Raw genomic sequence first — 55,760 nt, forward strand, 5'->3', positions numbered from 1 at the left:
AAACGCCCGGTTACATTCCGAACCCGGAAGCTAAGCCTTACAGCGCCGATGGTACTGCAGGGGGGACCCTGTGGGAGAGTAGGACACCGCCGAACTCCTTTTAGAGCTCTGGTTCTTGGGCACCCGCCCGGGAGCCAGAGCTTTTTTGCGTTGAGGTAAGGTCAGGAGGCATCGTTGGCTCGTTTCCCACAGGAGGCCCCCGGGTGGAGGTCCAGGAGACCCGGATCCAGACTGACCGGGTCCTCACCATCCCCAACATCCTCAGCATGGCGCGGCTCGTCGGCGTGCCCGTCTTCCTGTGGCTGATCCTCTGGCCGGAGTTCGGCGGTCCGAAGAGCGACGGCTGGGCGCTTCTGGTCCTGGCGCTCAGCGGTGTCAGCGACTACCTGGACGGCAAGCTGGCCCGGCGCTGGAACCAGATCAGCAGCCTGGGCCGGCTCCTCGACCCCGCGGCCGACAGGCTCTACATTCTGTCCACCCTGGTAGGTCTCACCTGGCGTGAGATTCTGCCGCTTTGGTTGACCGCTGTACTTCTCGCGCGAGAGCTGGTTCTGCTGGTGATGGTGGGCATCCTCAGGCGCCACGGCTATCCGCCGCCCCAGGTGAACTTCCTCGGCAAAGCCGCTACCTTCAACTTGATGTATGCCTTCCCGTTGCTGTTGCTCAGTGACGGAAGTGGATGGATCTCGTCACTCGCTGCTATTTTCGGATGGGCGTTCGCCGGATGGGGTACAACGCTGTACTGGTGGGCAGGAATCCTGTACGTGGTTCAGGTCCGCCGACTGGTCAGGGCGGACGCCATGGCCGATTGAGCTCGCCCGACCGAGCTCGTCCTGATTGGGCGGCCGTAGTGGCCTGATGGCCCGTGTCGGAAAAGTGCGGGACAATCTGGGACGGGTGAAGTCGGCTAGACCGTCGTCTCTTCAAGGAGGACGCTTCCGACATGAAGGCCGTCGTGATGGCCGGAGGCGAAGGCACGCGCCTTCGCCCCATGACCTCGAGCATGCCCAAGCCGCTCCTGCCCGTGGCGAATCGCCCGATCATGGAGCACGTGTTGCGGCTGCTCAAAAGGCATGGGCTCAATGAGACCGTCGTAACTGTTCAGTTCTTGGCCTCGCTCGTCAAGAACTACTTCGGCGACGGTGAGGAGCTCGGGATGGAGCTCACCTATGCCAATGAGGAGAAGCCACTCGGAACTGCCGGGAGCGTCAAGAACGCCGAGGAAGCACTGAAGGACGACGCGTTCCTCGTCATTTCCGGTGATGCTCTGACCGACTTCGACCTCACCGAGCTCATCAATTTCCACAAGGAAAAGGGTGCGCTGGTCACCGTTTGTCTGACGCGGGTGCCGAATCCTCTGGAATTTGGTATCACCATCGTGGACGACGAAGGCAAGGTGGAGCGCTTCCTCGAGAAGCCCACCTGGGGCCAGGTCTTCTCGGACACGGTGAACACGGGTATCTACGTGATGGAGCCCGAAGTCTTCGACTACGTCGAGCCCGATGTTCCCGTCGACTGGTCCGGCGATGTCTTCCCCCAGCTGATGAAGGAAGGCAAGCCGATCTACGGCTATGTCGCGGAGGGGTACTGGGAGGACGTCGGCACCCATGAGAGCTATGTCAAGGCGCAGGCCGATGTCCTCGAAGGCAAGGTCGACGTCGAGATCGACGGATTCGAGCTCTCGCCCGGGGTGTGGATCGCAGAGGGTGCCGAAGTGCATCCTGACGCCGTGCTGCGGGGACCGTTGTATGTGGGTGACTACGCAAAGGTCGAAGCCGGCGTCGAAATCCGTGAGCATACCGTCGTCGGGTCGAATGTCGTGGTGAAGAGCGGGGCTTTCCTGCACAAGTCCGTTGTCCACGACAACGTGTACATCGGGCAGCACAGCAATCTGCGGGGTTGTGTCGTCGGAAAGAACACCGACATCATGCGGGCCGCTCGGATCGAGGACGGTGCCGTCATCGGTGACGAGTGCCTCGTCGGTGAAGAATCGATCGTGCAGGGGAACGTACGCGTCTATCCGTTCAAGACCATCGAGGCCGGTGCCTTCGTCAACACCTCGGTGATCTGGGAATCGCGCGGGCAGGCGCACCTGTTCGGCGCGCGCGGTGTGTCCGGCATCCTGAACGTGGAGATCACGCCGGAGTTGGCCGTACGACTTGCGGGGGCGTACGCGACGACCCTCAAGAAGGGCTCCACGGTCACCACGGCCCGTGACCACTCCCGAGGCGCCAGGGCCCTGAAGCGAGCGGTCATCTCGGCGCTTCAGGCCAGCGCCATCGACGTACGGGACCTGGAGAACGTGCCGCTGCCGGTCGCCCGGCAGCAGACCGCCAGGGGCAGCGCGGGCGGCATCATGATCAGGACCACGCCCGGAGTGCCGGACTCCGTCGACATCATGTTCTTCGACGGTCGCGGAGCCGACCTCTCCCAGGCCAGCCAGCGGAAGCTGGACCGTGTGTTCGCGCGGCAGGAGTACCGGCGTGCGTTCCCCGGGGAGATCGGTGACCTGCACTTCCCGGCGAGCGTCTTCGACTCGTACACCGGGTCGCTGCTGCGGAACGTCGACACGACCGGGATCTCCGAGTCGGGCCTCAAGGTCGTCGTGGACGCGTCCAACGGCAGTGCCGGGCTCGTCCTGCCCAGCCTGCTCGGCAAGCTCGGAGTGGACTCGCTGACCATCAACCCCGGTCTCAACGAGTCCCGGCCGACGGAGACCGCGGACATGCGGCGGTCGGGGCTGGTGCGGCTGGGCGAGATCGTGGCGTCGTCGCGGGCCGCGTTCGGCGTGCGGTTCGACCCCGTGGGTGAGCGGCTCTCACTCGTTGACGAGAAGGGGCGCATCGTCGAGGACGACCGGGCGCTGCTGGTGATGCTCGACCTGGTGGCCGCGGAGCGGAGGAGCGGGCGCGTGGCGCTGCCGGTCACCACCACGAGGATCGCCGAGCAGGTGGCCGCGTACCACGGGACGCAGGTGGAGTGGACGACCACCTCGCCGGACGATCTGACCCGGGTCGGACGTGACGACTCCACGATCTTCGGCGGGGACGGGCGTGGTGGGTTCATCGTGCCGGAGTTCAGCAGCGTCTTCGACGGCACTGCGGCCTTCGTACGGCTCATCGGGCTGGTCGCCCGGACGCAGCTCACGCTCAGCCAGATCGACGCGCGGATTCCAAGGGCGCACGTCCTGAAGCGGGACCTGGCGACGCCCTGGGCTGTCAAGGGACTGGTCATGCGGCGGGTCGTGGAAGCCGCCGGGGATCGCTTCGTCGACACCACTGACGGCGTGCGGGTCGTGGAGACCGACGGTCGGTGGGTGATGGTGCTGCCCGATCCGGCCGAGGCCGTGACGCATCTGTGGGCCGAGGGACCGGACGACGCCTCGGCGCAAGCCCTCCTGGACGAGTGGTCGGCGGTCGTGGACAGCGCCGGTCGCTGAGCGGCGCCGCGTGCCGGACAGGTGTCCCCACGGGAGACCTGTCCGGCACGCCGATCGGCCCATCGGTGGGGCCATTCGGAGCCACTGGCCGCGACGTGCGACGATGTGCGGCATGCCGCAGCAGCCCCCCGTTCGGAGCACACCCACGCGACCCTCGCGCCCGGACGCCTCCATGTCGCTGCTCACCAACGTCATGGACCACAGCCTCGACGACGGGTACGCCGAGGCGGCCGCCCGTAAGCAGGCCGAGGGCGCCCGTGGCATGCCCAAGACCGTACGCGCCAAGTTGGGGCTCGCCGCCGGGCTGGTGCTCGCCGCCCTCGTGGTGACCCTGGGGGCGGCGCAGGCGCGCGTCGCGGCGCCCGTGGTGGCCAAGGAGCGCGAGGAGCTCATCGACCGGATCGAGCGCGAGACCGCGGCCGCGGACAAGCTCGAAGACACCGTGGACGAGTTGCGCGCAGACGTCAGTGCCCGGCAGCGCGAGGCGCTCAGAAAGGGCGGCGGAAGCGGGCAGGGGGACCTCGTGGGCGTCCTTTCGGGGGCCGTCGAGGTGCGCGGGCCCGGCGTGAAACTCGTCGTCAACGACGCCAAGGAAGCCAGTTCGGGCGGCGACGGCGACCCGCGCGAGACCTCTGGATTCTCCGACACCGGACGTGTCCGTGACCGCGACATGCAGAGGGTCGTCAATGGCTTGTGGCAGTCGGGGGCGGAGGCGGTCTCGATCAACGGGCAGCGGCTGACGGCTCTGTCCGCGATCAGGGCGGCGGGCGACGCGATACTGGTCGACAACAGGCCGTTGGTGCCGCCCTACACAGTGCTTGCCGTGGGCGACGGGAAGAACCTGAGCACCAGGTTCCAGAACAGTCCCGACGGGTTGTACCTGCATGCTCTGCAGGAGAACTTCGGGATCCGGACGGGCATTTCCGTCGAGGGTGACCTCAGGCTGCCTGCCGCCCCGAGCGTGATCGTACGAACAGCAGAACCGAGAACTGAGAAGGGCACATCGTGATCGCCGTACTGGGCCTCGTCGTGGGAGTCGTGGCCGGACTCTTGGTCCGCCCAGAGGTTCCTGCGGTGGTCGAGCCGTATCTCCCCATCGCCGTCGTGGCGGCGCTCGACGCCGTGTTCGGAGGCCTGCGCGCCATGCTGGACGGCATCTTCGACGACAAGGTCTTCGTGGTGTCGTTCCTGTCGAACGTGGTCGTTGCCGCGCTGATCGTGTTCCTGGGCGACAAGCTCGGTGTCGGCGCCCAGCTGTCCACGGGCGTCGTGGTCGTCCTCGGTATCCGCATCTTCTCCAACGCCGCGGCGATCCGCCGGCACGTCTTCCGGGCGTGAGGCCGATGAGCGAGCACGACGAGACGCCTACGACGAACCTGCGCAAGGACAGCGGCCCGGAGAACGCCGCTCCGACGAACGGCGCTTCGAAGAACGGTGGAAGGAAGGGCGGTGGCCACGGGGACGGAGGCCATGAGCACGGAGGCCATGAGAACGGCGGCCAGGAGGAGACGCCGACCACGCGTCTGCGCCGGGAGCTCCCCGCAGAGGTGCCGTCCCTGCCGTCTCAGCCCTCCGGTCCGGCCGAGGGCATCCACCAGGCGGAGGAGCCCGCTCTGACCGGTCGGCAGCGGCTCGTCATGGGGCTGTGGCCGCCGCGCGTCACGCGTGCCCAACTCATCGTCGCCCTGCTGCTTTTCGGTCTCGGATTCGGCCTGGCCGTGCAGGTGGCCTCCAACAGCGACAGTGACAGCGCCCTGCGCGGCGCACGTCAGGCGGATCTCGTTCGCATCCTTGATGAACTGGACGACCGTACTCAGCGTCTGGAAGAGGAGAAGCAGGGGCTCGAGGACCAGCGCACCGAGTTGGAGAACAGCTCGGACCAGGCCGAGGAGGCGCGCAAGCAGACGGTCGAGAAGGAGAGGCAACTGGGCATCCTCGCGGGCACGGTGGCGGCCCAGGGACCGGGCATCACGCTGACGATCAACGACACGAAGGGAGCCGTCGAGGCGGACATGCTGCTCGACGCCATCCAGGAGCTGCGCGCGGCCGGCGCGGAGGCGATCCAGGTGAACGGTGTGCGAGTGGTGGCCGGCACGTACCTGACGGACTCCGGCAAGGGAATCAGCGTCGACGGGAACAAGATCACCCAGCCCTATCGTTTCAAGGTCATCGGCAAGCCGCAGGATCTGGAGCCCGCGCTGAACATCCCGGGAGGCGTGGTGCAGACGCTGGAGAAGGAGCAGGCCACCGTGACCGTGGAGCGGGCGGACAAGATCATCGTGGACGCCTTGCGGGCGGCGAAGCGGCCTGACTACGCTCGGTCGTCCTCCCAGTGAACCCCGGGTGCATGGGGTCCGTCCGGCGAGGGCATGAGGTTGCGGGGGGTCGGCGCACCGAACGGGTGGTGCGTGGTGGAAACTGTCTGGTGGATACGGACGTTGTGAGGATGTCCGGGTCGACCGATGTGGTCAATCAGGGTTCGTCCTGCCCCACGGGCGGGTCTGTTTCGGTCAAGGGGAATCGCCCGTGAAGTTGTTTGCGAAATTGTTCGGCAAGAGCGCGCGAGAGGGCAGCGACAACGCTACCGCTCGCCATCGTGCGCAGCCCGACGAAGAGGGCCAGCGCCCCATGTTCCGTGACCAGGTCGCTGGTCCGGGCGGTGACATTTCCGGAGGTCAGGGCGCGCCGTCTGTTGACCCTGCCCAGTCCGGCCGCATAGGTTTCGGAGATCCGTCAACCTCAAGTGCGGGTGGAGGGTTCGGCCCCGGCCCGTACGCGTCCAATGCCCCGGCGGGGCAGCCGCGGCAGGAGGATCCGTCCATGTCGGCCCTGGTGTGTACGAGGTGCGGGAACCGCAACGGGGAGAACAGCCGTTTCTGCTCCAACTGTGGTGCGCCGCTGCGGGCCGGGGCGGTCCCCGAGCGTCCGTCCGAGACGACCTCCACGATCTCCATCTCGGGGCTCGAGGCCTATGACTCCGAGACCACCGGGCAGACGCCGATGCCGGCTCTCTCGCCCGAGGCTCAGGCTGCCGTCGACGCGCTGCCGCTCGGCTCGGCTCTCCTCGTGGTGCGCCGCGGTCCCAACTCGGGCAGCCGGTTCCTCCTGGACGGTGACCTCACCACGGCGGGGCGCCATCCGCAGAGCGACATCTTCCTGGACGACGTGACCGTCTCGCGCCGGCATGTGGAGTTCCGTCGCGGAGCGGACGGCTCCTTCACGGTCGCCGACGTCGGCAGCCTGAACGGCACCTACGTCAACCGGGAGAGGATCGACCAGGTCGCGCTCTCGAACGGTGACGAGGTGCAGATCGGCAAGTACCGCCTGGTCTTCTACGCGAGCCAGAGGGGCTATTGAGCCCTCCCCGGACTCGGTCCGGGGGACCCCAGGGAAGGTCCATGCTTCATACACCGAGCGGCGGCGCCGGAAACGGCGCCGCCGCAACGGACAGCGGACTGATGAGCATCGGCACCGTGCTGAACGTGCTGCGCGACGAGTTCCCCGAAGTGACGATCTCCAAGATCCGTTTTCTGGAGTCGGAGGGGCTGGTCGAGCCGCAGCGTACCCCCTCGGGGTACCGGAAGTTCAGCAGTGAGGACGTCGAGCGTCTCGGACACGTGCTGAGGATGCAGCGGGACCACTATCTGCCCCTGAAGGTGATCCGGGAGCATCTGGACGCGCTTGAGCGCGGTGAGCCGGTGCGCCTGCCTGTCCTGGGTCGTCAGCGGGACACAGGGGACCGGGAGCAGCTGTTCGAGGAGCTCCTCGTGGACTCCGAGGAGCCGACGGCTGCCAGAATCGGGCGTGCGGAACTCCTGGCCGTGGCCGGGATCGACGAGGAGCAGCTGGCCGAGTGGGAGTCGTACGGACTCGTCTGCGCGCTGCCCGGCGGGGCGTACGACCCGGAGGCGGCGACTGTGGCCACTCTTCTGGTGGAACTCGGGCGGTTCGGGATCGAGCCACGGCATCTGCGGGCCATGAAAGCCGCCGCCGACCGTGAGGCAGGTCTCGTCGACCAGGTGGTGGCTCCGCTGCGGCGCCACCGCAATCCGCAGACCAGGGCCCATGCGGAGGCCCGTACGAAGGAGCTGGCGGGCCTCACGGGGAAGCTGCACGCCGCTCTGGTGCGGACCGCGCTCGGAGTAGGGCAGTCCTGACTCTCCGGGGTGGATGGGGCCGGTCTGGTGGGCCAATCTCTGTCCGACTACCCAAACGTCCCGCGCAGCGCCTAGGGTTGCTGTGTGAACGAGCTCGATGTCGTAGGTGTCCGGGTCGAAATGCCCTCCAACCAACCGATCGTGCTCCTGCGTGAAGTGGGAGGCGACCGTTACCTCCCCATCTGGATCGGGCCGGGGGAGGCAACGGCGATCGCCTTCGCCCAGCAGGGCATGGCACCCGCTCGACCGCTGACCCACGACCTGTTCAAGGACGTGCTGGAGGCCGTCGGCCAGGAGCTCACGGAAGTGCGCATCACGGATCTGCGTGAGGGCGTCTTCTACGCGGAGCTGGTGTTCGCCAGCGGGGTCGAGGTGAGCGCACGCCCGTCCGATGCCATAGCGCTGGCCCTGCGCACCGGGACGCCGATCTTCGGCAGTGACGGGGTGCTCGACGACGCCGGCATCGCGATCCCGGACGAGCAGGAGGACGAGGTGGAGAAGTTCCGCGAGTTCCTCGACCAGATCTCGCCCGAGGACTTCGGCACGAACAGCCAGTGAGGCGGCCGGGCCCGGAGCGACTCATGCCGTAGAGGGCGGGCCGCAGCGGCGGAGCTGTCCGGGCTGTGGAGTGGAGGGCGTCGGCCCGTCGGTGCGGTCGTGCCACGCGCCGGGATGGTCGAGATCCGGAGCCGCCAGGCCTGAGAGGGTTCGGCGATGCGTGTGCCTGTGCGCGCCCTGTGTACCTGCGGCAGCAGGCCGTTACGCGGCTCATCGGAAGCGCATTCGGCTAGCCTTTCCCCGCGGGAGGGTACGGGAAACCACTCGTTGGGTGATTATCACTCGGCGTGCCGAGTGTGGCGATCGTTGACGCACCCCTGGTGACTGCCTACCGTCGAGAAGGCAGGTCAAGGACGGAGGTCGGCGTGAGAAGCAGCGGCGACGGTACGGCTGGGGGCGCCCACGGACGCAGTCCGGGGGGTGGCGGCCCGTACCCGCTCCACGGCAACGCGGCCGGTCACGTCCCCCACAGGCCGACCCCGGTACCGGTGGACGAGGGAGCGGCGTCCGAGGCGACGGAGCAGCAGATCGGTTATCGCGGCCCCACCGCGTGCGCGGCCGCGGGAATCACCTACCGGCAGCTCGACTACTGGGCCCGCACGGGTCTGGTCGAGCCCAGCGTACGGCCTGCCTACGGTTCCGGTACGCAGCGGCTGTACAGCTTCCGGGACGTAGTCGTACTCAAGATCGTCAAGCGGTTCCTCGACACCGGTGTGGCATTGCAGAACATCCGCACCGCTGTCCAGCACCTCAGAGAGCGTGGCTTCCGGGACCTGGAGCGGATGACGCTGATGAGCGACGGCGCGACCGTGTACGAGTGCACGTCGCCCGACGAGGTGCACGCCCTGCTCCAGGGCGGGCAGGGCATCTTCGGGATCGCCGTGGGCGTGGTGTGGCGGGACGTGGAGAGCGCGCTGTCGCAGCTGCACGGAGAGCGCATCGACACGGGGGAGACGCTCGTAGGCCACAACCCCGGGGACGAGTTGGCGCGGCGGCGCAACCGGGCGGGCTGAAGGGCGAGGGGCCCTCGGAAGTCCTGTGGGCGCGGCTGCGGCGGCCCATTGTCAGTGGCGTAGGGCAGCATCGGAGATGTGAGAACCGCGCCCACGATCCTGCATCTCGACATGGATGCCTTCTACGCCTCGGCGGAGCAGGCGTCCAAGCCGAGCCTGCGCGGAAAGGCCGTCATCGTGGGCGGTCTCGGGCCGCGCGGCGTGGTCGCCACGGCCTCGTACGAGGCGCGGGTCTTCGGGGTGCACTCGGCGATGCCCATGGCACAGGCGCGGCGGCTCGCGCCGAACGCCGCGTATCTCGTGCCGCGGTTCGAGTTCTACCGGGCGATCAGCGAGCAGGTCATGACGCTGTTGCGGGCCCTGTCGCCGCTGGTGGAGCCGCTGAGCCTGGATGAGGCGTTCGTCGATCTCGAGGCCGGGGGCGCCGCCTGGGACGCGGAGTCGGCGCGGCTCACGGGGACGAAGCTGCGTGCGGACATCCGGGCTGCCACCGGGCTGACCGGTTCCGTGGGGCTCGCCGCCTCCAAGATGCTGGCCAAAATCGCGTCGGAGGAGGCCAAGCCCGACGGTCTCGTGCTCATCGAGCCGGGGACGGAGCGGGCGCTGCTGGGTCCGAAGTCGGTGCGGATCCTGCCGGGAGTGGGGCCGGCGACCGGCGACCACCTGCGAAGGGCGGGGATCACGACGGTCGAGGAGATCGTGGAGGCGGGTGAGGACGAGCTGGTGCGGCTGGTGGGGAAGGCCCACGGGCACGGTCTGTATGCCATGGCGCTGGCCCTCGACGACCGGCCCGTGGTGGCCGAGCGGGACACGAAGTCGGTGTCGGTGGAGGACACGTACGACGTGGACATCCACGATCGTGTCCGGGTCCGCATGGAGGTGCAGCGGCTCGCGGACCGGTGTGTGCGGCGGCTGCGCGGGGCGCGGCTGTCCGGGCGGACCATCGTGCTGAAGGTGCGGAGGTACGACTTCTCGACGCTGACCCGGTCCGAGACCTTGCGCGGGCCCACGGACGACCCCGCCGTGGTGCGGGAGGCGGCGGCGCGGCTGCTGGAAGCCGTGGACACCACGGGCGGCGTACGGCTGCTCGGGGTGGGCGTCAGCGGGCTCGCCGACTACACGCAGGAGGACCTGTTCGCCCAGGCGGCGGGGGAGGCCCACCTCGAGGACGAGGACACGGCGGAGGAGTCGGCGCGAGGGGAGGCCGCGCCTGCCGAGCGGCGGTGGCCCGCCGGGCATGATGTGCGGCACGCGGAGTTCGGGCACGGGTGGGTGCAGGGAAGCGGGCTGGGCCGGGTGACCGTGCGCTTCGAGACGCCGGACTCGGCGCCGGGCCGTGTCCGTACCTTCCGCACCGACGACCAGGCCCTCCAGCCGGCCGATCCACTGCCACTGATACCGGGCGGGCCGGCAGCGATGGCTCCAGGGCTGAAGCGGGAGAGCGTGCACGGGTCGGGTGCGGAGCGCCCACCGGAGGCCGCCGGCCGGGTGTGAGACGCGTGGGAGAGTCGGGACGAGACGGGGAGAGGAGGGGGCCGCGGCTGCCGGGGGGCCGTTGGGGCGTACGGGGGAAGCCGTGGCCGTCGCGGGCGGCGGGCGCCCAGGTGTTCAGGCCTCCTCCGTGCCCGCGACCTGGCCGAACTCCCGGTCCATCGGGGGAGGAGGAGCGATGTCCAGGCCGTAGTGGTGGTAGAGCTGGAGTTCCTGTTCCGGGGAGAGATGGCGGCCGACGCCGAAGTCGGGGGCGTCCTTGATGAGGGCGCGGTCGAAGGGGACGCGGAGGGTGCCCTCCACCAGTTCGCTGGGCTCCAGGGGTACGAAGGCGTCACGGCTGAACAGGCCCATGCGTATCGCGGCCCACTCGGGGATTCCGGTCGCGTCGTCGAGATACACCTCGTCGACCGTGCCGATCTTGGTGCCCTTGCGGTCGAACGCTTTGCGGCCGATCAGGTTGCGCGGATCGATGTCGGTCTGCACGGGCCCTCCAAAACGTCGCATATGGTGCAACTCATCCCTAGGTCTACGAAAAGGCACAACGGAGAAGGTGGCCACTCGAAGACGCGTGCGTTGGTCGCGCTGGTACGCTGGCAACGGCTGCTGACCCTGTGCGGGAGAGTCCTCCAGCTCCATCGGAGGCGCCGAAGGAGCAACTCCTCCCCGGAATCTCTCAGGCCCCTGTACCGCACGGACGAGGTCACTCTGGAAAGCAGAGCGGGTGTCGACGGCTTCCGCTCTCACCGACGGTGAAAGCCGGGGCCCTCGGGCGGCCGGTGAAGCTCTCAGGTCGAGATGACAGAGGGGGAGGCCGTCGGGGCACCCGTGCCGTGGTGTCCCTCGAAGGTCGCGTCAGACCAGGAGGCCTCCGCCATGACCGCCGATCGCATTCCGCTCACCGAGCTCGAACAGGGCACCCCGTTCGAGCAGCGCCACATCGGCCCCGACCTGGAGGCCCGGGCGAAGATGCTGGCCCAGGTCGGGTACGGCTCGCTCGACGAGCTGATCACCGCCGCGGTGCCGGACGTGATCCGGAACGCCCACGCGCTGGAACTGCCCGGCGCGCGCACCGAGGCCGAGGTCCTCGCCGAGCTGCGCTCCCTCGCGGACCGCAACCAGGTGCTGGGCTCCATGATCGGCCTGGGCTACCACGGGACGTTCACGCCGCCCGTCATCCTGCGGAACGTCATGGAGAACCCGGCCTGGTACACGGCCTACACGCCGTACCAGCCGGAGATCTCGCAGGGCCGCCTCGAAGCGCTGCTGAACTTCCAGACGATGGTCGCCGACCTGACCGGCCTGCCGACCTCGGGTGCCTCGCTGCTGGACGAGGGCACGGCGGCCGCCGAGGCGATGGCGCTGTCGCGGCGCATGGGCAAGAACAAGAAGGGCATCTTCCTCATCGACGCGGACGCGCTGCCGCAGACCATCGCCGTGATCGAGACACGTGCCGAGCCAACCGGTGTCGAGGTCGTTGTGGCCGATCTCAGCGAGGGCATCCCGGCCGCCATCGCCGAGCGCGAGATCAACGGCGTGCTCCTGCAGTACCCGGGTGCCTCCGGTGCCGTACGTGATCTCAAGCCCGTCATCGAACAGGCGCATGAACTCGGCGCGCTCGTCACCGTCGCCGCTGATCTGCTGGCGCTCACGCTGCTCACGCCGCCCGGAGAGCTGGGAGCCGACATCGCGGTCGGTACGACGCAGCGCTTCGGCGTGCCGATGGGATTCGGCGGCCCCCACGCCGGCTACATGGCCGTGCACGAGAAGTTCGCCCGCAGCCTGCCCGGGCGGCTCGTGGGCGTTTCCGTGGACGCGGACGGACACAAGGCGTACCGGCTGGCCCTGCAGACGCGGGAGCAGCACATCCGTAGGGAGAAGGCGACCAGCAACATCTGCACCGCCCAGGTGCTGCTCGCCGTGATGGCCGGCATGTACGCCGTCTACCACGGCCCCGACGGGCTGCGGGCGATCGCCCGGCGTACGCACCGGTACGCCACGATCCTCGCCGCCGGCCTCACGGAAGGCGGGGTCGAGGTGGTGCACGGCGCCTACTTCGACACGCTGACCACGCGGGTGCCGGGCCGGGCCGCGGAGATCGTCGCGGCCGCGCGCGAGCACGGCGTCAACCTCCGGCTCGTGGACGCCGACCGGGTGTCGATCGCCTGCGACGAGACCACCACGCGGGCCCAGCTGGGTGCGGTGTGGACGGCGTTCGGCGTTCAGGGCGACATCGAGGCGCTGGACGCGGCGACACAGGACACGCTGCCGGCCGCGCTGCTGCGCACCGACGACTACCTGGCCCATCCGGTCTTCCACCAGCACCGCTCCGAGACCGCGATGCTGCGGTACCTGCGCAGGCTTGCCGACCGCGACTACGCCCTCGACCGGGGCATGATCCCGCTGGGCTCCTGCACGATGAAGCTCAACGCGACCACCGAGATGGAACCGGTCACCTGGCCCGAGTTCGGGCAGCTGCACCCCTTCGCGCCCGCCGACCAGGCGCAGGGCTACCTCGCGCTGATCACCGAGCTTGAGGAGCGTCTCGCCGAGGTCACCGGGTACGACAAGGTGTCGCTCCAGCCGAACGCGGGCTCACAGGGTGAGCTGGCCGGTCTGCTCGCCGTACGCGGCTACCACCGGGCACGCGGTGACGAGCAGCGCACGGTATGCCTCATTCCGTCCTCCGCGCACGGTACGAACGCGGCCAGCGCCGTCATGGCGGGCATGAAGGTCGTCGTCGTGAAGACCGCGGAGGACGGCGAGATCGACGTCGAGGACCTGCGCGCCAAGATCGAGCAGTACCGCGACGAACTGGCGGTGCTGATGATCACGTACCCGTCGACGCACGGAGTGTTCGAGGAGCACGTCGGCGAGGTCTGCGCGGCGGTGCACGACGCGGGCGGCCAGGTGTACATCGACGGCGCGAACCTCAACGCGCTGGTGGGCCTGGCCAAGCCGGGGCACTTCGGCGGTGACGTCTCGCACCTGAACCTGCACAAGACGTTCTGCATCCCGCACGGTGGCGGCGGTCCGGGCGTGGGTCCGGTCGGAGTACGGGCGCACCTGGCGCCGTACCTGCCGAACCACCCGCTCCAGCCCGCGGCCGGGCCCGAGACGGGCGTGGGCCCGATCTCGGCCGCCCCGTGGGGCTCCGCGGGCATCCTGCCCATCTCCTGGGCGTACGTCCGGCTCATGGGTGGCGAGGGGCTCAAGCGCGCCACGCAGGTGGCCGTCCTCAGCGCCAACTACATCGCCAAGCGGCTGGAGCCGCACTACCCGGTGCTCTACACCGGTCCCGGCGGGCTCGTGGCGCACGAGTGCATCATCGACCTGCGGCCGCTGACCAAGGCGACCGGCGTGACCGTCGACGACGTCGCCAAGCGGCTGATCGACTACGGCTTCCACGCGCCGACCATGTCGTTCCCGGTGGCGGGGACGCTGATGATCGAGCCGACCGAGTCCGAGGACCTCGCCGAGCTGGACCGGTTCTGCGAGGCGATGATCGCGATCCGCGCGGAGATCGAGCGCGTGGGGTCGGGGCAGTGGCCCGCGGACGACAACCCGCTGCGGGGAGCCCCGCACACGGCCGCCGCGCTCGGCGAGGACTGGGACCACGCGTACTCCCGTGAGGAGGCCGTGTTCCCGGCGGGTGTGTCGGCCGCGGACAAGTACTGGCCGCCGGTGCGCCGGATCGACCAGGCCTTCGGCGACCGCAACCTGGTCTGCTCCTGCCCGCCGCTTGACGCTTACGAAGGGTAATCACGCCTGGATACGCGTCGGGGCCGGTTCGGAGAGTGCTTCTCCGGCCGGCCCCTTGTTTCTCCGGGCGGGCGCCCGCCCGTGTCGCCCTCGGCTCAGGCGACCGTCATCGCCTGCGGGCGTCGCGGGGCGATGATCTGGCCGTCGGGCAGGAGCTCACCGGTGTCCTCGAAGAGCAGAACGCCGTTGCACAGGAGGCTCCACCCCTGCTCCGGGTGGTGCGCCACGAGGCGGGCGGACTCCCGGTCGGCGGATTCGGCTGTCGGACACGGTGGCTGGTGCTGGCACATGGTGGTCGGGATCTTTCGGGTTGTCGTGGTGTGTGGGATGGCTGTCGTGGCTGACTCGCGGCTTGAAGCGTTGTTCATGGCCGCCCCCGTGGTGATAAGTCGGTCGGTCCCAGTGTTGCCCTACGAGCGTCAATCCGCAGCGATTTTGCGGCACCGCTTTCTCACAGATTGATGACGCATCTCACACACGGTTGGTTCATCGCGACGGCAGGGTCCCTTCGGGTGGTTTGCCGTGGCCGAATTGGGCTAGTCAAAGCCCGTCGGGGAGTTTTCTGGCTCGTATGAGCATTATCTCGCCCGTAAGAGCAGGGAATTTAGCCGAGGAGAAAGCGGTACCCCGCCGCCGGTCCTTCCCGGGGCGGGGTACGGAAGCCGTGGCCGTCGGGGATGAGGGGGTCAGGCGCTGAGCAACGGGGCGGGAGTCACCCGGTGGGTCAGGAGCGGCAGCAGATCCGCGACCCGGTGCGGACGGTTGGCCGCGATACCGGGTGGGGCGGGGGCCAGGGGAACGAGGAGGTCCGTGGCGGCCGGGTGGCCGGCCGCTCCGTCCTCGGGGCAGTCGCCGTGCAGCCAGAGTGTGAGCATGTACAGCTCGGGTACCGACAGCAGACGCGCCTGATACGGCTGCTGCACGGACTCGGCCTCGCGCAGGGCGAGCTCGGTGGCGGCGACGTAGGGGCCCTCGAAGAAGTGCGAGAAGGCCCAGCCGTCGGGCGTCAGCCTGGTTTCCGCCGCGGCCACCGCGCGGCCGGCGGAGCGGATCAGGAAGCGCCAGCCGGCCAGCCGGGTGGCGGACGCGCCTTCGGGGGTGATGCGGTCGAGTACGTGGACGGGCAGCGGGAGTTCGGGCGTGACGGGCCCCTGGGCGTTGCGCAGGGACGGGGTGCGTGCCTCGCGGACGGCGGTGGGGGAACCGAGTGCCGTGAGGACGGTGCGCAGTGCGGGCGCGGGAGCCGGGGGTACATGCAGCGGCATGATGGGTCGCCTCTCATTCGACAGGCACGGTGGCGCGAGGGCGGGGGCGGACGGCGCTGTCAGCTCTCGGGATCAGAGAGGCGGGGGCCAGGGGTCCGGTGGGTCCGGTGCGGGAGGGCGGTCTGCCGTACGTCACCTGACGGCAGGCCGAGGACCGCGAGCGCCAGCTCTCTGCCTCGTTTTGCGGATTTTATACGAGACGTGTTCAGGCGATGTTTCGGCTAGCCGTCCCGGATATGAAGAGCAAGGCACCATTCGGTCTCGATAATGCGAGGGTTCATCCCGATTACACGTGACGTGTGAGCCGGTGACCTCGGAATTTCTCCGGGCGACGGTCGGCTGGTTCTCGTCGGCGTTTTTCACGAGGTCGTCGGACGTAGAAACCGCGTTCTACTTCATGCCTACTGAATGTGCCAATGGGTACTCGTTCAGCGTAGCGGGTCCCGGACTCGCCCGGGGGCACTATCGAGCGACCCGACGTGGGACGTTATCGATCGCGCTGCCTGGGCATCATCCACCGTGACCCGGGACAGCAGCGGCCGGCCCGTCGGCCTGCCCATCAGAGGAGGGGACACTTCGATGGGGGAGAAGGTCGTGGCGGGGTCGTTCGACCTGTCCGATCGACACCGCTACCGCGACAAGCTCCGTCAGTGCCTGACGGGGCTCGAGCGCTTGTTGGCGGAGAAGCGGTTCGACCGGCCCAAGAACCTGATGGGGCTGGAGATCGAGCTGAATCTCGTGGGTGCCGACGGACTGCCCAGAATGATGAATGCCCAGGTGCTGGAGCGTATAGCGAGCCGGGATTTCCAAACAGAACTCGCCATGTTCAACCTGGAAGTGAACATAGCCCCACATCGATTGGGGGGCCGCGTATTCGACCGGCTTTCCGAGGAGTTGCGCACGTCTCTGGCCTATGCGGACCGGAAGGCGGGCGAGCTCGACGCGGGCATCGTGATGATTGGCATTCTGCCCACGCTCGGCCGGGACGACCTGGTCTCCTCGAATCTCTCCGACGTGGACCGCTACACCCTGCTCAACGACCAGATCGTGGCCGCCCGCGGAGAGGACTTCACGCTCGACATCGACGGCGTGGAGCGGCTCGTGTGCACGTCGAAGTCGATCGCGCCCGAAGCCGCCTGCACCTCCGTGCAACTGCACCTCCAGGTCACTCCGGAGCGGTTCGCCGGCGTGTGGAACGCGGCGCAGGCGGTGGCCGCTGCGCAGGTCGCCGTGGGCGCCAACGCCCCGTTCCTGTTCGGGCACGAGTTGTGGCGGGAGTCGCGGCCCCCGCTGTTCCAGCAGTCCACCGACACCCGGCCGCCGGAGCTCCAGGCGCAGGGGGTGCGGCCGCGTACGTGGTTCGGGGAGCGGTGGGTCTCCTCGGCGTACGACCTCTTCGAGGAGAACCTGCGGTTCTTTCCGGCGCTGCTGCCCATCTGTGACGACGAGGACCCGCTGCGTGTCCTTGACCAGGGAGGTACGCCCAAGCTCGGTGAGCTCGTCCTGCACAACGGCACCGTGTACCGCTGGAACCGTCCCGTGTACGGCATCGCCGACGGAGTGCCGCACCTGAGGGTGGAGAACCGGGTGCTGCCCGCGGGACCGACGATCACCGACGTCATCGCCAACGCGGCCTTCTACTACGGGGTCGTGCGCGCCCTTGCCGAGGAGTCGCGGCCGGTGTGGACGCGGCTGCCCTTCGAGGTCGCCGCCGCCAACTTCGACGAGGCCTGCCGGCATGGCATCGACGCGCGCCTGCGGTGGCCGCGGCGGGGGCGGTACGGCGGGGTCGTCGAGGTGGACGCGGTGAGTCTGGTGCGTGACGAGTTGCTGCCGTTGGCCGAGGTGGGACTGGACGCGTGGGGGGTCGAGGCCGCGGATCGGGACTTCTACCTCGGGGTGATCGAGGAGCGGTGCCGGAGGCGGGTCAACGGAGCCAGTTGGCAGGCGGAAACGTTCCATCGGGCGTTGGAGAAGGGGCTTGACCGGCAGGCGGCGCTGGCTGCGACCACGCGGAGGTACTGCGAGTTGATGCATGCGGGGGAGCCGGTCCACATGTGGCCTGTGGGGTTACCGGAGCCGGTGTTGTTGGGGTGAGGTGAGCCGCCGGGGGCGACGTGGTTCCTTCTCGCCCCCGCCGCCTCCAGCCGTCCCGTCCTGGGCGCGCGGCCGAGGGCCGGGTGTGCCCGCCTTGGAGCGATCGGGCAAGCTGTGACGTCCCATGGGATGGTCCCCCCATCGACCTGTCGCGCTGGACGGGGGATGCGGTGGGATTACCGAACTGGAGGCGTACGTGCAGGTGGAGGCAGGGGCGGTGGCCGATTCTTCGCCGTTGGACGGATCGGCCCGACGGACGCTCCGGAACGAGACGCTGCTCGTTCTGGGGCTTTCGCTCGGCGCGAGTGGCGTATCCGCTCTGATCAGCTTTGTCGGATCGGTGACGAAACCAGGAGGGCTCAAGGACCAGGCCGCGACCCTCAACGCCTCCGCCGCGCCGGGCCGCCCCTGGCTGGATCTCGCCTGGCAGCTCTTCGGGATCACGACGGCGCTGGTGCCGGTCGCGCTCGTCGCGCACTTCCTGTTGCGGGAGGGCGAGGGGCTGCGGACGCTCGGCTTCGACCGCACGAAGCCGTGGTTCGACCTCGGGCGCGGGGCGGCGATCGCGGCGGTGATCGGCAGCACGGGTATCGCGTTCTACCTCGCCGCCCGCGGCCTGGGCTTCAACCTCACGGTGGTGCCGGAGGCGCTGCCCGACGTGTGGTGGAAGTACCCGGTCCTGATCCTCTCCGCGATCCAGAACGCGGTCCTCGAAGAGGTCATCGTCGTCGGCTACCTCCTGCGCAGGCTCGGCCAGTTGGGCTGGAGCCCGGGGGCCGCGCTGATGGCGAGCTCGGTCCTGCGCGGCTCGTACCACCTCTACCAGGGCATCGGCGGCTTCATCGGCAACTTGGTGATGGGCGTGGTGTTCGTCTACCTCTACCGGCGCTGGGGACGGGTCGGACCGCTCGTGGTGGCGCACTCACTGCTGGACATCGGTGCCTTCGTCGGGTACGCGCTGCTGGCGGGCAAGGTGGGCTGGCTGCCCACGGCGTGAGGACGGAGAGGGGACGGAGAGGAGGCGGAGAGGGACAGGGGGCGGGTGGTCGGCGGGGAGCCGGCGGTACGCCCCCTGGTGCGCCGCTACGCCAGCAGTTCGCCCTCGATGACCGTGACCGCGCGGCCGGTGAGGAGGGTCCGGTCGCCGCGGACCTCGGTGCGGACCAGGCCGGAGCGCCGTGAGGCCTGGAGGCCGGTGAGGGCGTGGCGGCCGAGGCGGCCGGACCAGAACGGGGCGAGGGCGGTGTGGGCGCTGCCCGTGACGTGGTCCTCGTCGATGCCGACGTTCGGGAAGAAGCAGCGCGAGACGAAGTCGTAGCCCTGGGCGGGATCTTCGGCGCGTGCCGTGGCGATGACACCGCGTTCGGAGTAGCGGCCGAGGGCCCTCAGATCGGGGGCGAGGGCGAGAACGGTCTTCTCGTCGGCGAGTTCGAGCAGGAGGTCACCGATGTTCGGGCCGGTGTCGAGGACGGTGAGCGGCTGGGCGCCCAGCGCCTCGGCCAGGCCCTCTAGGAGCCCGGCCGGGGTGAGGGGTGCTGTCGGGAAGTCCAGGGTGAGGGATCCGTCCTCGTGGGTCGTCGCGACGAGGACTCCGCTGCGGGTGGCGAACCGGACAGGGCCGGTGTGGGCGCCGGTGGTGGCGAGGACGTGTGCTGTGGCCAGCGTGGCGTGACCGCACATCGCGACCTCGGTTTCGGGCGTGAACCAGCGCAGAGCCCAGTCCGCCTCGCCGCCCTCGGGCAGGCGGTGGGCGAACGCCGTTTCGGGGTGGTTGACCTCCCGGGCCACGTTCTGGAGCCAGGTCTCGTCGGGGAAGGCGTCGAGGAGGACGACTCCCGCCGGGTTGCCGGCGAAGGGGCGGTCGGTGAAGGCGTCGACGATTCGAATCCGCATGGTCCGACGCTAGGGGGTGGGTGGAGCGGCGGGCCAAGGCCAATTCCGGGGCGTTGGACCGATTTCGGCGGAGCCAGGGGAGCAGTCCAGGCCGCCACCTGGCCGGTGTCTGAGCACAGTGGGCGGGCGAGGTGGACCGGCGCCGGTGGACCAGCTCAGTGGCCCGGCGAATTGGACCCGCTCAGTGGACGGAGAACCCGCCGTCGACGAAGATCGCCTGGCCTGTGACGTACCCGGAGGCGGGGCCGGCGAGGAACACCGCCGCTCCGGCGAAGTCCTCGGCCAGGCCGTTGCGTCCGACCATCGTGCGCGCGGCCAGCGCGGCCATCTTCTCCGGATCGGACTGCAGGCGTGCGTTGAGCGGGGTCGCGACGAAGCCGGGCACCAGCGTGTTGCAGGTGACGCCGCGTGACGACCATGCCTCGGCCTGTGAGCGGGCCAGCGACTCCAGCGCTCCCTTGGAGACCCCGTAGGCGCCGCTCTGGACGAACGCCCGGTGGGCCTGCTGGGAGCTGATGTGGATGATCCGCCCGAAACCTCGCTCGGCCATGCCGGGTCCGAACCGCTCGCCCAGCAGGTAGGGCGCCTCCAGGTTCACCGCCATCGTGGCGTCCCACACGTCTTCGCCCAGCTCGCCCATCGGCGGCCGGAGGTTGATGCCCGCGCTGTTGACGAGGATGTCGGGCTCGCCGAACACCTCGGCCGCCTGTTCCGCGGCCGCGCGCACCCCGTCACGGGTACTCAGGTCGGCGCTCACCCAGGCAGCCCGGCACCCGTCCGCCACGAACTCGTCGACTGTGGCGGCCAGTTCCGCCTCCTTGCGCGCCACGATCACCACGCTCGCCCCCGCACGCGCGAGAGCCCCTGCGATGGCCCGTCCGATGCCGGAACTGCCACCCGTCACCAGGGCGGTCCGGCCGTCCAGTGAGAAGAGCTGGGAGAGGTAACGGTGCGAGGTCATGCCCGCACCCTAGACGGGGGCCGTATCGCGGCGGTGCACGGGGCGTGATGTCCGGTGAGCAACGCCCGCTCGGGAGCGGCCCGTTGAGCGGGTTCGTTCACTCGCGTGTTCCGGTCGTCCCATTGTTCTCGTCGTCCTGTTGTTCTCGTCACCCCGTCGCTGTGATGGCGTGGTCGATCGCCGAGGCGACGTCGGGAGCCATGTGGGTGGGCCGGTAGGAGTCCTCGGCCCAGGGGCGGCCGTCCGTCACCCACACACTGCGGAGCCCGAGCCCATGGGCGCCCGCGATGTCGGCATGCGGTGAGTCGCCGATCATCCACGCGTCGGTGAGGGAGGCGCCGACGGTGGCCGCCGCTGCCTCGAAGATCTCCGGATCCGGTTTCTGGCAGCCGACGCCTTCGGAGATGACCCAGCCCTTGACGAGCCGGTCGAGGCCGGTGTTGCGGATCTTCGTTTCCTGCTGGGCCGTGCGGCCGTTGGTGACGATCACGCAGGTCCAGCCTGCCTTCCGCGCTCTGTCCAGGGCCTCGCGGGAGGCGTGTGCCAGGACGGCGCGGTCGGCTGCGCCGTGGTCGAGGAGGGCACGGATGGCGGTGGACGGCACCGTGTTCCCGTACCGGTCGGTGAGCGCGGCGGCGACGTCGTGCCGCGGGGTGTAGCCGCTCGCGTCGACGCGCGTCACCCACGTGAGGTCGGAGTCGGCCAGTGCGTGCTCGGCGAGGAAGTCGGCGACGGCGGCACGGAAGGCGGCGTCGCGGTCGATCAGCGTGTTGTCGAGGTCCAGCAGCAGCAACGGCATGACCGGCAGTAGACCACGGACGCGGCCCGCCCAGGTCGCCACCGGGCCCGCGTCAGGGCTCACCAGGTCGCGAAGGGCTTGCCATGCGAAGTGTTCCGATATATCGTTGAGGTATCGCGACAGATCAACGATGGAATGGAGTGATGGCCATGCGTACCCGTGGACAGGACTACGGATTCGAGCGTGGACACGGACGTCACGGTGGACACGGCCCGCACGGGCGTCCCGACTTCGAGGCGCTGCGCGGCGCCTTCGGGCCCTTCGGTCCGGGGCACGGTGGCCCCGGCTTCGGCCCGGGTTTCGGCCCGGGGCCCTGGGGTGGACGCGGCAGGGGCGGACCGAGGGGAAGGGCGCGGCGCGGCGACGTACGGGCGTCGATCCTGGCCCTCCTCAAAGACCGCCCCATGCACGGTTACGAGATGATCCAGGAGATCGCCGAGCGCAGCGGCGGGGCGTGGAAGCCCAGCCCAGGTTCGGTCTACCCCACCCTCCAGCTGCTGGAGGACGAAGGGCTCATCATCAGTGAGACCGAGGGCGGAAAGAAGCTGTTCTCGCTCACCGATGCGGGCCGTACGGCGGCCGGCGAAGGGCCCGAGGCGCCGTGGGAGGAGGCCTCGCGCGGGGTCGACTGGGAGGCGCTGGGCGAGATCCGGCAGGCCGGCTTCGGTCTGATGGAGGCGTTCGGTCAGGTCTGGAAGACCGGCGACAAGGACCAGCGCGACAAGGCGCTGGCGGTCATCAACGAGGCTCGCAAGAAGCTGTATCTGATCCTCGCGGACGAGGACTGACGGCCTCGCCGGGCAGTGGCTCGGCATGAGGCACGGCGTGAGGGCGCCCTGCGGACAAGACCGCAGGGCGCCCTGGTGCGTGCCGGGGGCGTGGTGCGCGAGGTGTCGTGGTGGTGTGCGGTCGTACGCCCGGGCTACGCCACCAGTCCACCCAGCTTGCGCAGTGACTCGTTCAGCGCGGCCGTCGCCGAGTCCTTCAGTTTGCCCGCCATCAGGGAGACGGCCGCGCCCGTGAACTCGCCGTCGACGCGGACCGTGGTGGCGGTGCCGTCCGGCGTGAGCGTGTAGCGCGTGGCGAGGTCCACGGCCATCGGGCCCTTGCCGCGGATGGCGAGGACCCGGGCGGGTTCGAGCTCCGCGATGGTCCACTCGACCTCCGCGGGAAAGCCCATGAGTTTCAGGTTCTCCTGGAAGGTGCCACCGACCGCGAGGGTCTGCGGGCCGCCTTTCGGGAAGCTGGTGTGGGTCGTGTTCCACTCCCCGTACGCGGACCAGTCGACGAGTTGGGCCCACACCTTCTCGGCGGGTGCCTCGATGCGTGCCTCCGCGCTGACCTCGGCCATGCGACCACCTCTTCGTCTCGGGCTGCGTGTCGCGGAACGTAGCGGCACGGCCTGGAACATTCAATACTGATGAACCGTCAGAAACGGTCCGGTGTGCATCGGTGCGATGTCGTCCTCAAGGGGGCGTTCTCCTCCCTAAGGAGGAGAACCGGTTCATCCGTACCACCTGTGCCGGACCCGAGAATGCTGCCCGGCGAGGATGACTCGGCCGGACGGGACTGATGAGGTGGGGATGTGCGACCCCGTATTCCCCGGCAGTCCGCCGCCGACCACGACCGGACAGGCGCGGAGCCCGATGCCCGGCTCACCGACGAACTGGCAGCGGTGATCGCCGGTGCGCGCAGACGGGCGCTGCGCGACGGGGACCGGCAGATCGACACCGCGCATCTGCTGCACACACTCCTGGAGTCCGACCCAGAGGTGCGCGCCGTTTTCGGCGACGGCCCGCAGGTCGCCCGGCTGCTCGGGTACCTCGTGCAGCGGAGCATCGGCTACGGGCTGCGCTGGCAGGGCAGTGTCGAGGACTCCGGTGCCGTCCCCGTGCTCACCGACGTGCCGGGCTGGTCGCCGGCGGCGGCCGGGGCGATGGAGGACGCGTGCGGGCGCGCCGAGGCGCGGGGCGGGGAGGGCACGGTGCGGGCTCGTGGGGTCGATCTCCTTGCCGCGCTTGTCGCGGCTCCTGAGTCGCGCGCCGTGGAGGTGCTTGGGCGCGCGGGGGTTGACGTGGGGGAGTTGGTGGTGCGGGTTGGGGCGGCCGGCCGCCCGGGGGGTGGGGATGCCGTCCGCTGAGGGGGTGGCGGGTGCGTGCGGGTTCGTCGTGGCTTGTCGCGTAGTTCCCCGCGCCCCTTAGGAGCGTGCAGTTCCCCGCGCCTGCGAAAGGCCTGCAGTTCCTCGCGCCCCCTTGAATACGTGCCGTTCCCGCGCCTCGGCGCGTGCGGTTCTCGCGCCCCCTGACGCCGCAGTGGGGGGCGTCCAGGGCGTGAGACAGGTGTCAATGAGGGTGACGCTCATGTCATCGGCTGTCATCATGTGCCGGTGCAGACCTCTCAGAGCAGTCAGGGCAATCACGGCAGGGGCGTCGGCCTCGGGCTCGCGCTCGGGTCGGCCGTCGCCTTCGGCGGGTCGGGTGTGGCGGCCAAGCCGCTGATCGAGGCGGGGCTCGACCCGCTCCACGTGGTGTGGCTGCGGGTGGCGGGTGCCGCGCTGGTGATGCTGCCGCTGGCTGTCCGGCACCGCGGGCTGCCGCGTCGGCGGCCCGCGCTGCTCGCCGGGTTCGGGCTTCTCGCCGTGGCCGGAGTGCAGGCCTGCTACTTCGCGGCGATCTCGCGCATCCCGGTCGGTGTCGCGCTGCTCGTGGAGTACTTCGCCCCCGCGATCCTGCTCGGCTGGGTGCGGTTCGTGCAGCGGCGGCCGGTCACGCGTGCCGCCGCCGTGGGGGTCGTGCTAGCGGTCGGCGGGCTCGCCTGCGTCGTCGAGGTCTGGTCGGGAATGGGCTTCGACGCGCTCGGTCTGCTGCTCGCCCTGGCCGCCGCCTGCTGCCAGGTCGGCTACTTCGTCCTGTCCGATCAGGGCGCGGACGCGGGCGAGGAGGCGCCCGACCCGCTCGGCGTCATCGCGTACGGCCTGCTCGTCGGCGCCCTCGTGCTCACCGCCGTGGCCCGTCCCTGGACGATGGACTGGTCCCTCCTCGCCGGCACCGCCCGCATGGACGGCACTCCCGTCGCGGCCTGGCTGTTGCTCGGCTGGGTCGTGCTGATCGCGACGGTGCTCGCGTACGTGACCGGGGTGGTCGCCGTCCGCAGGCTGTCCCCGCAGGTCGCGGGCGTCGTCGCCTGCCTCGAAGCGGTCATCGCGACCGTGCTCGCCTGGGTGCTGCTCGGCGAACATCTCTCCGCGCCGCAGATCATCGGCGGTGTCGTCGTCCTGGTCGGGGCCTTCATCGCCCAGTCGTCGGCACCTGCCAAGGCCGCCGAGGGGCCGGTCGCGGGAGGCTCGGGTCCTGCTCAGAGGAACGGCACCGCAGTGGACGCGACGGGCAGCAGCGCGGCGGACGGCGGTGCGGCGGACGGCGATGGGGCGGACGGCCCTGAGAAGCAGTTGTCCGCTCCAGGTGGCGCCTCATAGGTCACAGCACCGCCAGGTAGTCGGGGAACTCGGTCCCGGGTGTCAGGCCCGGGTCCGGTATCGGCGTGTCGTAGCCCTTGCGCAGAGGGAGGACGCCTGCCCAGTGGGGGAGGGTGAGGTCCTCGGGTTCGTCGTTCACGCCGCCCTCGCGGATCTTGGCGGACACCTCGTCGAGGTCGAGGCGGATCACCGCGGTGGCGGCGGCCTCCTTGGTGTTGGCGGGCCGGATGTCGCGCGAGCGACCTGGTACGACGTGGTCCACCAGCGCGTCGAGGGCCAGTCGCTTCTCCTCCGGGTCGGTCACCTGGTGGGCGGTGCCATGGACGACCACGGAGCGGTAGTTGATCGAGTGGTGGAAGGCGGAGCGGGCGAGGACCAGCCCGTCGACGTGCGTGACGGTGAGGCACACCGCGAGCCCCGGATCCGCCTGGCGGGTCATCCGCAGCGGGCGCGAACCCGTCGAGCCGTGGACGTAGAGCACCTCGCCGACCCGGGCGTACAGAGTGGGCAGCACGACCGGGACGCCGTCCCGCACGAAGCCGAGATGGCAGACGTAGCCCTCGTCGAGGATCGCGTGCACCACCTCCTTGTCGTACGTGGCCCGCTGCGCGGCACGGGTGGGGACGGTGCGGTCGGTCGGGGTGTAGGCGGTCGGCGACGGCATCGGCTGCGGGGGTCCCTGCATTGCGGCCTCCATTGCACTAGTGCATAATCTTTTTTGTGCTAGGAGAGTATCGGATCGAAGGGCGTCGTGCAGCGGAGATCGCGGCGAGCGTCGAGCGCGCGGTGGGTGCCGGGGAGCTGGAGCCGGGGCAACTGCTGCCGCCGATGCGGGAGTTGGCGGTGCAGCTCGGGGTGAATGCGAATACGGTCGCGGCCGCCTATCGCACTCTGCGCGAGCGCGGGGTCATCGAGACCGCCGGACGACGCGGCAGCCGGGTGCGCTCAAAACCGGCCACGACAGGGCGCGAGTACATCCGGGTGGACGTACCGGAAGGCGTGCGCGACCTCGCCGACGGCAATCCCGATCCGGCGCTGCTGCCCCCGCTGGCCAAGCCCTTCGCGGCCGCCGCCGAGCAGGGTGACCGCGTCCCCGTCCTCTACGGTCAGGCCCCCGTCGAACCCGAGCTGGAGCGGATCGCGCGCGCCGACCTCGACGCCGACGGTGTGCCGGACGGGCCGCTCACCGTCACCTCCGGCGCGCTCGACGCCGTGGAGCGTGTCCTGGCCGCGCACCTCAAGGCGGGCGACGCCGTGGCCGTCGAGGATCCGGGTTGGGGCAGCGTGCTCGACCTCGTGCCCGCGCTCGGACTGCGAACGATCCCCGTGGGTGTCGACGACGAAGGGCCGCTCCCCGAGGACGTACGCCGCGCCCTGGAGGCCGGCGCGCGCGCCCTCATCGTCACCGACCGGGCGCAGAACCCGATCGGTGCCGCGGTGAGCGCCACGCGCGCGCGTGCCCTGCGCGCCGTGCTCGCGGACCACCCGCAGACCCTGCTGGTCGAGGACGACCATGGCTACCGGATCGTCGACCAGCCCCTCCAGCCGCTCGCCGGTGTCACGCGCCACTGGGCCCTCGTCCGCTCGGTCGCCAAGGCCTACGGGCCCGATCTGCGGCTCGCGGTGCTCACCGGTGACGCCGTGACCCTGGACCGCGTGCGAGGACGGCAGCGCCTCGGGCCCGGATGGGTGAGCCGGCTGGTGCAGCGGGCCGTCGTGGTGCTCTGGGCGGAAGGTGCCGTGGACGCGCGGGCCGTGGCGGGGGCCTACGGCCGCAGGCGGGACGCGCTGATCGGTGCGCTGGCGGAACGCGGCGTGACGGCGCACGGGCGCAGCGGGATGAACGTGTGGGTGCCCGTCCGGGACGAGACCGGCGTGGTCGCCCGGCTGCTGCACGCCGGCTGGGCCGTGGCGCCCGGCGCCCGCTTCCGCATGAGCGCGCCACCCGGCATCCGGATCACCGTGTCCACGCTCTCGGAGGACGAGATCGGACGCGTGGCGGACGCCGTGGCCTCGGCGATCGGCCCGGCGCCCGCTCGACGCTACGTATGACTGCCGCTCAATCCAGTTTTTCCGCACGGGGTTTGACCTGAGTGAGAGCCGCTCCCGCCAGTACGATCGCCGCGCCGACCGGCGTGGACCAGGTGAGCGACTCCCCGAGGACCGCGACGCCGGCGGCCGTGGCGATCACCGGGATGAAGTACGTGACCATCTGGGCGGTGGTCGGGCCGACCTCGGCGACGATGCCGTACTGCACGAGCATCGCGACACCCGTACCGAGGGCGCCGAGCGCGACGACGGCGAGCAGGGGAAGCACTGGAAAGCTACCCGGCAGGGAGGTGAACAGCGGTGTGACGACGGCGAGTTGCGCGGTGGCCAGCAGCAACTGGGCGCCTGTCAGCGAGAGGTTGGAGTGGCCGGAGCCCGCCAGTGTGCGCCGGACGTAGATCCAGCCGATCGGGTAGCTGAGCGAGGCCAGCAGCGCCATCGCCGTGCCTGAGGCGTCCAGGCCGTGGAAGCCCTGCCAGGCGCCGAGCACCGTGAGCACGCCGAGGAAGCCGAGTCCGAGGCCTGCGACCCGCACCCGCGTCGGCCGGTCCTCGGAGAGCGCGACCAGCGACAGGGCCATGCCCCACAGGGGTGAGGTCGCGTTGCAGATGCCGGCGAGCGTGGACGGGATCGTCAGCTCCGCGTAGGCGAAGAGCGAGAACGGCAGCGCGTTCAGCAGTAATGCGGCGACCGCCAGATGGCCCCAGGTGCGGGCACCACGCGGCAGCCGCTCCCGCTTCACCGCCATGGCCACCGCGAGCACCGCCGTACCGAACAGCAGTCGTCCGAAGGTCACCTGGAAGGGTGCGTAGCCTTCGGTGCCGACCTTGATGAGGAGGAAACTGAAGCCCCAGACGAGGGCGAGGAAGCCGAAGCGGAGGCGCCAGCCGACGGCTGGACGGCGACGTTCGGTGGTCGCCGGCGGCTGGGCGGAGTTTCGCGGGGCGGTGGTGGCGGTGGTCATGGCCCCAACGATGCTCCTCAATGATCTCGTAGCGCAATCGAGATTTCATGAGCGGAATCTCGTAGCATCACTTACATGTTGAACCTGGAGCGCCTGCGCACCCTCGACGCCCTGGCCCGGCACGGTTCGGTCAGTGGCGCAGCCGAAGGGCTGCACGTCACGACGTCGGCCGTGTCCCAGCAGATGGCCAAGCTGGAGCGGGAGGTGGGGCAGCGGCTCCTGGCCAAGAACGGGCGCGGCGTACGTCTCACCGACGCGGGACGGCTGCTCGCCGACCACGCCGCCCGCATCCTGTCCCAGGTCGAGCTGGCCCAGTCCGACCTGGAGGCGCAGCGCGGGCAGGTGGTGGGCGAGCTGCGGCTGGCCGCGTTCCCGACGGCGATGCGCGGTCTCTTCCCGTCGGTGCTGAGGGCGCTGCGGGACGGCCACCCGTCGCTGCGGGTGAGCTCGCGGGAGCTGGAGCCCGAGTTCGGCGTCAACGCGGTGATCCGGGGCGACGCCGACCTGGCCGTGGTCCTCGACTGGTACAACAAGCCCCTGCCCGTGCCCGAAGGGCTCGCCAGAGCGGTGATCCTCGACGACCCCGTGGAGATCGCGATGCACGAGGGGCACCCACTCTCCGGCCGGGACGCGGTCGACCTGGAGGACTTCGCGGAGGACGAGTGGGTCGCCTGGCCCGAGGGCGAGTTCTGCCACGAGTGGCTGCTCTACACGCTGCGGGGCAAGGGCATCGAGCCCCGCATCGCCCACTGTGCCGAGGAGCACCACACCCAGCTCGCCCTGGTCGCGGCCGGGCTGGGTGTCTGTGTCGCGCCCAGGCTGGGACGCGACCCGATGCCGGCGGGGGTACGGGCCGTGCCGGTCCGCCACCGCGTCCACCGGTACATCTACGCGGTGTGGCGCGCGGATGCCGACCGCCGCCCGTCGATCAGGGCGGCGGTGGAGGCGCTGCAGAAGGCGGGGGAGGACATCCGCTCGGTCGCCTCAGGCTGAGACCCGTCCCGTCACGATCGCGCCGAGATCCGTCTCGTCACGATCACGCTGAGGTCCCTCCCGTCACGATCACGCCGAGGCCCGTCCCTCCCGTCACAGGGACGCCAGCTTGCGGAAGTCCCACGAAGCGATCGACTCCGGTGTCAGTCGCACCCACGCGTGGCGGCCGTCGTGCGGCATCTCGTCCAGGCCGAAGTTCTTGCGGGCGAACAGCCGCTCCACGTCGGCGAGTTCGGGGCCCGGCTCGCCCGTGCAAGGGGCTTCCCCGACGAACTCCACCGTGCCCGACAGCTCGACGCCCCTCAGTTCTCCGTAGTCCTCGCCCGCGTCGACCGTGACGGCGACGCGGGGATCGCGGCGCAGGTGGGCCCACCGCCTGCTGCGTGTGATCGAGTACAGCCACAGCGAGGTGCCGTCCCAGGCGAACCAGAGCGGGCTGACGTGCGGGGCGCCGTCCGCCGAGACCGTGGCGACCCGGCAGGTGCGCTGCGTGGCCAGGAACTCGTCCAGCTCGGCGGAGGTCATCATGATCTTCCGGCCCCGGCGCTGCGTGACGGTCATGGAGTGCCTCCCCTTATTCTGACGTTACGTCAGAAATGCAGCATGAGTGGTCTTCCCTCCCCGCGCAAGGGACGTTACGCTCGCCCGCCCCGGCCGACGTGTGACAGGGCGAGGGTGGCAGACGAGGGTGACAGGACGAAGGGGAGACATGCCGTCGTACGAAGCGCTCCGTGCCCTCCTCGACCCCGCCACCACGGTGCTGCTCACCGTCGAGTGCCAGCAGGGGGTCGTGGGCCCGGACAGCGCGTTGCCCGAGCTGGCCAGGGAGGCGCGGTCGTCGGGGGCCCTGGCGCACGTCGCCCGGCTGGTCGCCGGGGCCCACGAGAGCGGGGTGCAGGTCGTCCACGCCGTCGCCGAACGGCGGCCCGACGGACGGGGGGCGAGCCGTAACGCCCGGCTGTTCCGCGCCGCCGAACGGCTGCCCGTCCAGCAACTGGCGGGCACCGAGGCCGTGCGCGTCGCGCCGCCCATCGAGGTCGCCGAGGAGGACCTGGTCGTACGACGGCTGCACGGGCTCTCGCCGCTCGCCGGCACCGACCTCGACGCGCTGCTGCGCAACCTGGGCTGCCGCACGCTGGTCGTGACCGGCGTGTCGGCCAACGTGGCCGTACCGAACGCGGTGTTCGACGCCGTCAACCTCGGCTACACGGTGGTCGTGCCCAGGGACGCCATCGCGGGGGTGCCCTCCGAGTACACCCCCGCGATGATCCGCAACACCCTCGCATTGGTCGCCACGGTCGCGACCACGGACGAGGTGCTGGGCTGCCTCAAGCGGCCCCGGCCGCGGACATGAGCGTCCGGCGGCCGAATGCCCCGGGCTCAGGCCATCTTGATCGAGTCACCGTCGACGGTGATCTCCATGGCGGGCAGGGGCTTGGTCGCCGGGCCGCTCTTCACGCTGCCGTCGGTGATGGAGAAGTTGCTGTTGTGACAGGGGCAGTTGATGACGCCGTCCTTGATGCTCTTCACGGCACAGCCCTGGTGGGTGCACGTGGACGAGAACGCCTTGAACTCGCCCGCCGTCGGCTGGGTGACCACCATCTTCTGGTCGGCGAAGACCTTGCCGCCGCCCTCCGGGATGTCGGAGGTCTTCGCGACCTCGGTGCCGCCCGAGCCCGCGTCGCCGCCGCTCGTGCCACCGCTGCTCGCGCCGCTGCTCTCCTCGGTGCCGGCGGCGGAGGACTCGGAGGAGGCGGACGAGGAGTCGTCGTCCGATCCGCACGCGGTCAGCGCGACGGCGAGCCCCGTCGCGCCGGCCGCTGCGATCACGGCGCGGCGGGCCGGTTTCGAGGCGGGCTGGTGCGGTGCGCTGGTCATGCTGAGGTTCCCTTCCGTGGGGGGCGTGGACCTGCCGACAGGTACGGCCGGCGGAGATCGCCTGTTCAGACGATGCCGAAATCTTCGCCCGCTCGGGATGGGACGTGGGTAAAGCGGAGCTGTCGGTTCGCTGTCGTCGTCGGCGCGTCACCGCATTGGCCGTCTCCGGGGCGCGTCACCGCCCCGGTAACCTGGGTCGATGCTCAAAGAAGTCACCGCGACCCGTTACATCACGCCGCTGCGTGAGGGCGGGTCGCTGCCGGGACTGGTCGAGGCCGACGACTTCGGGACGTACGTCATGAAGTTCACGGGCGCGGGTCAGGGCCGCAAGACGCTCGTCGCGGAGGTCGTCTGCGGTGAGCTCGCCCGCCGGCTCGGACTGCGGGTCCCGGGACTGGTGACGATCGAGTTGGACCCCGTGCTGGGCCTCGGCGAGCCCGACCAGGAGGTGCAGGGCCTGCTCAAGGCGAGCGGCGGCGCCAACCTGGGCATGGACTTCCTGCCCCGCGCGATCGGCTTCGACTCCCTCGCCTTCCCGGTGAGCCCCGAGGAGGCCGGCCGGATCGTCTGGTTCGACGCCCTCGTGGGCAACGTGGACCGCTCCTGGCGCAACCCCAACCTCCTGGTGTGGCACGGCGACCTGTGGCTCATCGACCACGGAGCCACGATGATCTGGCACCACAACTGGCCCGGCGCCCTGGTTTCCGCCCAGCGGCCGTACGACGCCTCCGACCACGCGCTGGCACCCTTCGCACCCGATGTCGCGGCCGCGGCCGACGCCCTCGCGCACCTGGTCACCGAGGACCTGCTGGCGGAGGTCACCGCCGAGATCCCCGAGGTGTGGCTGGCCGGCGAGCCGGGGTTCGACAGCGCGGACGCACTGCGGCGGGCGTACGCCGAGCCGCTGCTGGCACGGGCCGCCGTCATCCAGGAACGCATCGAGGGGATCAAGTGAGCGAGCGCACCCTCGCGACCAGGCCGAGGGAGCAGGACGTCTTCGAGTACGCGCTGCTGCGGGTCGTCCCCCGCGTCGAGCGCGGCGAGTGCTTCAACGCGGGCGTACTCGTGTACTGCCGCGCCAGGTCCTTCGTCGCCGCCCGCACGCACCTCGACGAGACCAAGCTGCTGGCCCTGGACCCCGAGGCGGACGTGGCGGGCGTACGGGCCGCCCTGCACGCCGTCGAGGGGGTGTGCGCCGGGGGTGAGGCGGCGGGCCAGGCCGCGCGCGACGACGCCGGGCGGCGCTTCCGCTGGCTGGTCGCGCCCCGCTCGACGGTGGTCCAGCCGGGGCCCGTGCACACCGGGCTCACGGTCGATCCCGGGGCCGAGGCGGAGCGGCTGCTCGATCTGCTGGTCAGGTAATCGATCACACCTGGGTCGTGTGCCGTTGACACCGGGTGCCAGGGCTTCTAGCGTCACGTGTGCTGGAGGTACTAAGCGGTCGCTCACCTGTTGGGCGTACTGTGAGAGCCGCATCCCAAGGGCGAGGAGAAGCAGCAATGTCCACCACTGAGCAGCGGGTCGCCGTGGTCACGGGTGCCGCGCGCGGCATCGGCGCCGCGACCGCCGTACGACTGGCCGCGGAGGGCCGCGCCGTCGCCGTGATCGACCTCGACGAGGCGGCCTGCGAGGACACCGTGGAGAAGATCACCGCCGCCGGAGGCAAGGCCCTCGCCGTCGGTTGCGACGTCTCCGACGAGGCGCAGGTCGAGGCGGCCGTCGCCCGGATCGCCGAGGAGCTCGGGGCCCCGACGATCCTGGTGAACAACGCGGGCGTGCTCCGCGACAACCTGCTGTTCAAGATGAGCTCCGCCGACTGGGACACGGTCATGAACGTGCACCTGCGGGGCGCCTTCCTGATGACCAAGGCCTGCCAGAAGTACATGGTGGACGCGAAGTTCGGCCGCGTCGTGAACCTCTCCTCATCCTCCGCGCTCGGCAACCGCGGCCAGGTCAACTACTCGGCCGCCAAGGCCGGTCTGCAGGGCTTCACCAAGACCCTCGCCATCGAGCTCGGCAAGTTCGGCATCACCGCCAACGCCGTCGCGCCCGGCTTCATCGTCACCGACATGACCGCCGCCACCGCCGCCCGTGTCGGCATGGGCTTCGAGGAGTTCCAGGCCGCGGCGGCGACCCAGATCCCCGTACAGCGCGTCGGCACCCCGGACGACATCGCAGGCGCCATCGCCTTCTTCACCGGCGAGGCCGCCGGGTTCGTCTCCGGCCAGGTGCTGTACGTGGCCGGCGGCCCGCTCAACTGACCGGGGGATCGGAGCACATGACTTCCGCACAGCTTCCCGAGCTCTCGGGCAGGGTCGCCCTCGTCACCGGTGCGAGCCGTGGCATCGGCTACGGCGTCGCCGAGGCACTCGTCGCCCGGGGTGACCGCGTGTGCATCACCGGCCGCAACGAGGACGCCCTGAAGGAGGCCGTCGAGCAGCTCGGCGCCGAGCGGGTCATCGGTGTCGCCGGCAAGGCCCACGACGAGAACCACCAGGCCGTCGCCGTCGAGCGCACCATGGAGGCCTTCGGCCGCGTCGACTTCCTGGTCAACAACGCCGGTACCAACCCGGTCTTCGGCCCGATCGCCGACCTCGACCTGAACGTGGCGCGCAAGGTCTTCGAGACCAACGTCGTCTCGGCCCTCGGCTTCGCCCAGAGGACCTGGCACGCCTGGCAGAAGGACAACGGCGGCGCGATCGTCAACATCGCCTCCGTCGCCGGCGTCTCCGCCTCCCCGTTCATCGGCGCGTACGGCATCAGCAAGGCGGCCATGATCAACCTGACCCTGCAGCTGGCGCACGAGTACGCGCCCAAGGTGCGGGTCAACGCGATCGCGCCCGCCGTGGTGAAGACGCAGTTCGCCAAGGCCCTGTACGAGGGCCGTGAGGCGGAGGCCGCCGCGTCCTACCCGTTGGGGCGGCTCGGCGTGCCCTCCGACATCGGCGGCACCGCCGCGTTCCTCACCTCCGAGCAGTCCGACTGGATCACCGGCCAGACCCTGGTGGTGGACGGCGGCATCTTCCTCAACGCCGGCGTCGGCTGACGACGGCGGCGGGCGCCCGCCCGGCCCGGCCGGACAACACGCGGGCGCCCGTCTTGTGGTGGTGCGCAAGGAAATGGCACCGTTCCTCCGCCGCGGCGACATACGCGCTGATCAAGGGCCTGCCAGGGCGGAGGTCCGCCTGCCCGGACACTGCGGTATGGTCTGGCCACCCTTGTGGTATGCCCGATCGAGGATGGTGCGCGTGTTCAAGCAGGACAGATACCTGCGTCAGCTGGCGGCGGTCACGTCCATAACCATGGTCGCCGGATGTGGTGTTCTCTCCTCGGACTCGTCCGACGACGACCGTCCGATCGTCGTGGGGACCACCAGTGCCCCGAGCACCCTGGATCCGGCGGCCGCTTGGGACAGCTCCTGGGAGCTGATGCGCAACGTCTTCCAGACCCTGCTGAACTACTCCCCCGGCGCGTCCGAGCCCGAGCCCGATGCCGCCGAGAGCTGCGCGTTCACGGACAGCTCGACCACGGTCTACACCTGCAAGCTGCGCGAGGGCCTGAAGTTCGCCGACGGCCACGACCTGGACGCCCAGGCCGTGAAGTTCTCGATCGACCGCATCAAGAAGATCAACGTCAACGGCGGCCCCGCGGGTCTGCTGGGGAGCCTCTCCCGGGTCCAGGTGAAGGGTGATCGCGAGGTCGTCTTCCACCTCAAGGAGCCCGACGCCACCTTCCCCTTCGTGCTCTCGACGCCCGCCATGTCGATCGTGGACCCCGAGGACTACCCCGCGGACAAGCTCCGCGAGGGCGGGGAGATCAACGGTTCGGGGCCGTACAGCCTCGCCTCCTACGACGACGGCAAGCAGGCCGAGCTCGTCCGCAACGACAACTACAAGGGCATCGCGGACCGCAAGAACGACGGCGTCACCATCCGCTACTTCTCGCAGTCGTCCAAGATGGTCGACGCCCTCAGGAACAAGGAGATCGACGTCATCTACCGCGGTCTGCCCGCCTCGGCCACCGTCGACATCCAGGAGAACGGCAAGGAAGAGGGGCTCCAGCTCATCGAGAACCCCACGACCGAGATCAGCTACCTGGTGTTCAACCCCAAGGACCCCTGGGCCAAGAGGCCCGAGGTCCGCAAGGCGGTCGCCCAGGTCATCGACCGCCCGACGCTCGCCCACAAGATCTACAAGGACACCGTCGAGCCGCTCTACTCCATGATCCCCAGGGGCCTGGTCGGCCACACCACGAGCTTCTTCGACAGCTACGGGGACCCCAGCGCGGCCAAGGCCAGGAAGATCCTCACCGACGCCGGCATCACCGAACGCGTCCCGCTCACCCTCTGGTACACCAGCGACCGTTACGGCTCGCAGACCAAGCCCGCCTTCCAGGAGCTCAAGCGACAGCTGGAGGCCTCCGAACTGTTCACCGTCACCCTCAAGAGCCGTCCCTGGAAGGACTACGTCGAGGGCTACCGGAACGGCGAGTACCAGGTGTTCGGACGTGGCTGGTTCCCCGACTTCGCCGACGCCGACAACTTCGTCGCACCTTTCGTGGGCCAGCAGAACGCGCTCGGCACTCCGTACGACGCCCCCGAGATCACCGGCAAGCTGCTGCCCGAGTCACGCCGGAAGAGCGACCGGGGCGCCGTGGCCGACGAGTTCGAGGAGGCGCAGGAGATCTTCATGAAGGACGCGCGACTGCTGCCGCTGTGGCAGGGCAAGCAGTTCGTGGCCGCGAACGAGGAGATCGCCGGCGCCGAGCAGTCCATCGACCCCGCGACGATGATGACCATGTGGGCGCTGTCCTGGAAGACCAGCTGGTAGCTGCGCCGGGTGCCCGTCGGCAGTTGCGCCGAGGTCCCGCTTTCGGGCGCGGTTGTCAGTGGGCGCCTGTAGGTTCTGTGCTCGTAAAGGCGGTCGTGCTCTCGCGCGGCCGCCCGCGGGCGCACACTGTGCGGCCGTGAAGCGAGCGCACACCGGAGGAAGTCGACGTGACCGACATCGCCATGCTGCCCGAGTCCTGGCGCGGCGTCCTGGGCGAGGAACTGCAGCAGCCCTACTTCAAGGAGCTCACCGAGTTCGTGGAGGAGGAGCGCGCGAAAGGTCCCGTCTACCCTCCCCGCGAGGAGGTCTTCGCCGCGCTGGACGCGACACCGTACGACCGCGTGAAGGTGCTCGTCCTCGGCCAGGACCCCTACCACGGCGAGGGCCAGGGCCACGGCCTGTGCTTCTCGGTGCGGCCGGGCGTGAAGACCCCGCCCTCGCTGCGGAACATCTACAAGGAGATGCGGGACGAACTCGGCACGCCGATCCCGGACAACGGCTACCTGATGCCGTGGGCCGAACAGGGCGTGCTCCTGCTCAACGCGGTGCTCACGGTCCGCTCCGGCGAGGCCAACTCGCACAAGGGCAAGGGCTGGGAGAAGTTCACCGACGCGGTGATCCGCGCGGTGGCGGACCGCCCGGATCCGGCCGTCTTCGTCCTGTGGGGCAACTACGCGCAGAAGAAGCTGCCGCTGATCGACCAGGAGCGGCACGTGGTGGTGAAGGGCGCGCACCCCTCGCCGCTGTCCGCGAAGAAGTTCTTCGGCTCCCGCCCGTTCACGCAGATCAACGAGGCGGTGGCGGCACAGGGGCACGAGCCGATCGACTGGACGATACCCAACCTGGGCTGATCCGGGCTCCCTCCGGACGGCCACGGACTCCACCCTGGGGCCGTCACCGGCCCGGCCCAGTGGCCGTACGGGCCGGCCTGACCCCGGTCGTCAGTGCCTGCCGTGAGCGTCCCGACGAGCGTCCTGAGGGACGGACGACGAGCGTGGAGCCGACGGGGGAGGGGAGCCGCCAGGACCGCTGGAACAGCGGGCCTGGCGCCGGGGAGTGACGTCACCGTCCGTAGGTGTCCTGACAGATGGTGGCCTGCGGGCTGTCCTTCGCCCACCCGCCGTACTTACGGCCCAGGGCGCAGACGTCGTTGGTCCTGGGCGGTTCGGCCAGGCCCCGGGGGATCACGGGCCGCGGGGCGGGCACGCGGGGCTTCGGGGAGGCCGGCGGGGCGGGGCTCGGCCGGAGGGGCCTGGGAGGCGGGGGTGCCGCGGCAGGGGGCGAGGCGGCGCCCCGGGCCGGGGGCGCGCTCGGGGTCGGTGTCCGCGGCGGGCCGATGAGCTCCAGCGCCTCCTGTGCCGGGGCCTGCACGACCTGGGGGCCGACCGGGCCGTCGGGCAGTGGCGCCGACGGCCGGGACGGTGCCGGCGCCACGTCGGGAGGGTGCGGGTGCTGGATGGTCACACAGCCGGAGAGAGCCGCGGCGGCCATGGTGACCAGGAGCGCATGGGGGGTCGTCGTTCGGTGCACCCGCGCAACTCTGCTGTGTCCGAGGCGCTCTGGGGACGATAAGGGCCCGGGTTGCCCCGCAAGGGTGATGACGTCACTCGCCGGTGGCGCCGTCGATGCGCTCCCTCAGCAGATCCGCGTGGCCGTTGTGCCGCGCGTACTCCTCGATCATGTGGGTGTAGATCCACCGCAGCGTGATGGGCTCCTCGGTGAACCGGCTCCTGCCCTTGCTCACGTCGTCCAGGGCGAAGCCCGCCGCGTTGCTCCGGGCCGCGGCGATCTCGGCCTGCCAGGTGGCGTACGCGTCCTGCCAGGTGTCCGTGTCGGTCAGGTGGAACTCGCCGTCCCGGTCCTCGTCGCCGTAGTAGAGGGGCGCCGCGTCCTCACCGGCGAGCACCCTGCGGAACCAGCCGCGTTCCACGTCCGCCATGTGCCGGACGAGACCCATCAGGGAGAGTTCGGAGGGCGGCACCGACGCGGTCCTGAGCTGGGAGTCGTCCAGGCCCGCGCACTTCATCTCCAGTGTCTGGCGGTGGTAGTCGAGGAACCCCTCCAGCATGGACCGCTCGTCGGCGTCGGTAGCGGGCTCGGTGCGCTTGATCGTCATGTGTGCATCCTCGTGGAGTGACGAACCCGGCACCACGTGTTTTACGGACCCGTGTGCGCTCCTCCCCGCCTCTCCCCGCTCGGCCGGCGTCCGTCACCGCAGCCGTATGCTTCGGACGAGGCACGTGTCGGCACACCGTAGGCGCTACGAGAAGCCCTGCGCCCCAAGGCGCTGGACGGGAGATCCCTGTGAAGGTCGGCTGCATCGGACTCGGTGACATCGCGCAGAAGGCGTACCTGCCGGTGCTCGGCACCCAGCCGGGCGTCGAACTGCACCTGCAGACGCGGACGCCCGCGACGCTCGACCGGGTCGCCGACAGCCTCCACCTCCCCGCGGAGCGGCGGCACGCCGACCTCGACGCCCTGCTCGCCCAAAACCTCGACGCGGCCTTCGTCCACGCTCCCACCGACGTGCACCCGGAGATCGTCGCGCGGCTCCTGGAGGCGGGCATACCGACGTACGTGGACAAGCCGCTGGCGTACGCGCTCGCCGACTCCGAACGCCTGGTGGAGCTGGCCGAGGAGCGCGACGTCTCCCTGGCGGTGGGCTTCAACCGGCGGTACGCCCCCGGGTACGCGCAGTGCGCGGACCATCCCCGGGAGCTGATCCTCATGCAGAAGAACCGCGTCGGTCTTCCCGAGGTGCCGCGCACGATGATCCTCGACGACTTCATCCACGTCGTCGACACCCTGCGGTTCCTGGTGCCGGGGCCGATCGACGACGTGACCGTGCGCGCCCGCGCCGAGGACGGACTGCTGCACCACGTCGTGCTCCAGCTGTCCGGCGACGGCTTCACGGCGCTCGGGGTGATGAACCGGCTGAGCGGTTCGGCCGAGGAGATCCTCGAGGTGTCCGGACAGGACACCAAGCGCCAGGTCGTGAACCTCGCCGAGGTCATCGATCACAAGGGGCAGCCGACCGTGCGGCGGCGCGGCGACTGGGTGCCGGTGGCCCGGCAGCGCGGCATCGAGCAGGCGGTGCTCGCCTTCCTCGACGCCGTACGCGCGGGCAAGGTGCTCAGCGCCCGTGACGCGCTGGCGACTCACGAGCTGTGCGAGCGGGTCGTGCGGGCGGTTCAGGAGCCGTCCTCCTGAGCCGTACGGACCGCGCGCCCTCGACGGCACCCAGCACGACCAGGATCAGCCCCGCCGCGTACACCGGCCACGCGCCGTACCGGGCGTACGGCGTCACACCGTCCGCCAGCGGCACCTCGTACACCGCCGTCGTGCCGGCGTCGGTGCCGAGCCAGGAGCCGATGCGCTCGCCGCTCGGGCCGTAGACCGCGGAGACCCCGGTGAGGGTCGCGTGCACCATCGGGCGGCCCGTCTCGGCGGCCCGCAGCGCGGCCAGCGAGGCGTGCTGCCCGGGCGCCCAGCTGTGCTGGAAGGTGGAGGTCGCCGACTGGGCGAGCAGCAGCTGGGCCCCGTCCCGGGTGAGATGGCGGCTCATGTCAGGGAACGCGGACTCGAAGCACACCATGGGGCCCACCTTCAGACCGTTCCCCACGTTCATCACGACCTGCTCGCTGCCCCGGATACGGTCCTCACCCGCCGCCTTGCCGACCGACGTGGCCCAGCCGAGCACCGAACGGAAGGGCACGTACTCACCGAAGGGGACCAGCCGCATCTTGTCGTAGCGCTTGCCGGTGGGGCCCTGCGGCCCGACCAGTACCGAGCTCTTGTAGATGCCGGGGCGGTCGGAGCGGCGGGCGTCGACGTTCACCAGGATGTCGGCCCCCGTCTCGCGGGAGAGGGCGGCGATACGGTTGGCGAGGTCGGGGCGGCCGGCGAGGTCGTAGCCGACGCTGCTCTCGCCCCAGACGACCAGATCGAGGTCCTGCCCGGCGAGCTCGCGGGTGAGGGCCTCCTCGCGGGCGAACCGCCTGTCGGGGCCGGGGACGACACCGGGCTGCACGACCGCGATCCGCACCCGGCCGTCCCCGTCGGGCCGCGGCGACCACATCCAGGCCGCGGACGTGACGACGGCCGTCGCGACGAGCCCGGCGACCGCGGGAACACGGGAGCGCCGTACCGCGACGAGCACGGTGACGGCGACGTTGACCGCCACGACCAGGAAGCTGAGCAGCCAGACCCCGCCGACCGAGGCCAGCCGCAGCGCCGGCTCCACCTGCCACTGGCTGGACCCGAGCAGCCCCCATGGCCCGCCCAGCCCCTGCCAGGACCGTACGAGTTCCACCATCAGCCAGCCCGACGGCAGGACGAGCAGCGCGGCCACCACCCGCCGGGCCGGGGGCGCACCGGCGAGGAACCGGCGCACCAGCCAGCCCCAGGGCGCCCACAGAGCGCCCAGCAGCGCGGCTATCACGAACGTGAACACGTGCAGGCTCGGCAGCAGCCAGTGGTGCACGGCCAGCATGAAGCCGAGACCGCCCAGCCAGCCGTCGTACAGGGCACGCCTGCCCGTGGGCGCCGAGCGGGCCAGCAGCATCCAGGGCACCAGGGCGACGTAGGCGAACCACCACAGGGACGGCGCCGGGAACGCGAACATCGGCAGGGCCCCGGACGACACGGCCAGTACGCCGCGTCGCCACGGGGAGGCGAGCCAGTGACCGGGCAACCTCATGCAGCGCCTCCCTCCCCGGTGGTGCGTACCTCCAGTGTGCGCTCGGCGGACGATCTCCGACAGGTGATCTCCAGCCAGGCCGATCTCCGCTCGGGGCGGTTCGGGGCGTGTGGGCGTGGCGAACTGCTGGTCCGGGCCGCTGAGGGTGTGGTGGGCCGGCGGTCCGGGCCGCTCAGGGTGTGGTGGGCTGCCGGGCGGGCGCGTTCCGCCATTTCTCCCGGACCACCACCTCGCGCAGCCGCCAGCCCTCGTCCGTACGCACCAGGGCGAAGGCGTAGCGGCCGCCGCACACGAAGTCCGGGGCCGCGGGTCCGCCGCCGTGGCCGGCGAACCGCATCGGGTTGACGTAGTCCGCCTGGACGTCGGCGGTGTCGCCGGTGTCGTGCTCCAGTACACCGAAGCGGACGCGCCGGTTGACGATCAGGTGCTGCCGCACGCTGAAGAGTTCCATGCTCCGCGCGAGCCATCCGGCGACCTCGGCGGCGTTCCCCTCGATGCCTCCGGCCGAGCGGTAGTCCGCGCGTCCGTCCGGGGTGAACAGCCCTCGGTACGCGGCCCAGTCGCCGTCGTCCACGGCGACGGCGTACTCGGTGACCATCTCGTCCACGGCCAGCCGGTCCATCACGGTGGCGAGCTCCGCACGCTGTGTCATCGGCTCAGTGTTGGGGGAAGGGGCGGGCCCCGCCAAGGGGCCTGCAGGGGGATATTCGGTGGGCAGGTCAGTGCCGGGCGAACTGGACCCGGGTCGGTTGCTCGACGTTCGGCCGCAGCGCGATCCCGTCGACCGCCAGTCGCTCTCCGTAGATGTCGGTGATCCTGATCGCGCCACCGCACCCGCTGCCGTCCTCGGAGAGGAAGTGGTTGTAGTCGGTACGCGGCAGCCGGCGCCAGCCGCCGCCGGCGCGGACCTCCAGACGCGCTACCGGGTTCCGGTGGCCGACCACCTGGATGGCGCACCACCAGCGGCTCGACCCCGTCTTGTACCGGATGGAGACCGTGTCGGACGTATCGGGGCTGAGCAAGGTCCAGGTGATGGGGATCTGGCCACGCGAGGGGTCGGCGAGCTTGGCGAAGGCCTGTGCGCTGAGGTCGAGCTGCCCGGGTGCGCAGGGCAGCGGGCATTCGTTGGTGATCCGGACCGTGATGGAGGCGCCGCCCGCCGCGCGGACGCGCACGTACGCCCCGCAGGCCTTCGACGACTCGTAGTCGGTGTGGTTCATCGCGGCGACCATGAGGTCGTCGCTCGGGCCGAACAGGCAGGCGCCGTCGCCCGTGCCGGCGTCGTAGAACGTCGCGACTCCCCGGTAGGTGACGTCGGGCCGGATCCGTCCGGCCAACGGTGCCGCGGCGGACACCGTCGGCGGGGTGCGCCTGGCGGACGGCTTGGCGGACGAGGTGGTCGCCGTCGCCTTCGGGGTCGCCGTGCCGGCCGTCGTGGTCGGTGAGGGCGTGGACGGCTTCCGCTGCGGCGCCTCCGTCGACGCGGTCACCTGAGTGCCGGCGACGGGCGTGGCCACGGCCGGGCCGTCATCTCTCTCGCGGTCGGGTCGGAGAGCCAGGACCAGGGACATGGCGAGTGCGACGGCCGCCACGGCGGCCGGAAGGATGACGGTGCGCCGCTTGCGGCGGGGTGAGCGGTGCGACGGACGGGGGTGCGACGAGCCGGGGTGCGACGGCCCGGGGAAAGGGGATGCCACTGATGAGTCCTTGCGTGGTTCGGGAGAGCACGTGGTGCGGGGAGCTCGGGGTTCGGTGAGTACTCCGGTGAAGGAGCTCTCGACTCATCAGTGGTCGCCGGCGCGGAAAAGGTTGCCGGGTTTTTCAGCGCCGGGAGAGGGCAGGCGCGGGACGCCTTGCTGGGCGCGAGCCGCCGGTCGTACAGCTGCCGGCAGGCCGCGGGGCGACGGCTCAGCCAGGGATGTCGTCGTCGGAGATCTTCTGGCGCAGCCGCTGGAACGCCGTGGGCGTGGGACGGTGCGGCAGGAACTCCTTGATGAGGCGGGCGCACGCGCGGGGGTCGGCGCGACTGGTGTCGCACTCGACGTCGTACACGCCGTGGGCGTGAACCTGGGGCAACTGCCGTACGGCCAGGCCGGGTGGCCGGTCACCACGCTCGCGCTCCCGCCGCTCCAGCTCGCCGCGCGGGCAGCGCACCCCGACGAACACGACGTCCTGCGGGGCGAAGAGGTCGAGACAGTCCCGCAACCGCCATTCCTCGCTCAGCACGTGGTCCACGACGACGTTGTTGCCGCCGGCGGCCATCCCGGCCACCGCCCGGTGAAAGCCGCGCCAGGTGTTGTGCAGAACCGTGGCGAGCCGCTCCGGAGGAATCTCCTGACGCGTCCGCATCGCGTGGAACGCGTCCACCGGTAGGTGGAAGTACGGCTCGTCGAGGATCCGGAGCAGCTCGGTGGCGATGCTCGACTTGCCCGAACTGGACGTGCCGTTCAGGAAGATGACGGTCCCACGAGACGCGCCCGGGCCTGTACGCCCGGCGCCGGATCTCAACCCGCTGCCCTTGCCGACGTCCCGCTCGCCCCGATGCCCTCAGGCCGCCTCGATGACCTCTCCGCGTATCGCCGCCGCCCACTTGACGACCAGCAGTTCGTACTCGGCCCGCTCCTGCGCCGACAGAGAGCCGCCCGCGCGCATCCACAGGGCTCGGATCTCCTCGTTCAGATCAGCAGCGGACCGCACGGAACCAGGGGTCATGGAATCGGGGGACATGCCGTTTAGCGTAGGGGCAACGGCTGACAGTGCGCTACCGCGCGGCTACCCGTGCGGTATGTGGTTGGTCACGATGGGGAGTTCGGGTAGTGCGTCAGCCCGCCGACTCCGCCGCGTGCGGGCTCAGCGCGCCCGTCGACACCAGCACGATGATCAGGATGCCGAGGGCGATGCGGTACCAGACGAACGGCATGAAGCTCTTCGTGGAGATGAACTTCATGAACCACGCGATCACCGCGTAGCCGACCACGAACGCGATGATCGTGGCGAAGACCGTCGGCCCCCAGGAGACGTGACCGCCCTCCATCGCGTCCTTCAGCTCGTAGCCGCCGGACGCGAGCACCGCCGGGATGGCGAGCAGGAAGGAGTAGCGGGCCGCGGCCTCGCGCTTGTAGCCCATGAGCAGGCCGCCGCTGATCGTGGCGCCGGAGCGGGAGACGCCCGGGATGAGGGCCATGGCCTGGCAGATGCCGTAGATCAGACCGTCCCGGACGGTCAGCTGGTCCAGCGTCTTGCGCTGCTTGGGCGCCCGGTGCCTCCCGCCTGCCTCGTCCCGTGCCGCCAGCCGGTCGGCGACGCCGAGGACGATGCCCATGACGATCAGCGTCGTGGCGGTGATGCGCAGATCGCGGAACGGCCCCTCGATCTGGTCCTTGAGCGTCACACCGAGTACGCCGATCGGGATCGAGCCGACGATCACCAGCCAGCCCATCTGGGCGTCGTGGTCGCCGCGCATCTCCTTGTTCACCAGCGAGCGGAACCACGCCGAGATGATGTTGACGATGTCCTTGCGGAAGTAGATCAGCACCGCGGCTTCCGTGCCGATCTGCGTGATCGCCGTGAAGGCGGCACCGGGGTCCTCCCAGCCGGAGAACGCGGCGGTCAGGCGCAGGTGCGCGCTCGAGGAGATGGGGAGGAACTCCGTCAGCCCCTGGACGAGTCCGAGGATGAGGGATTCAAACCAAGACATGGAGTTAGGTGGTCCAAGCGCTGCTCGTGGGAGGGCCGACGGACACGCCGTGGCCGCGGGGGCGGGCTGATCAAGGGTGTTGAGGGGCAGCGTAGCGCCCTCCGGTGACAGGGTTGCCACAGGGGCGCCCGGGGCCGGTGGTGCAGAGGGTGCCGGGGGCGAGGGCGCCCGGTCGGCACCGTGGCGGAGGGGCTGAGGCCCCCGAGCACTTCCCAGGGCACGCTGCCCTCATGCGTGCGCGGCGGGTGGTGAGGGTCGGGCCGTCGTCCAGGCACGGGCAGACCGGGTGAGGCCGGGGCGAGCGGCGAAAGCGGCGCCGGGAGGGGCGGCGCGCTGATCGGCCCGGGGCGTCGGCGGTGTTGACCGGTCACTATGTCGACACATACGTTGCAGCCGGAGGAGAAAGCGCTTGCTGCCACCGGCCCGCCCGGAGCCAACAGGCGTTGGCCAGCGTCTGACGTCCCGTCCGATGGAGTGCTGATCACGTCCATGCCCACACCCAGCAACGCCCAGAGTCCCGACCCCGCCCAGAACTCGGACCCGAGCACAGGCCCGAGGACGGACCCGCGCGCGGATTCCGGCGGTCCCGACCGCCCCGCGGCCCCGCTGAACGGCCCGCTGAGCGGCCGTCGCATCCGGGCCGCGATCATCGGCACCGGTGCCATCGCCCGCGGCTCCCACCTGCCCGCGCTCGCCCGGCTCGCCGAGGAGGGCGAGACCGAGGTGGTCGCCGCGGTCGACATCGACGCCGACGCGGTGAAGGCGTTCTGCGAGGCGGGCGGCGTTCCCCACGCGTACACCGATCTGGACCGGATGCTGGCGGAGCAGCGGCCCGACCTGGTCAGCGTCTGCACCCCGCCGACGCTGCACCGCGATCAGACCCTGGCCGCGCTGCGGGCCGGCGCCTGGGTGTGGTGCGAGAAGCCGCCCGTGCCCACGCTCGCGGACTTCGACGCCGTGGAGGCGGAGGAGGGCACCGACGGCGGACCGTACGCCTCGATCGTCTTCCAGCACCGCTTCGGCTCGGGATCGCGGCACGTGCGGCGGCTGATCGCCGAGCAGGCCATGGGGCGCCCGCTGGTGGCGCACTGCCAGACGACCTGGTACCGCGACGCCGCCTACTACGCCGTGCCCTGGCGTGGTCGCTGGCAGAGCGAGGGCGGCGGGCCCGCCATGGGCCACGGCATCCACCAGATGGACCTCCTGCTCGACCTGCTCGGACCGTGGTGCGAGGTGCGGGCCATGGCCGGGCGCCTGGTCCACGACGTGGAGACCGAGGACGTCTCCACCGCCCTCGTCCGCTTCGAGAACGGCGCGATGGCCACCATCGTGAACAGCGTGCTCAGCCCCGACGAGGTCAGCCGCATCCGCATCGACTGCGAGCGGGCCACCGTCGAACTGACCCACCTGTACGGCCACAGCAACGACAACTGGCGCATCACCGCCGCGCCCGGCGTCCCCAAGGCCGAGGCGGCCTCCTGGCAGGACTTCGGCGCGGACGTGCCGAGCTCGCACCTGGAGCAGTTGCGGGACCTCGTCGCCGCCATGCGCGCCGGGGAGCGGCCGCGCAGCAGTGGCGCCGACGGCCGGACCAGCCTGGAGCTGATCACCGCGATCTACAAGTCGGCGTTCACCGACACGACCGTGCGGGCCGGGGAGATCGGGCCCGGTGACCCGTACTACACCGCCATGCACGGAGGCGCCCCGGGCTGGGCACCCGTGGTGACACCGGCGTCGGAGACCGCCCCGAGCGAGGAGATCCCGGCATGACGTATCCCGAAGGACTGCGCGTCGTCCACGCCCACGGCGACCGCGTCACGGTCACCGAACCCACCACCGGCGTCGAGCTCTTCGCCTACGTCTACAAGCCGGAGGCGGCCTGGGAGGCTCCCAAGCCCTACCTGCACCCGATCAGGACCCTGGCGGGCGACGTGGTCACCGACTACCGGCCCAACGACCACCGCTGGCACAAGGGCCTGCAGATGACGGCCTCGCACCTGTCCGGCCAGAACCTGTGGGGCGGCAACTGCTACGTCCACGGTGAGGGGTACCTCGAACTCCCGGAGCGGGTGGGGTCGATGGCCCACACCGGCTTCGACGAGGTCGCCTCGGACGGCGACCGCGTGGTGATCGCCGAGCGGCTCACCTGGCATCCGTACACCGGGGAGCTGTGGGCCGAGGAGGAGCGCCGGATCGAGGTGCACGACGTCGACCTGGGGTCGGGATCCTGGGCGCTGACCTGGACGAGCGCCATCACGAACCGGCGTGACGAGCCGCTGCGCTTCGGCAGTCCGACCACCGCCGGGCGCGAGATGGCCGGCTACACGGGCCTCTTCTGGCGTGGTCCGCGGGCCTTCCGGGAGGGGCGGATCATCGGGCCTGACTCCGAGGGGCCCGCAATGATGGGCGGGCAGGCACCCTGGCTCGCCTACTCGGGCGAGCACGACGGCACCGACGGGCACGCCACGCTCGTCTTCGCCCACGCCCCCGAGAACGACCACACGGGCGCCGGGGGCACCCACCCGGCCCACTGGTTCGTCCGCAACGAGCCCTTCGCCGCCGTCGCCCCCTCCTGGGCCTTCTTCGAGGAACTGGAGCTCGCTCCCGGCGACACGCTCACCCGCCGCTACCGGGTCGTGGTGGCCGACGGGGCCTGGGAGCGGGAGGAGATCGTCAAGTACCTGGAGGAGCATCCGTGGTGAGCCTCCACGACAAGCACGCCGAGCACGCCGAGCACGACAAGCACGCCGAGCACGAGGAGTACGGGAGGTGAGTCCCATGGAGTTCTCTGGACTGCCGGGAGCCGTCGCCGTCTCGCACCTGTCCGTCTACGACTGGCCCGCGGCGGACGGGGTGTGCGGAGGGACTCCCCACATGCACCTGACGTGTTCGGAGGCGTACGTCGTCACGGGCGGGCACGGGGCGGTGCAGACCCTCACGACGTCCGGGTACGAGGTCACGCCCCTCGTGCCCGGCACGGTCGCCTGGTTCACGCCCGGCACCATCCACCGGCTGGTGAACGAGGACGACCTGCGCATCACGGTGCTGATGCAGAACAACGGGCTTCCCGAGGCGGGTGACGCCGTGCTGACCCTGCCGCCCGAGTACCTGACCGATCCGGAGACGTACGCCGCCGCCACGGCCATCCCGGCCGACGTCCCGGAGGCCGAGCAGGAGCGGATCGCCCGCGCACGGCGCGACCTCGCCCTGCAGGGGTACCGGGCGCTGCGCGACGCCGACGGGCCGGAGCCGCTGGCCGCCTTCCACCGGGCCGCGGCCGCGCTGGTACGGCCCCGGCTCGCCGACTGGCGGGCGCGCTGGCAGCGCGGTGCGCAGGCGGCCGCCGCGGCGACGGGGGACCAGCTCGACCGGCTGGAGCGGGGCGATCTGTCGCACCTCTGCGATGCCGTCGTGAAGGCGGAACAGCCCGCCGCCTACGGCAAGTTCGGGATGTGCGGACGGCTCGACGTGTACAAGGGGACGTCCTGAAGGTTCTCTTGCGGGGCTTGTGACGAACCAGGTGTCCTGCCGTGCGGCAGGGCCTCCTCCTTGTCACGCCACCGCCGGCCCCGCCACCGTCCAGCCGGGGGCCTGGGGGTGGGCCCTCAGGTCCTCGTGCCGGACGTCTTCGCCGCACTCCGAGCAGACCACGCGCGGGACCAGTTCGTGGCCGCAGACGTGCTCCAGGACCATCGGCGGGGCCTCCGCGTTGAGGTGGCGGTCGCCCCACTCCTTGAGGGTGACCAGGACCGGCTCCAGCTCCAGCCCGGCCGGGGTGGGCCGGTACTCGTGGCGCAGCGGCTTCTCGCTGTAGGCCACCTTCTCCAGCACACCCGCGTCCACCAGCCGCTTCAGACGCGCGGCCAGGACGTCACGCGGGGCACCGATGTTGCGGACGAGCTGGTCGAACCGTCCGTTGCCAAGGCACACCTCGCGCAGGACGAGCAGGGAGTGCTTCTCACCGACGAGTTCCAGGGTGTCGGCGATCGAACAGGGGCGGGGATCCTTGGCGGCGGGCATTCACCCAGTCTAGGGGAGGGTTTGCCTTTCCAACTTAAGAGTTTGTTTTTCCAACTTGCTCGGCTAGGGTGAGTTTGAATTTCCTACTCACTGGTAATCACCCTGGGGCAATCGCCCTGGCGTCCGCCGGCAAGGAGGCCGCACCATGCGCGACGCAGTCATCGTCGAAGCCGTACGCACCCCCGTGGGCAAGGGCAAGCCGAACGGCGCCCTCGCCCACGTCCACCCCGTGGATCTCCTCGCCCACACCCTGCGCACCCTCGTCGAGCGCTCCGGAGTCGACCCGGCGCTCATCGACGACGTCATCGGCGGCACCGTCGACCAGGTCGGGGAACAGGCCATGAACACGACCCGCTACGCCGTGCTCTCCGCGGGCTTCCCCGAGACGGTCCCCGCGACCACGGTCGACCGGCAGTGCGGCTCCTCGCAGCAGGCCGTGCACTTCGCCGCCCAGGGCGTCATGTCAGGGGCGTACGACCTGGTCGTCGCCTGTGGGGTGGAGTCGATGAGCCGCGTGCCGATGTGGTCGAACGTGCCCGCGGGCAAGGACCCCTTCGGGCCCGGCGTCGCCGCCCGCTACCCGGAGGGCCTGGTGCCCCAGGGCATCAGCGCCGAGCTGATCGCCGCCAAGTGGTCCATCAGCCGTGAGCAGATGGACGCCTTCGCGGTGTCCTCCCACCAGAAGGCCGCGGCGGCCTGGGACGGCGGCCTCTTCGACGCCGAGGTCGCACCCCTGGAGGGCGTGACACGCGACGAGTGCGTACGCCCCGGCAGCACCACCGAGATCCTCGCCGGACTCCGGCCCGCCTACCACGACCCGGACTTCGCCGAGCGCTTCCCGCAGATCGAGTGGAACGTCACCGCGGGCAACGCGAGCCCGATCAACGACGGCGCCTCGGCCGTGCTCATCACGTCGAGCGAGACCGCGGCGCGCCTCGGTCTGCGCCCCCTCGCCCGGCTGCACAGCTTCGCCGTCACCGGGTCCGACCCGCTGCTCATGCTCACGGGCGTCGTCCCCGCCACCGAGAAGGTGCTCCGCCGGGCGGGGCTGACGCTTGCCGACATCGACCTCTTCGAGGTCAACGAGGCCTTCTCCAGTGTCGTCCTGGCCTGGCGGCAGGAGACGGGCGCCGACCTCGCCAAGGTCAACGTGCACGGCGGCGCGATCGCGATCGGTCACCCACTGGGCGCGAGCGGCACCCGGCTCACGACGACCCTCGTGCACGCCATGCGTGCGAGGGGAGCCCGGTACGCGCTGCAGACCATGTGCGAGGCGGGCGGGCTCGCCAACGCCATGGTGCTGGAGAGCGTCTGAGTGAGATGCCGGGCTCAGTGCCCGCGCAGGTGGTGCCGCTTGCGCCAGGCGACGACCGCGCCGATCAGGGCAGGCACAGCGATGACCGCCATGGCGATCAGGAAGGCGGGCGAGGTCGGTGACGAGGCGCGGGAGCCGGCCACGACGTACGCCGCCGTGTTCGGGATCGAACCGAGCGCCGTGGCGAGCAGGAACGGCAGCCAGCCCATGCGGGAGAAGGCCGCGCAGTAGTTCGCCGCCCAGAAGGGCACCCCGGGGAACAGCCGGCACACCATCATCGAGCGGAAGCCGTGCCGGCTGAGCTGCCCGTCCGCTGCCTTCAGAAAGCGGGCGCGCAGCAGCGGGCGCAGCGCGTCCTGCCCGAGGATCCGGCCGAGACCGAACGCGAGCCCCGCCCCGAGGACGGTGCCCGAGAGCGCGGCTCCCAGCCCGAGCTGCGAGCCGAAGAGGGCGCCCGCCGCGAGGTTGAGCAGCGGCCGGGGCACGAAGGCGACCGTGCACAGCCCGTACGCCACCGCGAACACCACGGCCGCCGCGGCACCGCCGAGCTGCGGTGGCCAGCCGTCGGCCAGCAGCCGCTGCGGTTCGAACAGCAGCACGCTCGACGCGGCCGTCGCGAGCAGGGCGACGAGCAGTGCGAACCGCGACCACGGGGAGAGCAGCACTCTGGTGCAGCGCGCGGCGAGACCGGTCGGTGCCACCGGGGTGACGGTGGCCGGGACGACGGCGAGCTCCGCTGCGGTGGCCGGGGGAACGGCCGTGGCGGTGCCTCCAGAGCGGGTGGTGGCATCGAGCATTCCGCGACAGTAACCGACCAATGTGAGTGATCGCCGTACGGTTCGTCTCATCGGCGTCACAGGAAGCGGAACAGCCGGATACCCCCGTCCGGGTGCGGTATGTCCCCCTCCGGGGCAGGGCATTGACACGCATCACCACCGCGTACAGCCCGCGAGCGACCGGCAGGGCAACGGCGCCAGGCGTTCGTACGGGCGGGACTGCGCGTCGGCACCCGCCCTGACCAGGCCTGACGGGTCCGGCCCGGAGCGGACGCGCTCCCGAAGCCGCCGTGCGCCCGGCGCGAGGCCACCGCGGGGCCTTGAACACGCGCCCCCGCAACTCCCGAAGCGCGGACACCACCCCACGTAACCGACGCGCGAGCGTTCATGTGAAGCATCTCTCGTCCCGCCGGCCCCCATCTCCCGTCCGGCACCGTCCGCCCCGAAAACCATTCGACGGGCACCGCCGGGTCGGCGATGATCGACGCCATGTTCTGGCACGCCTTCGTTCTCGCAGCATCCGCGGCAGTCGCGGATGCGCCGAAGGCTGCCCTTGTGATCGTCGCGGCCGCCGCAGACGGCGCCCGAAGCTGACCCTTCCCGGATCGTCCGGCGGACCCCGCAGGGGGAGGGTCGGCAAGTCCTTGGGGTCCCCGTCCCGGCCGCGTTCCCGCGCCCGGGCCATCACTCAGCACCATCACTGAGAGGCTTCGAGGTACCGCCATGCCCAAGACGGCTTACGTCCGCACCAAACCGCACCTGAACATCGGCACGATGGGTCACGTCGACCACGGGAAGACCACCCTGACCGCCGCCATCACCAAGGTGCTCGCCGAGCGCGGGGCGCCCGGTGGCCCGGGCGGCACGGGTGGCACGCAGTTCGTGCCGTTCGACCGCATCGACCGCGCCCCGGAGGAGGCGGCGCGCGGCATCACCATCAACATCGCACACGTCGAGTACGAGACGGACACCCGGCACTACGCGCACGTCGACATGCCCGGACACGCCGACTACGTCAAGAACATGGTCACCGGCGCCGCGCAGCTCGACGGGGCGATACTCGTCGTCTCCGCGCTCGACGGGATCATGCCGCAGACCGCCGAGCACGTGCTGCTCGCCCGGCAGGTGGGCGTCAACCACATCGTGGTGGCGCTCAACAAGGCCGACGCCGTCGACGACGGCGAGGACACCGTGCTCGCCGACCTCGTCGAGCTGGAGGTCCGGGAACTGCTCAGCGCGCACGGATACGGGGGCGACTCCGTGCCCGTCGTACGGGTCTCCGGCCTGAAGGCGCTGGAGGGCGACCCGCGGTGGACGGCGTCGATCGAGGCGCTGCTCGACGCGGTGGACACGTACGTGCCCATGCCCGAGCGGTACCTGGACGCGCCGTTCCTGTTGCCGGTCGAGAACGTGCTCACGATCACCGGCCGCGGCACGGTCGTGACCGGTGCCGTCGAGCGGGGCACGATCCGCGTCGGCGACCGGGTCGACGTGCTCGGCGCCGGCCTGGAGACGGTGGTCACGGGTCTGGAGACCTTCGGCAAGCCCATGGAGGAGGCGCAGGCCGGGGACAACGTGGCGCTGCTGCTTCGCGGTGTGCCGAGGGACTCCGTCCGGCGCGGGCATGTCGTGGCGGCGCCCGGCAGCGTCGTGCCGCGGCGGCGCTTCACCGCGCGGGTGTACGTCCTGTCGGCGCGGGAGGGCGGTCGTACGACGCCCGTCGCCACGGGGTACCGGCCGCAGTTCTACATCCGTACCGCGGATGTGGTGGGGGACGTCGACCTCGGTGAGGTGGCCGTCGCGCGTCCCGGTGACACGGTCACGATGAGCGTGGAGCTGGGGCGTGAGGTGCCTCTGGAGGCGGGGCTCGGGTTCGCCATTCGTGAGGGTGGGCGGACCGTGGGCGCGGGGACGGTGACTTCGGTCCACTGAAGGGGGTGCCTCGGGCGGGTGGTGGACCGCGGGCCGGTTTCTGGCCGGTCGCGCGGTTCCCCGCGACCCTTCGGGGCGCGTCCCTCCGCGGCGCCGTACCGGCACAATGGGCCCCGTGACCGACCCCATACCCGTCACCCGCGTCACCGACCACGGGACCGCCAAGCTCATGCCGGACGTCGACCGGGAGCGGGCCTGGCTGCTGACGGTGGACGGGGCGCCGCAGTCGTATGTCGATCTGGACGCGCCCACGCATCTGGAGTTCGAGTACGCGCGGCGGCTGGGACACGTGCTGGACACGGTCGCCGAGCCGGGTCGGGCGCTCGACGTGCTGCACCTCGGTGGGGGAGCGCTCACCCTGCCGAGGTACGTCGCCGCGACCCGGCCCGGCTCGCGGCAGCACGTGGTGGAGGCCGACCGGGGGCTGCTGGACCTGGTCGGTGAGCATCTGCCCCTGCCCGACGGCCACAGGACGGTCCTGCACGGCGCGGACGCGCGGGAATGGCTCGAAAGTGCCCCGGCCGACTCCGCGGACGTCGTGATCGCGGACGTCTTCGGCGGCTCACGCGTCCCCGCGCACCTGACGACCGTGGCGTACGCGCGGGCCGCCGAGCGGGTGCTGCGCGCCGAAGGCGTCTATATGGCGAACCTCGCCGACGCGGCGCCGTTCGCCTTCCTCAGGTCCCAGCTCGCCACGTTCGCCGCGGTGTTCGAGGAACTCGCGCTGATCGCCGAGCCCGCCGTGCTGCGCGGCCGCCGCTTCGGCAACGCGGTGCTCCTGGCCGCCCACCATGCGCTCGACACCGCCGCCCTCACCCGACGCACGGCCGCCGATGCCTTTCCGGCGCGGGTCGAGCACGGCAGGGCACTGCGCGACCTCATCGGCACGGCCACCCCCGTGCGCGAGGAGGACGCCGTACCGTCACCCGAGCCGCCCGACGGGGCCTTCGGTATCGGCTGAACCGGCGGCGGGTGAGGGCCCCGGACCGGCCTCGGTGTCCGGGGCGCCCTGCGCCACCGGCTTGCCGCGCCGTGTCAGAGTCCGGACGTCCCGCACGCCCAGTACCGCCGCCGTCGCCACGACGACCAGCGCCGCGCAGCCCCACAGGGCGGCCGACCGCCCGAAGGCGCTCTCCGCCGGGCCCGCGAGCGCGGCGGCGAGGGGCACGACCGACACGGAGCCGAACCAGTCGTAGGCGGCGACGCGGGACAGTTTCTCCTCGGGGATCTCCTGGTGCAGCGCGGTCATCCAGGAGACGCCGAACACCTCGATCGACAGACCGCTCACGAACATCGCCACGCACAGCAGGGCGACCGGCACGGGAACGGCGAGCGCGGCGGACGGGAGGGCGAACGGGAAGACGCAGAGGATGCCAACGAGGAGCAACCGACGGGGTTTCCAGCGGGCCATCAGCAGCGCCCCGGCCGCCATGCCGGCCCCGTACAGGGCCAGCGCCAGGCCCCACGGACCCGCCCCGCCCAGATGGTCCCGGGCCACCTGGGGCCCGTAGACCGAGTCGGCCGCGACGATGACCGCGTTCACCAGGGAGAACTGGACGACGATCGCCCACAGCCAGGTGCGCCCGGTGAACTCCCGCCAGCCGTCCCTGAGATCGGCGAGCAGGCCGCCTCCCGGTTCGCGCGGCGGGATGTGGCTGACGTCGAGGAAGGAGCGCATCGCCCCGGCGACCGCGAACGCCGCCGCGTCCACCGCGAGCACCCAGCCGGGTCCCACCACGGCCACCAGCACACCGCCGAGGGCCGCGCCGCTCAGCGTCGCGCCCTGCGAGGCGAAGCGGAACAGGGCGAAGGCACGGCCCGCCTGTTCACTGGTGACGGAGGCCAACAGCATGCCCTCGGCAGCCGGGTTGAAGAACGCCTGCCCGGTGCCGCCGAGGGCGGACAGCAGCATCATCTGCCACAACCGCGGCTCGCCGGCCAGGACGAGCACCGCGAAGGCGCCCTGCGAAAGGCAGTTGAGCGTGTTGGCCGCGACCATCACGTGGTGCCGGGGGACGCGGTCCGCGATCGCGCCGCCGATCAGCAGGAACAGCACCAGGGGCAGCGTCCGCGCCGCCGCGACCAGCCCGACGTCACCGCCGTCGCCGCCCGTGTCCAGGACCGCGAACGCCGCGGCGATCAGGGCGCCGTGGCTGCCCAGGTTGGTGACGACCGCGGCGGCGGTCAGCAGGGTGTAGTTACGGCCCGCCCAGGCGGGCCGGAGGCGGGAGGTGGGGGGTGAGGTCACTGGGCGACTATGGCGCCGCGGGGCCGACTTGCCAAACACGTTTTCGGCCTCTGGGCGGAAAGCCGGGGCGGAAGGCTGCTCCGAGGGGTCAGCCCCGCACGAGGCGCACCGTGCTCAGGATCTTCTGGACCGTGGCCTCAGGGACCTCCCCGTCGACCCCCTTGGCGCCGAACAGGCTCCAGGCGACGAAATCGCCGGAGGCGTTCTTGAACGCGAAGGTGACGGCCTTGCCGTCGCTGTCGCACTCCCCCTTCTGGGGAGCGTTGACCGAGTAGGCCGTGGCGAGGCTTCCGGTGAGGCCGGATTTCGTGGTGTACGACTTCGCCCGGGTGTACGTGATGCTCTTCGTGTCCGGCTGCGTGTAGCCGCCGTAGACATACAGGGGCACCCGATTCTCGGCCGCCTGTTTTGTGGAACTGGCGCCGTTGTCGCCGCTCGTTCCGGTGATGGCCAGCGGAGTCTCGTCCTTGGTGCCGTCCTTGCCGTCGTCGTTCGTGCACCAGCCGGGCTCGAGGTACGCGGGGGCGCTGACGCTGACCCGGCCGGTCGTGCCGTTCTCCTTCCACTCGAAGCCGGTGATCCTGCTCGGGGTGCCGACCTCCCAGCGGGCGGGGACATCGAACACCGTGCCGTACTTCGGGCTGATGACGACCTTCCAGCCCGGGACGGTCGGCTTCTCCTCCGCGGTGCTGCGCGAGTCGTCCTCGCCGTCGTTCGCACGGTCGCCGGACGCCGGGGTGCCGGGGTCTGTGGACGCGCTCGCACTGGCCGGGGCCGTCCCCTTTCCTTTGCCCCCCGCGGCCTCCTCGTCCTTGTCGCCGCCGAGGACGAGGAAACCGGTCACTCCGGCGGCGATCACCACGGCCGTGGCCGCCACGATGGCGGTGACCTTCGTCCTGTTCCCGTCACCGCCACCGCCCGGCAACCGCGGGGCGCCGGCCGGTGACCGCGCTCCCCACTGCTGCTGTGCGTAGGGGCCGGGCTGCTGGTACCCGGGCTGCTGGTACGGGTTGGGCTGCTGATACCCCGGCTGCTGGTACGGGTTCTGGTCCTGCGGGTGGTGCTCGCCCCCGGGCGGCTGGTTCTGTCCTGGCCACATGGGCAGCAACCCTAGCTTGACTCTGTCGGGAATCTTTCGGGGATCTTGGCGCGGTCGAGGTCAACTTCCCAGCGTACGCCAGGATTTCGACCGGGGATGCCGTGTAGGTCCAGCAAGGTTGCCCTGTCCTCGGTAGCGGTAATGGCGCATGCCGTGTCGGTGAGCTGCCGGCGGTCGAAGCCGCTGTGGACGGCGTCGCGGTCGAAGCCCTTGGAGGGCGGTGTCCCACTGTCGCGGCGGTGCGCCGGCGCAGACGGCCCGCCGGTGATCCGGTGGGACGAGGAGGACGCCGCCACCGAGCTGCCGGCCGCGGCCCGCGACATGCAGGGCTTCCGAGCGGAAGGCATCCCG

General features: G+C 70.7%; 55 protein-coding genes, 1 rRNA gene and 1 riboswitch. Of the genes, 33 read left to right on the plus strand and 23 right to left on the minus strand.

All coding sequences use genetic code 11. The features are described 5' to 3' along the window. The 11 genes from rrf to ACZ49J_RS40085 all read left to right on the plus strand — a co-directional run. Positions 1-95: ribosomal RNA gene (rrf, locus tag ACZ49J_RS40035) — 5S ribosomal RNA — on the plus strand; the annotation flags it as partial. Between the two features lie 108 nt (positions 96-203). Next, positions 204-812 (plus strand): CDP-alcohol phosphatidyltransferase family protein, encoded by a 609-nt coding sequence (locus tag ACZ49J_RS40040; protein WP_467457738.1) that lies wholly within the window; start codon positions 204-206, stop codon positions 810-812. A gap of 131 nt (positions 813-943) precedes the next feature. Further along, positions 944-3,439 (plus strand): sugar phosphate nucleotidyltransferase, encoded by a 2,496-nt coding sequence (locus tag ACZ49J_RS40045; RefSeq protein ID WP_467457739.1) that lies wholly within the window; start codon positions 944-946, stop codon positions 3,437-3,439. A 103-nt stretch (positions 3,440-3,542) separates the two neighbouring features. Continuing rightward, positions 3,543-4,448, plus strand: coding sequence for a DUF881 domain-containing protein (locus ACZ49J_RS40050; RefSeq protein WP_467455985.1), 906 nt, complete (start codon positions 3,543-3,545; stop codon positions 4,446-4,448). After that, entirely contained in the window at positions 4,445-4,777 is a 333-nt protein-coding gene (locus ACZ49J_RS40055; RefSeq protein WP_003988855.1) for a small basic family protein, read from the plus strand. The genes ACZ49J_RS40050 and ACZ49J_RS40055 overlap by 4 nt, the downstream gene beginning before the upstream one ends. 5 nt (positions 4,778-4,782) lie before the next feature. Continuing rightward, positions 4,783-5,775, plus strand: coding sequence for a DUF881 domain-containing protein (locus ACZ49J_RS40060; protein ID WP_467455986.1), 993 nt, complete (start codon positions 4,783-4,785; stop codon positions 5,773-5,775). A 190-nt stretch (positions 5,776-5,965) separates the two neighbouring features. Further along, a complete protein-coding gene (locus ACZ49J_RS40065) occupies positions 5,966-6,796 on the plus strand; it encodes an FHA domain-containing protein (protein WP_467455987.1) in 831 nt (276 codons plus the stop codon). 41 nt (positions 6,797-6,837) lie between these two features. After that, a complete protein-coding gene (gene ftsR, locus ACZ49J_RS40070) occupies positions 6,838-7,596 on the plus strand; it encodes a transcriptional regulator FtsR (protein WP_467455989.1) in 759 nt (252 codons plus the stop codon). Between the two features lie 84 nt (positions 7,597-7,680). Further along, positions 7,681-8,154 carry a bifunctional nuclease family protein gene (locus ACZ49J_RS40075; protein WP_005475662.1) on the plus strand — a complete coding sequence of 158 codons (474 nt, stop codon included), beginning with the start codon at positions 7,681-7,683 and terminating at the stop codon, positions 8,152-8,154. A 365-nt stretch (positions 8,155-8,519) separates the two neighbouring features. After that, on the plus strand, positions 8,520-9,167 hold the full coding sequence (locus tag ACZ49J_RS40080) for a MerR family transcriptional regulator (RefSeq protein WP_467455990.1): 648 nt from the start codon (positions 8,520-8,522) through the stop codon (positions 9,165-9,167). Between the two features lie 78 nt (positions 9,168-9,245). After that, entirely contained in the window at positions 9,246-10,661 is a 1,416-nt protein-coding gene (locus ACZ49J_RS40085) for a DNA polymerase IV (RefSeq protein ID WP_467455991.1), read from the plus strand. A 114-nt stretch (positions 10,662-10,775) separates the two neighbouring features. Here ACZ49J_RS40085 and ACZ49J_RS40090 read toward each other — a convergent pair whose 3' ends face one another. Next, a complete protein-coding gene (locus ACZ49J_RS40090) occupies positions 10,776-11,144 on the minus strand; it encodes a PRC-barrel domain-containing protein (protein ID WP_467455992.1) in 369 nt (122 codons plus the stop codon). A 121-nt stretch (positions 11,145-11,265) separates the two neighbouring features. After that, positions 11,266-11,360, plus strand: a riboswitch (glycine riboswitch). Positions 11,361-11,534: 174 nt separating this feature from the next. On the opposite strand from ACZ49J_RS40090, the gene gcvP reads away from it, so the two are divergent. Then, positions 11,535-14,420 (plus strand): aminomethyl-transferring glycine dehydrogenase, encoded by a 2,886-nt coding sequence (gcvP, locus tag ACZ49J_RS40095; protein ID WP_467455993.1) that lies wholly within the window; start codon positions 11,535-11,537, stop codon positions 14,418-14,420. A 95-nt stretch (positions 14,421-14,515) separates the two neighbouring features. Here the strand turns inward: gcvP and ACZ49J_RS40100 are convergent, their stop codons facing one another. Both ACZ49J_RS40100 and ACZ49J_RS40105 read right to left on the minus strand, forming a co-directional pair. Further along, positions 14,516-14,710, minus strand: a complete 195-nt coding sequence (locus ACZ49J_RS40100; RefSeq protein ID WP_467455995.1) for a DUF5999 family protein — start codon at positions 14,708-14,710, stop codon at positions 14,516-14,518. A 396-nt stretch (positions 14,711-15,106) separates the two neighbouring features. Then, the gene (locus tag ACZ49J_RS40105; protein ID WP_467455996.1) at positions 15,107-15,685 is read right to left on the minus strand and encodes a hypothetical protein; all 579 of its coding nucleotides are present in this window, start codon (positions 15,683-15,685) and stop codon (positions 15,107-15,109) included. A gap of 579 nt (positions 15,686-16,264) precedes the next feature. Between ACZ49J_RS40105 and ACZ49J_RS40110 the strand changes: the two genes are divergently transcribed. Both ACZ49J_RS40110 and ACZ49J_RS40115 read left to right on the plus strand, forming a co-directional pair. After that, complete coding sequence (locus ACZ49J_RS40110; protein WP_467455997.1) at positions 16,265-17,782, plus strand: glutamate-cysteine ligase family protein; 1,518 nt, start codon at positions 16,265-16,267, stop codon at positions 17,780-17,782. A 196-nt stretch (positions 17,783-17,978) separates the two neighbouring features. Then, positions 17,979-18,779 (plus strand): CPBP family intramembrane glutamic endopeptidase, encoded by an 801-nt coding sequence (locus tag ACZ49J_RS40115; protein ID WP_467455998.1) that lies wholly within the window; start codon positions 17,979-17,981, stop codon positions 18,777-18,779. 86 nt (positions 18,780-18,865) lie between these two features. Here the strand turns inward: ACZ49J_RS40115 and ACZ49J_RS40120 are convergent, their stop codons facing one another. The 3 genes from ACZ49J_RS40120 to ACZ49J_RS40130 all read right to left on the minus strand — a co-directional run bounded on the left by ACZ49J_RS40120 (position 18,866) and on the right by ACZ49J_RS40130 (position 21,435). After that, a complete protein-coding gene (locus tag ACZ49J_RS40120; protein WP_467455999.1) occupies positions 18,866-19,675 on the minus strand; it encodes a PhzF family phenazine biosynthesis protein in 810 nt (269 codons plus the stop codon). A gap of 181 nt (positions 19,676-19,856) precedes the next feature. Beyond that, positions 19,857-20,636 (minus strand): SDR family NAD(P)-dependent oxidoreductase, encoded by a 780-nt coding sequence (locus tag ACZ49J_RS40125; protein ID WP_467456000.1) that lies wholly within the window; start codon positions 20,634-20,636, stop codon positions 19,857-19,859. Positions 20,637-20,784: 148 nt separating this feature from the next. Continuing rightward, entirely contained in the window at positions 20,785-21,435 is a 651-nt protein-coding gene (locus tag ACZ49J_RS40130; RefSeq protein WP_467456001.1) for an HAD family hydrolase, read from the minus strand. A gap of 149 nt (positions 21,436-21,584) precedes the next feature. Here ACZ49J_RS40130 and ACZ49J_RS40135 point away from each other — a divergent pair, with 149 nt between their 5' ends. After that, the gene (locus ACZ49J_RS40135; protein ID WP_467456002.1) at positions 21,585-22,223 is read left to right on the plus strand and encodes a PadR family transcriptional regulator; all 639 of its coding nucleotides are present in this window, start codon (positions 21,585-21,587) and stop codon (positions 22,221-22,223) included. Positions 22,224-22,357: 134 nt separating this feature from the next. Here ACZ49J_RS40135 and ACZ49J_RS40140 read toward each other — a convergent pair whose 3' ends face one another. Further along, positions 22,358-22,786, minus strand: coding sequence for a type II toxin-antitoxin system Rv0910 family toxin (locus tag ACZ49J_RS40140; protein ID WP_467456003.1), 429 nt, complete (start codon positions 22,784-22,786; stop codon positions 22,358-22,360). Positions 22,787-23,020: 234 nt separating this feature from the next. On the opposite strand from ACZ49J_RS40140, the gene ACZ49J_RS40145 reads away from it, so the two are divergent. Together ACZ49J_RS40145 and ACZ49J_RS40150 are read left to right on the plus strand one after the other, a co-directional pair. After that, on the plus strand, positions 23,021-23,575 hold the full coding sequence (locus ACZ49J_RS40145; protein WP_467456004.1) for a Clp protease N-terminal domain-containing protein: 555 nt from the start codon (positions 23,021-23,023) through the stop codon (positions 23,573-23,575). 240 nt (positions 23,576-23,815) lie between these two features. Beyond that, positions 23,816-24,910, plus strand: a complete 1,095-nt coding sequence (locus ACZ49J_RS40150) for an EamA family transporter (protein WP_467456005.1) — start codon at positions 23,816-23,818, stop codon at positions 24,908-24,910. A 1-nt stretch (position 24,911) separates the two neighbouring features. Here the strand turns inward: ACZ49J_RS40150 and ACZ49J_RS40155 are convergent, their stop codons facing one another. Beyond that, positions 24,912-25,595 carry a pyridoxamine 5'-phosphate oxidase family protein gene (locus ACZ49J_RS40155; RefSeq protein ID WP_467456006.1) on the minus strand — a complete coding sequence of 228 codons (684 nt, stop codon included), beginning with the start codon at positions 25,593-25,595 and terminating at the stop codon, positions 24,912-24,914. A 35-nt stretch (positions 25,596-25,630) separates the two neighbouring features. Between ACZ49J_RS40155 and ACZ49J_RS40160 the strand changes: the two genes are divergently transcribed. Next, positions 25,631-26,962, plus strand: coding sequence for an aminotransferase class I/II-fold pyridoxal phosphate-dependent enzyme (locus ACZ49J_RS40160; protein ID WP_467456008.1), 1,332 nt, complete (start codon positions 25,631-25,633; stop codon positions 26,960-26,962). 7 nt (positions 26,963-26,969) lie between these two features. On the opposite strand, the gene ACZ49J_RS40165 is transcribed toward ACZ49J_RS40160, so the two are convergent. Further along, positions 26,970-27,923, minus strand: coding sequence for a DMT family transporter (locus ACZ49J_RS40165; protein WP_467456010.1), 954 nt, complete (start codon positions 27,921-27,923; stop codon positions 26,970-26,972). Positions 27,924-27,998: 75 nt separating this feature from the next. Here ACZ49J_RS40165 and ACZ49J_RS40170 point away from each other — a divergent pair, with 75 nt between their 5' ends. Beyond that, positions 27,999-28,916 (plus strand): LysR substrate-binding domain-containing protein, encoded by a 918-nt coding sequence (locus ACZ49J_RS40170; RefSeq protein ID WP_467456012.1) that lies wholly within the window; start codon positions 27,999-28,001, stop codon positions 28,914-28,916. Between the two features lie 93 nt (positions 28,917-29,009). Here ACZ49J_RS40170 and ACZ49J_RS40175 read toward each other — a convergent pair whose 3' ends face one another. Next, positions 29,010-29,477 carry a pyridoxamine 5'-phosphate oxidase family protein gene (locus tag ACZ49J_RS40175; protein WP_467456014.1) on the minus strand — a complete coding sequence of 156 codons (468 nt, stop codon included), beginning with the start codon at positions 29,475-29,477 and terminating at the stop codon, positions 29,010-29,012. Between the two features lie 148 nt (positions 29,478-29,625). On the opposite strand from ACZ49J_RS40175, the gene ACZ49J_RS40180 reads away from it, so the two are divergent. Beyond that, a complete protein-coding gene (locus tag ACZ49J_RS40180) occupies positions 29,626-30,270 on the plus strand; it encodes a cysteine hydrolase family protein (RefSeq protein ID WP_467456015.1) in 645 nt (214 codons plus the stop codon). 26 nt (positions 30,271-30,296) lie between these two features. On the opposite strand, the gene ACZ49J_RS40185 is transcribed toward ACZ49J_RS40180, so the two are convergent. Then, entirely contained in the window at positions 30,297-30,794 is a 498-nt protein-coding gene (locus tag ACZ49J_RS40185; RefSeq protein ID WP_467456017.1) for a Rieske (2Fe-2S) protein, read from the minus strand. Between the two features lie 199 nt (positions 30,795-30,993). On the opposite strand from ACZ49J_RS40185, the gene ACZ49J_RS40190 reads away from it, so the two are divergent. From ACZ49J_RS40190 to ACZ49J_RS40215, 6 genes are all read left to right on the plus strand, one after another. Further along, the gene (locus ACZ49J_RS40190; protein WP_467456019.1) at positions 30,994-31,749 is read left to right on the plus strand and encodes a HipA family kinase; all 756 of its coding nucleotides are present in this window, start codon (positions 30,994-30,996) and stop codon (positions 31,747-31,749) included. Continuing rightward, complete coding sequence (locus ACZ49J_RS40195; protein ID WP_467456021.1) at positions 31,746-32,156, plus strand: DUF3037 domain-containing protein; 411 nt, start codon at positions 31,746-31,748, stop codon at positions 32,154-32,156. The genes ACZ49J_RS40190 and ACZ49J_RS40195 overlap by 4 nt, the downstream gene beginning before the upstream one ends. 137 nt (positions 32,157-32,293) lie before the next feature. Next, the gene (fabG, locus tag ACZ49J_RS40200) at positions 32,294-33,055 is read left to right on the plus strand and encodes a 3-oxoacyl-ACP reductase FabG (protein WP_467456023.1); all 762 of its coding nucleotides are present in this window, start codon (positions 32,294-32,296) and stop codon (positions 33,053-33,055) included. A 17-nt stretch (positions 33,056-33,072) separates the two neighbouring features. Continuing rightward, on the plus strand, positions 33,073-33,840 hold the full coding sequence (locus ACZ49J_RS40205) for an SDR family oxidoreductase (protein ID WP_467456025.1): 768 nt from the start codon (positions 33,073-33,075) through the stop codon (positions 33,838-33,840). A gap of 193 nt (positions 33,841-34,033) precedes the next feature. Continuing rightward, the gene (locus ACZ49J_RS40210; protein WP_467456027.1) at positions 34,034-35,623 is read left to right on the plus strand and encodes an ABC transporter substrate-binding protein; all 1,590 of its coding nucleotides are present in this window, start codon (positions 34,034-34,036) and stop codon (positions 35,621-35,623) included. Positions 35,624-35,790: 167 nt separating this feature from the next. Then, on the plus strand, positions 35,791-36,474 hold the full coding sequence (locus ACZ49J_RS40215; RefSeq protein ID WP_467456029.1) for a uracil-DNA glycosylase: 684 nt from the start codon (positions 35,791-35,793) through the stop codon (positions 36,472-36,474). 211 nt (positions 36,475-36,685) lie between these two features. Here ACZ49J_RS40215 and ACZ49J_RS40220 read toward each other — a convergent pair whose 3' ends face one another. Both ACZ49J_RS40220 and ACZ49J_RS40225 read right to left on the minus strand, forming a co-directional pair. Next, on the minus strand, positions 36,686-37,153 hold the full coding sequence (locus ACZ49J_RS40220; protein ID WP_467456031.1) for a hypothetical protein: 468 nt from the start codon (positions 37,151-37,153) through the stop codon (positions 36,686-36,688). Between the two features lie 73 nt (positions 37,154-37,226). Then, on the minus strand, positions 37,227-37,739 hold the full coding sequence (locus ACZ49J_RS40225; protein WP_467456033.1) for a DinB family protein: 513 nt from the start codon (positions 37,737-37,739) through the stop codon (positions 37,227-37,229). Positions 37,740-37,927: 188 nt separating this feature from the next. Here ACZ49J_RS40225 and ACZ49J_RS40230 point away from each other — a divergent pair, with 188 nt between their 5' ends. Next, positions 37,928-38,833, plus strand: a complete 906-nt coding sequence (locus ACZ49J_RS40230; RefSeq protein ID WP_467456035.1) for a Gfo/Idh/MocA family protein — start codon at positions 37,928-37,930, stop codon at positions 38,831-38,833. Here the strand turns inward: ACZ49J_RS40230 and lnt are convergent. The 6 genes from lnt to ACZ49J_RS40260 all read right to left on the minus strand — a co-directional run bounded on the left by lnt (position 38,757) and on the right by ACZ49J_RS40260 (position 44,019). Continuing rightward, positions 38,757-40,322, minus strand: coding sequence for an apolipoprotein N-acyltransferase (lnt, locus tag ACZ49J_RS40235; RefSeq protein WP_467456037.1), 1,566 nt, complete (start codon positions 40,320-40,322; stop codon positions 38,757-38,759). The genes ACZ49J_RS40230 and lnt overlap by 77 nt on opposite strands. 172 nt (positions 40,323-40,494) lie before the next feature. Continuing rightward, positions 40,495-40,974: a nuclear transport factor 2 family protein gene (locus ACZ49J_RS40240; protein ID WP_467456038.1), complete on the minus strand. Its 480-nt coding sequence runs from the start codon at positions 40,972-40,974 to the stop codon at positions 40,495-40,497. Positions 40,975-41,041: 67 nt separating this feature from the next. Continuing rightward, on the minus strand, positions 41,042-42,019 hold the full coding sequence (locus tag ACZ49J_RS40245; protein WP_467456039.1) for an expansin EXLX1 family cellulose-binding protein: 978 nt from the start codon (positions 42,017-42,019) through the stop codon (positions 41,042-41,044). A gap of 211 nt (positions 42,020-42,230) precedes the next feature. Then, positions 42,231-42,830, minus strand: coding sequence for a chloramphenicol phosphotransferase CPT family protein (locus tag ACZ49J_RS40250; RefSeq protein WP_467456041.1), 600 nt, complete (start codon positions 42,828-42,830; stop codon positions 42,231-42,233). Between the two features lie 39 nt (positions 42,831-42,869). Beyond that, entirely contained in the window at positions 42,870-43,049 is a 180-nt protein-coding gene (locus ACZ49J_RS40255) for a hypothetical protein (RefSeq protein WP_467456043.1), read from the minus strand. Positions 43,050-43,143: 94 nt separating this feature from the next. Then, positions 43,144-44,019: an undecaprenyl-diphosphate phosphatase gene (locus ACZ49J_RS40260; protein ID WP_467456045.1), complete on the minus strand. Its 876-nt coding sequence runs from the start codon at positions 44,017-44,019 to the stop codon at positions 43,144-43,146. 489 nt (positions 44,020-44,508) lie between these two features. Between ACZ49J_RS40260 and ACZ49J_RS40265 the strand changes: the two genes are divergently transcribed. The 3 genes from ACZ49J_RS40265 (at position 44,509) to ACZ49J_RS40275 (ending at position 47,508) form a co-directional block, all read left to right on the plus strand. Beyond that, positions 44,509-45,789, plus strand: a complete 1,281-nt coding sequence (locus ACZ49J_RS40265; protein ID WP_467456047.1) for a Gfo/Idh/MocA family protein — start codon at positions 44,509-44,511, stop codon at positions 45,787-45,789. After that, on the plus strand, positions 45,786-46,721 hold the full coding sequence (locus tag ACZ49J_RS40270) for a DUF6807 domain-containing protein (protein WP_467456049.1): 936 nt from the start codon (positions 45,786-45,788) through the stop codon (positions 46,719-46,721). Before ACZ49J_RS40265 ends, ACZ49J_RS40270 begins: the two co-directional genes overlap by 4 nt. 76 nt (positions 46,722-46,797) lie before the next feature. Next, positions 46,798-47,508 carry a cupin domain-containing protein gene (locus ACZ49J_RS40275; RefSeq protein WP_467456051.1) on the plus strand — a complete coding sequence of 237 codons (711 nt, stop codon included), beginning with the start codon at positions 46,798-46,800 and terminating at the stop codon, positions 47,506-47,508. A gap of 63 nt (positions 47,509-47,571) precedes the next feature. On the opposite strand, the gene ACZ49J_RS40280 is transcribed toward ACZ49J_RS40275, so the two are convergent. Beyond that, positions 47,572-48,039 (minus strand): winged helix-turn-helix transcriptional regulator, encoded by a 468-nt coding sequence (locus tag ACZ49J_RS40280; RefSeq protein ID WP_467456053.1) that lies wholly within the window; start codon positions 48,037-48,039, stop codon positions 47,572-47,574. 145 nt (positions 48,040-48,184) lie between these two features. Here ACZ49J_RS40280 and ACZ49J_RS40285 point away from each other — a divergent pair, with 145 nt between their 5' ends. After that, positions 48,185-49,354 (plus strand): thiolase family protein, encoded by a 1,170-nt coding sequence (locus ACZ49J_RS40285; protein ID WP_467456055.1) that lies wholly within the window; start codon positions 48,185-48,187, stop codon positions 49,352-49,354. A 14-nt stretch (positions 49,355-49,368) separates the two neighbouring features. On the opposite strand, the gene ACZ49J_RS40290 is transcribed toward ACZ49J_RS40285, so the two are convergent. Then, a complete protein-coding gene (locus tag ACZ49J_RS40290) occupies positions 49,369-50,151 on the minus strand; it encodes a TVP38/TMEM64 family protein (protein ID WP_467456057.1) in 783 nt (260 codons plus the stop codon). A 702-nt stretch (positions 50,152-50,853) separates the two neighbouring features. Here ACZ49J_RS40290 and tuf point away from each other — a divergent pair. Further along, complete coding sequence (gene tuf / locus ACZ49J_RS40295; RefSeq protein ID WP_467456059.1) at positions 50,854-52,062, plus strand: elongation factor Tu; 1,209 nt, start codon at positions 50,854-50,856, stop codon at positions 52,060-52,062. A 115-nt stretch (positions 52,063-52,177) separates the two neighbouring features. Then, on the plus strand, positions 52,178-53,023 hold the full coding sequence (locus ACZ49J_RS40300; RefSeq protein ID WP_467456061.1) for a spermidine synthase: 846 nt from the start codon (positions 52,178-52,180) through the stop codon (positions 53,021-53,023). Here ACZ49J_RS40300 and ACZ49J_RS40305 read toward each other — a convergent pair. Further along, positions 52,985-54,310: an MFS transporter gene (locus ACZ49J_RS40305; protein WP_467456063.1), complete on the minus strand. Its 1,326-nt coding sequence runs from the start codon at positions 54,308-54,310 to the stop codon at positions 52,985-52,987. The two genes, ACZ49J_RS40300 and ACZ49J_RS40305, sit on opposite strands and share 39 nt — an antisense overlap. Positions 54,311-54,398: 88 nt before the next feature. Beyond that, entirely contained in the window at positions 54,399-55,409 is a 1,011-nt protein-coding gene (locus ACZ49J_RS40310; protein WP_467456065.1) for a DUF8017 domain-containing protein, read from the minus strand. Between the last annotated feature and the right edge of the window lie 351 nt (positions 55,410-55,760).

It is taken from the genome of Streptomyces sp. NPDC030840 (assembly GCF_055572015.1).

Bases quoted from the DNA above. Each gene is read 5' to 3' on its own strand.
- ACZ49J_RS40045 (WP_467457739.1), top strand. From the start codon at position 944: ATGAAGGCCGTCGTGATGGCCGGAGGCGAAGGCACGCGCCTTCGCCCC.
- ACZ49J_RS40050 (WP_467455985.1), top strand. From the start codon at position 3,543: ATGTGCGGCATGCCGCAGCAGCCCCCCGTTCGGAGCACACCCACGCGA.
- ACZ49J_RS40060 (WP_467455986.1), top strand. From the start codon at position 4,783: ATGAGCGAGCACGACGAGACGCCTACGACGAACCTGCGCAAGGACAGC.
- ftsR (WP_467455989.1), top strand. From the start codon at position 6,838: ATGCTTCATACACCGAGCGGCGGCGCCGGAAACGGCGCCGCCGCAACG.
- gcvP (WP_467455993.1), top strand. From the start codon at position 11,535: ATGACCGCCGATCGCATTCCGCTCACCGAGCTCGAACAGGGCACCCCG.
- ACZ49J_RS40100 (WP_467455995.1), bottom strand. From the start codon at position 14,710: ATGTGCCAGCACCAGCCACCGTGTCCGACAGCCGAATCCGCCGACCGG.
- ACZ49J_RS40105 (WP_467455996.1), bottom strand. From the start codon at position 15,685: ATGCCGCTGCATGTACCCCCGGCTCCCGCGCCCGCACTGCGCACCGTC.
- ACZ49J_RS40110 (WP_467455997.1), top strand. From the start codon at position 16,265: ATGGGGGAGAAGGTCGTGGCGGGGTCGTTCGACCTGTCCGATCGACAC.
- ACZ49J_RS40120 (WP_467455999.1), bottom strand. From the start codon at position 19,675: ATGCGGATTCGAATCGTCGACGCCTTCACCGACCGCCCCTTCGCCGGC.
- ACZ49J_RS40125 (WP_467456000.1), bottom strand. From the start codon at position 20,636: ATGACCTCGCACCGTTACCTCTCCCAGCTCTTCTCACTGGACGGCCGG.
- ACZ49J_RS40130 (WP_467456001.1), bottom strand. From the start codon at position 21,435: ATGCCGTTGCTGCTGCTGGACCTCGACAACACGCTGATCGACCGCGAC.
- ACZ49J_RS40135 (WP_467456002.1), top strand. From the start codon at position 21,585: ATGCGTACCCGTGGACAGGACTACGGATTCGAGCGTGGACACGGACGT.
- ACZ49J_RS40140 (WP_467456003.1), bottom strand. From the start codon at position 22,786: ATGGCCGAGGTCAGCGCGGAGGCACGCATCGAGGCACCCGCCGAGAAG.
- ACZ49J_RS40155 (WP_467456006.1), bottom strand. From the start codon at position 25,595: ATGCAGGGACCCCCGCAGCCGATGCCGTCGCCGACCGCCTACACCCCG.
- ACZ49J_RS40165 (WP_467456010.1), bottom strand. From the start codon at position 27,923: ATGACCACCGCCACCACCGCCCCGCGAAACTCCGCCCAGCCGCCGGCG.
- ACZ49J_RS40170 (WP_467456012.1), top strand. From the start codon at position 27,999: ATGTTGAACCTGGAGCGCCTGCGCACCCTCGACGCCCTGGCCCGGCAC.
- ACZ49J_RS40175 (WP_467456014.1), bottom strand. From the start codon at position 29,477: ATGACCGTCACGCAGCGCCGGGGCCGGAAGATCATGATGACCTCCGCC.
- ACZ49J_RS40180 (WP_467456015.1), top strand. From the start codon at position 29,626: ATGCCGTCGTACGAAGCGCTCCGTGCCCTCCTCGACCCCGCCACCACG.
- ACZ49J_RS40185 (WP_467456017.1), bottom strand. From the start codon at position 30,794: ATGACCAGCGCACCGCACCAGCCCGCCTCGAAACCGGCCCGCCGCGCC.
- ACZ49J_RS40190 (WP_467456019.1), top strand. From the start codon at position 30,994: ATGCTCAAAGAAGTCACCGCGACCCGTTACATCACGCCGCTGCGTGAG.
- fabG (WP_467456023.1), top strand. From the start codon at position 32,294: ATGTCCACCACTGAGCAGCGGGTCGCCGTGGTCACGGGTGCCGCGCGC.
- ACZ49J_RS40205 (WP_467456025.1), top strand. From the start codon at position 33,073: ATGACTTCCGCACAGCTTCCCGAGCTCTCGGGCAGGGTCGCCCTCGTC.
- ACZ49J_RS40210 (WP_467456027.1), top strand. From the start codon at position 34,034: ATGGTGCGCGTGTTCAAGCAGGACAGATACCTGCGTCAGCTGGCGGCG.
- ACZ49J_RS40225 (WP_467456033.1), bottom strand. From the start codon at position 37,739: ATGACGATCAAGCGCACCGAGCCCGCTACCGACGCCGACGAGCGGTCC.
- lnt (WP_467456037.1), bottom strand. From the start codon at position 40,322: ATGAGGTTGCCCGGTCACTGGCTCGCCTCCCCGTGGCGACGCGGCGTA.
- ACZ49J_RS40240 (WP_467456038.1), bottom strand. From the start codon at position 40,974: ATGACACAGCGTGCGGAGCTCGCCACCGTGATGGACCGGCTGGCCGTG.
- ACZ49J_RS40255 (WP_467456043.1), bottom strand. From the start codon at position 43,049: ATGTCCCCCGATTCCATGACCCCTGGTTCCGTGCGGTCCGCTGCTGAT.
- ACZ49J_RS40260 (WP_467456045.1), bottom strand. From the start codon at position 44,019: ATGTCTTGGTTTGAATCCCTCATCCTCGGACTCGTCCAGGGGCTGACG.
- ACZ49J_RS40265 (WP_467456047.1), top strand. From the start codon at position 44,509: ATGCCCACACCCAGCAACGCCCAGAGTCCCGACCCCGCCCAGAACTCG.
- ACZ49J_RS40270 (WP_467456049.1), top strand. From the start codon at position 45,786: ATGACGTATCCCGAAGGACTGCGCGTCGTCCACGCCCACGGCGACCGC.
- ACZ49J_RS40275 (WP_467456051.1), top strand. From the start codon at position 46,798: ATGGAGTTCTCTGGACTGCCGGGAGCCGTCGCCGTCTCGCACCTGTCC.
- ACZ49J_RS40280 (WP_467456053.1), bottom strand. From the start codon at position 48,039: ATGCCCGCCGCCAAGGATCCCCGCCCCTGTTCGATCGCCGACACCCTG.
- ACZ49J_RS40285 (WP_467456055.1), top strand. From the start codon at position 48,185: ATGCGCGACGCAGTCATCGTCGAAGCCGTACGCACCCCCGTGGGCAAG.
- ACZ49J_RS40290 (WP_467456057.1), bottom strand. From the start codon at position 50,151: ATGCTCGATGCCACCACCCGCTCTGGAGGCACCGCCACGGCCGTTCCC.
- tuf (WP_467456059.1), top strand. From the start codon at position 50,854: ATGCCCAAGACGGCTTACGTCCGCACCAAACCGCACCTGAACATCGGC.
- ACZ49J_RS40310 (WP_467456065.1), bottom strand. From the start codon at position 55,409: ATGTGGCCAGGACAGAACCAGCCGCCCGGGGGCGAGCACCACCCGCAG.